The following is a 56,052-nucleotide window of genomic DNA, read 5'->3' on the forward strand; positions in this document are numbered from 1 at the left end:
CCCGGATCAATTCCAAGAGCGCCATCAGCGGCACCGGATTGAAGAAATGCATGCCGATAAAGCGATCCGGCCGGTCGGTGGCGGCGGCGAGCTTTGTGATCGAGATCGACGAGGTGTTGGTCGCGAGCAAAGCCTGTGGCCGCAGCTTGGTGCAGAGGTCCTTGAGGATCTTGATCTTCAGATCCTCGTTCTCGGTCGCGGCCTCGATCACCAGATCGCAATCGGCGAGTTTGGCGCTGTCCGTCGTGGTGGCGATGCGCTTGAGCGCGGCCTGCCGGTCGGCGTCGGTCATCTTCTGCTTGTTGACCAGCCGCTCCAGGCTTCCGGTCACGACCGACATGCCCCGCGTCAGCGCGGCATCGGAAATATCGGTCATGGTCACCGACAACCCCGCCGCCGCGCAGACCTGCGCAATCCCGTTGCCCATCGTGCCCGCGCCGACGATACCGATCTGCTCAATCATGGTTTTGGTGACTCCGTTATCCCTGTGCTGACGGATAGCGTTAGCAGAGGGCGGCGGGGATCGGTAGTCTCTCGCGCTCTGTTCAAGCCGCCCGTTAGGGCCCATAAACGCGTCGGCCGGTTTTGACGCCATTTGCAAACCACGCGCGTTAGCGCGCACCGACAGGGTGAACGAATGAATTCTCGCATGAATTTTGTGCTGGTGACGCTCGTGTCGCTGGCAGTGGCAATCACGTACCATCACAACGCCGTCGCAAAGACGCCGGCTTCGGCGACCGACCAGTTCCCCGCCTGGGCCTATCCATGGGCGCCGGACTTCAAGCCTGCGCCCGATGACGGCATCCCGAAACACGTGCCCGACAGCGACGCCGCGTTCACCATCACGCAGGAACGCGATCTGTTCTTCGTGCCCGACTGGCATCCCGCTGATCATCCGCCGATGCCAGAAGCCGTGGTCCATGGCCGGCGGCCGGACGCCCGGGCCTGTGGCTCCTGTCACCGCGCATCAGGTACCGGCGGTCCGGAGAATGCCAGCCTCGCCGGCCTTCCCGCCGACTACATTGTTCAGCAAATGGCCGACTTCAAGAGCGGCGCACGGAGCTTCGCCGGCCCCGCGCGAAGTCCGATCACCCTCATGATCGCGATCGCCAAGGCCGCCACCGACGACGAGGTCCACGCCGCGGCCGGTTATTTCTCGGCGCTGAAGCCGACACCGAACATCAAGGTGGTGGAAACCGACAACGTGCCGAAGACGCAGATCGCGCGGATGTTCTACACGACCTTGCCCGATGCCGGGATGGAGCCGCTCGGACAGCGCATCGTCGAGGTCCCGGTGGACATGGCGCAATTCGAGCATCGCGATTCCCGCGCGCAATTCACCGCCTATGTGCCGGTCGGCAGCGTCGCCAGGGGAGAAGCCCTGGTCAAGACCGGCGGATCCGGCAAGACAGCGCCCTGCGCCACCTGCCATGGGCCGGACCTCAGAGGTGTCGGCCCGATACCCCGCATCGCCGGACGCTCGCCGAGCTATCTGGTGCGCCAGCTCTACGACATCCGGAAGGGCAAACGGGCGGGAGCCTCGGCCGAGTTGATGAAGCCAACGGTCGCCAACCTCACGCACGACGACATGATCGCGCTCGGAGCTTACCTGGGCTCGTTGCAGCCCTGAAGCGGGATGCCGCACGTAGGGGAGTTAGCCGAAGGCGTAACCCGCCTTTTTATCATCGACGAGCGGCGGATTACGCTTCGCTAATCCGCCCTACGCGTCATGCGTCGCCGGCGCACACGATCGAACTGGCGGAGGCGCGGGAGATTACGCCATACAAGCGGATGCATTTGCGATACCGTCAGCTTGACCGCTCAATGCATCCGCAAGCTGCCGCGCGGGCTCATGCGCTATCTGCACCGAACAAGGGAGCAAACATGACCGTCGTAGCGGTTTGGTACGAACCTCATGATGATATGGCGTGGATCGTGGCGGATACAAAGGTTTCTTATCCGAACGTAGGGGGCTCAATTACAGACAGTGCCTCCAAGATTTTTCCGCTCACGATTGCATGTCATACGCCAGGCCCAGGTGGAGATTTCACGAATCTTGTGCATGCAAATCGATTAGGATTTTGCTTTGTAGGAAGCACTCTCCCTGCATTGTTGACCTATTCTGTAGCGAACACCTGCTTTCAAACTCTTATAGCTCCGCCTAATGCACAGCCACCGGCGCTTGAAGATGTAGGCGCCGCTTTGCGTTCCATCGCAGAGCGGTACCTTCGAGAAACCGAACTCGCGTTCGAATGTGCGGTAGTTGGATGGTGCGTCCGTGAAGAACGCTATGTCGCTTTTCATATCGGGCCAGATCACACACAAGTGCCGCCCCGAATGTTTCTTGCTCGATCAGAGTTGTACACGGAGGGGAGCTACCTTCTACTAGGCAAACACAAGCAGCAGGTGGCTCAAAGGATAGATGGTGTGTTCGCTGAGTTGGCGGGACAAGTTCTCAAGCGCGCGCCAAAGTTAGCCTTACAGCGAATTATTCAGGAAGAGGCGTTCAATGACGTCGGCGGCAGCCTCCAATTTGGAACCGCCCATCGACGTGGCTTCCTTCTAAAGTTCTGGATGAGACCGGCAATTCATGGAGAGCCCGCGGTTGAGTCCACTTTCCTTGGGATAAACGTTGACGCTGAAATTGGTCAGATCGGACAATTCAAAATAGGAGCAGTGAGCACTATTTGAGTAAGTGCGGGCTGCGCATGCGCGCTTTGCGATCATAAGGCGAAATCCGCAATATTTATCAATAGTTTTGCATCACGTCCGTAAGACGCGATCGCTACCTCGCCCCCCCTACTCCGCCGCCGCTTCCCGCACATACCTCGCCGTCGGCGTCCGCATCGTCACCAACTCTTCCGCCGCCGTCGGATGCAGCGCGATCGTCGAGTCGAAATCGGCTTTCGTCGCCTTCATCTTCACCGCGATGGCGACGGCCTGGATGATTTCGGCGGCGGCGTCGCCGACGATGTGGCAGCCGAGCACGCGATCGGTTGCGCCGTCGACGACGAGCTTCATCAGGATGCGGGTGTCGCGGCCGGACATCGTCGCCTTGATCGGGCGGAAATCGGTCTTGTAGATGTCGACATGGGAGAACTGCGCGCGGGCTTCGGCTTCCGTCAGGCCGACGGTGCCGACTTCGGGCTGCGAGAACACGGCGGTCGGGATGGTGGCGTGGTCGACCGCGACCGGGCGCTTGCCGAACACGGTGTCGGCGAAGGCATGGCCCTCGCGGATCGCCACCGGCGTCAGATTGATGCGATGGGTGACGTCGCCGATCGCATAGATGTTGTCGACGGACGACTTCGACCAGCCGTCGACGGCAATGCCGCCGTTCTTCGGGTTGATGGCGACGCCCGCCCTCTCCAGCCCGAGATTGGCGACGTTGGGATGCCGCCCGATCGCGAACATCACCTGGTCGGAGGCGATGCTCGATCCGTTCGACAGATGCGTGGTGAATTCCGCGCCGTGTTTTGTGACCTTGTCGACGGTGCAGCCGGTGATGATGTTGATGCCCTGCTTTTCCATCTCGGCCCGCACGTGCTTGCGGACGTCCTCATCAAAGCCGCGCAGGATGTTGTCGCCGCGATAGATCACGGTGACGTCGGAGCCATAGCCTTTAAAGATGCCGGCGAATTCCAGCGCGATATAGCCGCCGCCCTGGATCACGATGCGCTTCGGCAGCTCTTTCAGGTGGAACGCCTCGTTGGAGGAGATCACGTGCTCGATGCCGGGAAACGCCGGGCCGTGGTTGGGCGCGCCGCCGGTCGCAATCAGGATATATTTCGCGGTGACCTTCTCGCCGGTCATCAGCCGCAATGTGTGGGCGTCTTCCAGCACCGCGCGGGTCTTCACGACCTTGGCGCCGCTCTTCTCGACATTTGACGTGTAGATGCCCTCGAGCCGCGCGATCTCGCGGTCCTTGTTGGCGACCAGCGTCGGCCAGTCAAAGGAGACCTCGCCGACGGTCCAGCCAAAACCCGCGGCGTCCTCGATCTCGTGCCTGACGTGGGAGCCGATCACGAACAGCTTTTTCGGCACGCAGCCGCGGATCACGCAGGTGCCGCCCATCCGGTATTCCTCGGCGACCATGACCCTGGCGCCGTGGCCGGCCGCGATGCGCGCGGCGCGCACGCCGCCCGAACCGCCCCCGATGACGAACAGATCGACGTCGAACTCAGCCATGGCAGCCCTCGCCGGGAAATCAAAATGCGGGAGCCCGGTCGAACCGGGCTCCATTTGCTTTTTAGTCTAACGCGTTTTCTTCACGCGAACCGGAACTCCACTTCGCTCGAAAACGCTATATTATATAGGTAGATCAAGTCCGCCTGACAGGTGGCTCAGATCGGCTTGCCGCGCTTCTTCATCTCGTTGCGGAACTCGTTGTCGATGGTGGCCGCGAACTGCTGCGCCCACTGGTTCATGTAGGACATGCTGAACTGGATGGCGCGGGGCTCGCTGGCGAGCAGCTTGGTGCCCAGCGGCGTCTTGTAGAACGTCACGAGGTCCTTCAGCTCCTGCTCGGAGAACTCGTTGGCGTAGATCTGCGCCATGCCGTCGCCGATCTCCTTTTCGCGGCCGGCGAGAGTTTTGGCGACAACAACAGCGACCTCGTTGAGGTCCTTCTGGTAGTTGAGGTTGTTCTGGAGGAGACCATTCTTGGTCTGCTCGACGAGATTGGGAACGGCGTTGGCGTACATTGCGCTCGCGTTCTTCATCGCCAGGATTTCCTTGGCCGCCGCCAGTGCGGCCGCCGACGCCGGCTTCAGCGGCGCTGCCGCATCCTTCTGCTGCGCGCTGACCGGGACGGCTGACAGCGCCAGTCCCAGTGCGAGGCCGGCAGCCGACAAGATCCGTGAAAAGCTCTTCATTCCAATTCTCCTCGATGTGCGGCGTTACCGCCGTTCAATTACGCGAATTCCCTGGGCGCCCGCCAGCACGGTCGTGGTGGCGAGGCCAATGAACAGGCCGTGTTCGACAACGCCCGGGATCGGGTTCAACAGCCCCGCCAGGCGCGGCGCATCGGCGATCCGCCCGAGATGGGCATCGATAATCCAGTGGCCGCCATCGGTGACAAAAACGTGGCCGTCCTTGCCCTTCCGGATCACCATTTGCCCGGAAACGCCGCTTTCGGCAAAGGCTTTCGCCATCATCCGCTGCGTCGCTGCAAGGCCGAACGGAATCACCTCGACCGGCAGGGGGAAACGGCCGAGCGCGTCGACCCATTTGGTCTCGTCGGCGATCACGATCATGCGATCCGAGGCCGCGGCCACGATCTTTTCCCGCAGCAGCGCGCCGCCGCCGCCCTTGATCAGGTTGAGCGCGCCATCGACCTCGTCGGCACCGTCGACCGTCAGATCGAGCCGGTCGATCACATCCAGCGTGGTCAGCGGAATCCTGCATTGCTCGGCCTGGATGCGGGTCGCTTCCGAGGTCGGCACGCCCACCACCTTCATGCCGGCGGCGACCTTCTCGCCGAGCAGGTCGACGAAGTGTTTTGCGGTCGAGCCGGTGCCGAGCCCGAGCTGCATGCCGTCGCGGACATGCTCCAGCGCCTTTGCCGCCGCTTGCCGTTTCAGTGCGTCCATATCCACGTGAAAACAGTGCCTCTTTCGGAACCTGCCCCAAACCGGGCTGTCGCGGGGAACCCCGCCGGTGACGCTTCTCTAGCGTCGTTTTGGCCCCGGGAACAGCCTTGGGCAGGTGGATTTTGCGCAGGTGGATTTATGAGGGCGTGACCGCGTCCATGGCGGCCAGAATCGCCGCAAACCGGTCCTCGACCTCTGCGCGCATGCCGGGATGGGTGAAGATGTAGAGCCGGTCGTCGCGGATGGCCTCGATCACGCGCGCGGCGACGTCGGCGGGATCGAGCCCGGCCTGAAGATTTTTGGCGATTTCGGCGACCATGGCCGCCGCCGGGCTTGCCGGATCGAGCGGCTGCGACGCGCCGTAGCGCGCCGGGCGGTTGCGTCCGCTCTCGCCGATTTTGGTGCGGACATAGCTCGGGCACAGCACGCTGACGCCGATGCCGTGCGGTTTGAGCTGCGCGTGCAGCCCCTCCGACATGCTGACGACCGCGAACTTGCTGGCCCCATAGGGGCTGAAGCCGAGGCCGCCCTGCATCCCCGCCATCGAGGCCGTATTGACGATATGGCCGCCTTCGCCGTGCTTGCGGATGTGCGGCAGAAAGCTCCGGATGCCGTGCAGCACGCCCATCAGGTTGACGTCGATCACCCAGCGCCAGTTGTCGAGCGAGATGTGATCGATGCCGCCGCCGGCGGCGACGCCGGCATTGTTGCAGACCACATGGACGTTGCCGAACCTGTCGAACGCCGCCTGCGCAGCGCGCTCGACACTGGCGGCATCGGTGACGTCGCAGAGGCTGCCCTCGATATCGGGCGTGATCCGGCGCAGGTTGTCGACGGCGGCGCCAAGCGCCTCGGTCTCGATGTCGGCGATCATCACCTTCATGCCGGCTTGCGCGAACGCCTGCGCCATCGAAAGCCCGATTCCGCCGGCCCCGCCGGTGACAAAGGCCGTCTTGCCGGCAAGCTCCCGCATGGCAGTTCCTCCCGCGATTTGAACTTCCCTACTTGCATGAAGCCGTCACCACGGATAGCGAATTCCCGATGACCCTTCCCCGCACCCTGGTATTCGATCTCGACGGCACCCTCGTCGATACCGCGCCCGACCTGATCGCGGCGCTCAACTTCGTGCTCGACCGCGAGGGCCTGCCGCCGGTGCCGCTGCACAAGGCGCGCAACATGATCGGCGCCGGCGCCCGCAAGCTGCTCGAACGCGGGCTCGAGGTCGACGGCCGCACCATCGGCGTCGGCGAACTCGACCGGCTGACCAAGGATTTCATCGACTATTACGCCGACCATATCGCCGATGCCTCGCGCCCGTTCGAGGGGCTTGAAACCGCCCTCGACGACCTGCAAGGCCAGGGATTTCAGTTCGCGGTGTGCACCAACAAGCTGGAATGGCTGTCCAGGCGCCTGCTCGACCAGCTCGGCATGACCAACAGATTTGCGGCGATCTGCGGCGCCGATACGTTCGGCGTCGCCAAACCCGATCCCGTGATCCTGCAGCAGACTCTGGCGCGCGCGGGCGGTCAGTTGTCGTCGGCCATCATGGTCGGCGACGCCGGCCCCGACGTCGGCGTGGCCCGGCGGGCCGGGATTCCCGTGATCGGGGTCGAATTCGGCTACACCGATGTCCCGATCGCCGAATTGAAGCCGGACCGCCTGATCGGGCACTTTCGTGACCTGCCCGAGGCCGTCCAGAGCCTGATCGGCGCCGCTTCAACGCCATAACCTGCTGAAGCCACGGGCAGATACGGAAACGCCCGGTTCCGCGTTAACCATCGTTTAACGATTTTGGCGCGCGCGGTTGCAGCTCTGTTCTCGCGCTTCTATGGTCCCAAAAGGGGATTGTGGCAGTTTGCCACAGTAGAGTGATCGATCATGCGTCGTGTTATCGCGATTGCCGTTACCGGGATGAGCCTCGCCGGCTGCTCCTCGTTTTCCCTCGATTCCTTCAAGCCGACGCCGCCACCGGTCCAGGTCCAGCTCGAATCGACGCCGCCGGGCGCCGACGCCACCACCTCGCTCGGACCCGGCTGCAAGACGCCCTGTTCGGTCACCGTACCGGCGCCCGATGCCGGCTTCGCCGTCACTTTTGCGCTGCCCCGGTTCCAGCCGGTCACGGTTCCCGTGCAGGTGATCCGGAGCCCCGGCGATCTCACCAGCCCCGCCACCACCACGATCGAGCCGAGCCCGGTATTTGCAGAACTCAGGCCGGCCGCGCCGCCGCCGAAGGTGCGAAAGCCGATGCGGCCGAAGCCGAAGAAGCCAAAGGCGGCTGCCGAGCCGGCTGCCGGATCGCCGTTCCCGAGTGCCGCCCCGGCGGCCGCACCGACGCGTTGATCGGTTTTCCAAATAGCCCTATGCGCCGCACCGCACCCAAAAGCTCGCATGGTGAGCGGCTTGTTGTAGCTTCCTTGCAACGTGCCTAGATTGTGCTAGCGGGAGCTTCGATGTCGCGGCCCCCGCGCCGAACATGGCACGCCAGCAAAGCACCCATCGATGAGCGGACCTGCGTTGAGTTCTCCCGATCTGTTGCTCCGTCCGATGGTCGATCCGTTCGGGCGGACCATCCGCTATCTGCGCGTGTCGGTCACCGATCGCTGCGATCTGCGCTGCTTCTACTGCATGTCCGAGGACATGACGTTCCTGCCCAAGGCGGATTTGCTGACGCTCGAGGAGCTCGACCGGCTGTGCACGGCCTTCGTCGCCAAGGGCGTACGCAAGATCCGCCTCACCGGCGGCGAACCGCTGGTCCGGCGCAATGTGATGACGCTGGTGCGCTCGCTGTCGCGGCATCTCGGATCCGGCGCGCTCGATGAACTGACGCTGACCACCAACGGCTCGCAACTGGCGCGCTTCGCCGGCGAACTGCGCGACTGCGGCGTGCGCCGTATCAACGTTTCCCTGGATACGCTCGACGCGGCGAAATTCCGCGCCATCACCCGCTGGGGCGATCTCGACAAGGTGCTTGCCGGCATCGAAGCCGCGCGCGCCGCGGGCCTGGCGGTGAAGATCAACGCGGTGGCGCTGAAGAACATGAACGAGGAGGAAATCCCCTCGCTAATGCAATGGGCGCACGGCAAGGGCATGGCGCTGACCCTGATCGAAGTGATGCCGATGGGCGATATCGGCGAAGGCCGCATCGACCAGTACGTGCCGCTGTCGCTGGTGCGCGCGCGCCTCGCCAAGCAATACACGCTGACCGACCTCGACGACGATACCGGCGGCCCTGCCCGCTATGTCCGGATCGCCGAGACCGGCGGCAAGCTCGGCTTCATCACGCCGATGACCCATAATTTCTGCGAGTCCTGTAACCGGGTACGGATCACCTGCACCGGAACCCTGCACACCTGCCTCGGGCACGAGGATGCCTCCGATTTGCGCAGGCCGTTGCGGGCATCTGTCGACAACGACCTGCTCTCGGCCGCGATCGATCGCGCCATCGGCCTGAAGCCGAAGGGCCACGACTTCATCATCGATCGCCGGCATAACCGCCCGAGCGTCAGCCGCCACATGAGCGTGACCGGCGGCTGAAATTTTTGGTCTGCATGGCGGCCTCCCCGCGCAACTAGTTGAAGCCGCGTCAATTTGCCCATTTTCCAATTGACGGGGCCACACGGCGCTGAAATGGTGCGGCGGCTTTCACGCCAGCACGGCCGGAACAGGCCGCTGCACCCGTAACCTCAGGTTACAGCGGGTGCGGCCAAGACGGCGGAAGCGTTAGGATTGGGGGAGGACACTCGTTGCAATCGCTCCTGCGAATGAGCCATGACGCCGTGCGTTTGACGCGTGGACGCGGTTCTGCGCGCGCCGCGCCAGGTATTGGTCCTGCGCGCCTCGCGCGCGCGGGCGTTGCGACATCGGTTGAAACATCCGGCGCGCTGCAATGACGTGTCCGAGGAGAACGTGATGCGCCCAATGCTGGCAATCAGTGAAAGTATCGACTGGCTCAATCAGAGACTGGGCGACGTCTGCAATTTCCTCGTGTTGGCGGCCTGCGTGGTCAGCGCGGGCAATGCAATGATCCGCTACGCGTTCGGCTACAGCTCCAATAGCTGGCTCGAACTGCAGTGGTACATGTTCGCCATCTTCGTGATGTTCGGCGCCTCCTACACCTTCAAGCGCAACGAGCATGTCCGGGTCGAAATTCTCTATCTGATGCTGTCCGAGCGCGGCCAGCTCTGGCTCGACCTGATCGGGACGCTGTGCTTCCTGATCCCGTCCTGCCTGCTGCTCAGCTACCTGTCTTGGCCGTTCTTCATGCAGGCTTACAACGTCGGCGAAGTTTCGAGCAATGCTGGCGGCCTGGTGCGCTGGCCGATCAAGATCGTGGTCCCGGTCGGCTTCGTGCTGCTGGCGCTGCAAGGTGTCTCCGAGGTGATCAAGCGCATCGCTGCACTGAAGGGTTATGTCGTGATCGATGCGAAATACGAGAGGCCTACGCAATGATCACGCTGGAGATGATGCCGCCGATGATGTTCGGCGGCCTGGTTCTGGCCATGCTGATCGGCTTCCCGGTGGCGTTCACGCTCGCCGCGCTTGGCCTCGCCTTCGGCTTCCTCTCGATCCACCTCGGATTCTTCGACCTCAACTTCCTGCAGGCGATCCCGGGGCGAATCTTCGGCAGCGTGCTTTCCAACGAACTCTTGCTGGCGATCCCGTTCTTCACCTTCATGGGTGCTATTCTCGAGCGCTGCGGCCTCGCCGAAGACATGCTGGATTCGATGGGCCAGCTGTTCGGCCCGATCCGCGGCGGCCTCGGCTATTCCGTCATCATCGTCGGCTTCATTCTCGGCGCCATCACCGGAACGGTGGCGGCGCAGGTCATCGCCATGGCGCTGATCTCGATGCCGGTCATGATCCGCTACGGCTACAACATGCGCTACATCACCGGCGTGCTGGCGGCCTCGGGCACCATCACCCAGCTGGTGCCGCCCTCGCTGGTGCTGATCGTGCTCGCCGACCAGCTCGGCAAATCGGTCGGCGACATGTATCTCGGCGCCTGGGGACCGTCGGTATTCCAGATCTTCCTGTTCGCCGGCTACACCTTCCTGCTCAGCATCATCAAGCCGGACCACGTGCCGGCAGTGCCGAAGACGGCGCTGACGCTGACCGGCTGGCCTCTCTGGAAAAAATGCCTGCTCGGCATCATTCCTTCCGCCGTGCTGATCTTCGTGGTGCTGGGCACCATGATGCTGGGCCTCGCGACGCCAACGGAAGCCGGCGCGATGGGCGCCATCGGCGCCATCGTGCTCGCCGCGATCCACCACAAGGAGCTCAGTTCGACCGGGCACAAGATGATCCTCATCGGCATCATCGCCACCGGCATCGGCACCATCATCGGAATGCTGCTCGGCGACGGAAAGCTCTTCAAACTGACGTTTGCGGTGGTCTACATCGCCGTGGTCTGGATCTGCCTCGAAGCCGTCCGCATTCCGGACCTGCGCGACCTGATCAAGCAGGGCTACGAGACCACCATGCGCATCTCCACCATGGTGGTGTTCATCCTGATCGGCTCGACCTGCTTCTCGGTGGTGTTCCTCGGCGTCTCCGGCGGCGTCTGGCTCGAGCACATGCTGACCTCGATCCCGGGCGGCGTCTGGGGCTTCCTGATCTTCATCAACCTCTTCATCTTCTTCCTGGCGTTCTTCCTCGACTTCTTCGAGATCGCCTTCATCATCCTGCCGATGATCGCGCCGATCGCGCAGAAGGTACTGGCGCCGGTGGTCGGGCCCGATGCCGCGCTGATCTGGTTCGGCGTCATGCTCTGCGTCAACATGCAGACCTCGTTCCTGCATCCGCCGTTCGGCTTCGCGCTGTTCTACCTGCGCGGCGTGGCGCCGAAGGAAGTCAAGAGCTCCGACATCTACTGGGGCGCACTGCCCTGGATTGGACTGCAGCTGATCATGGTGGCGATCGTGATCGCCTTCCCGGTCGTGGTCACCGGCCTGCTCGACAAGCCGCTCGACGTCGACCTCTCCAAGGTCAGGATCGAGGTGCCGCAGATCGAATTGCCACCGCTCGATTTCGGCCAGCCTTCGAAATAGCTGATATCACCTGCCGACATGAAAAACCCCGGAGCTTTCGCTCCGGGGTTTTTGTTTGCGTGGTCGTTCGGAGGCGAGATCAGCTCTGCGAGTGACGCGCCATGAAATTGTCGTAACCGACTTCGGCGACCTGGAACCACTGATAGCCGTTGTTGGAGAAGCTGGTCAGCGATTCCAGGATCTTCTTGAAGTTGGGGTTGGTCGCGGCAACTTCGCTGTGCAGCTCCTTTGCCGCCTTGAAGGAGGCTTCCATCACCGCGGGCGGGAATGCGTGCAGCTTGGTGCCGGCGGCGAGCAGCTTCTTCAGCGCCAGCGGATTGGCCTGGTCGTATCGCGCCATCATCCAGTTGTTGGCGAGGTGGCCGGCCTGTTCGAGAACGCTCTGATAATATTTCGGCAGTGCGTTCCACTTGTCGAGGTTGACGATCGCCAGCAGCATCGGGCCGCCTTCCCACCAGCCGGGATAGTAGTAGTGCGGCGCGACCTTGAAGAAGCCGAGCTTCTCGTCGTCATACGGACCGACCCATTCGGCGCCGTCGATCGTGCCCTTCTCCAGCGCCGGATAGATGTCGCCGCCCGCAAGCTGCTGCGGGACGCAACCGAGCTTCTGCATGACGCGGCCGGCAAAGCCGCCGATGCGGAATTTCAGTCCCTTGAGATCGTCGACGGTGTTGATCTCCTTGCGGAACCAGCCGCCCATCTGGCAGCCGGTGTTGCCGGCCAAAAGCGAGGTGACGTTGTAGCTCTTGTAGAACTCGTTCAGGAGCTCCTTGCCGCCGCCCAGCATGTACCAGGCCTGGTTGATGCGCGAGTTCGGTCCGAACGGCACCGACGAGCCGAAGGTGAAGGTCGGATCCTTGCCGAAATAATAGTAGGAGGCGGTGTGCCCCATTTCGACGGTGGCGTTCTGCACCGCGTCGAGCACCTGCAGACCCGGAACGATCTCACCTGCGGCAAAGGTCTGGATCTGGAATTTGTTGTCGGTGGCTTCGCCGACCACCTTGGCCATCATCTCGGCGCCGCCGTGCAGCGTATCGAGCGATTTCGGCCAGCTCGTGGTCATCCGCCACTTGATCTCCGGCATCGACTGCGCGATGGCCGGCGCCGCCAGCGTAGCTGCGCCCGCGGCAGCGAGGCCGGTGACCTTGATAAAGTCTCTTCGCTTCATTGCATCCATCCCTGTTCATTGTGTCATTCAGCCTTCGTGTCGAGGCTTGCAGCCAGCATGGAACATCCGGTTGGCGATATCCATCCCGAACAGGTCCAAAAACGCAAAAAAGCCCGGTCTCTCAACGAGACCGGGCTGGTTTTTGCGACTTTGGATTTAGAGCCTGGTCCACAGGACCAGGCTCTAACTTTTCTTTTTTGACGCGTTTTCTTGACGCGAACCGGTATCCACTTCGCTCGAAAACGCTACGGATCAGCCGCGGGTGCGCGAGCGGATCATGAAGGTGTCGAAGGTGTATTCGGCAACCTGCCACCACAGATACTGGTCGGAACGGTAGGCCTGCATCGCGTCGATCGACTTCTTGAAGTCGGCGTTCTTGGCCGAGAGTTCGCCCCACAGTTCGTTGGTCGCCTTCAGGCAGGCTTCCAGCACTTCGTTGGTGAACGGACGAAGCTGGGTGCCGCCGGCAACCAGACGCTTCAACGCCGTCGGGTTCTGCATGTCGTAGCGCGCGGCCATCCAGCTATTGGCGTTGGCCATCGCGTTGGTGAGAATCGCCTGGTAGTTCTTCGGCAGCGAATTCCACTTTTCCAGGTTGGTGAAGGCATGGACCATCGGCCCGCCTTCCCAGAAGCCCGGGTAGTAGTAGTACTTCGCGACCTTGGCGAAGCCGAGCTTCTCGTCGTCATACGGTCCGACCCACTCGGCGGCGTCGATGGTGCCCTTTTCGAGCGCCGGATAGATGTCGCCGCCGGCGAGCTGCTGCGGCACGACGCCGACCTTCTGCAGCACCTGCCCGGCGATGCCGCCGATGCGGAATTTAAGCCCGGAGAGATCGGCAACCGTCTTGATCTCCTTGCGGAACCAGCCGCCCATCTGGGTGCCGGTGTTGCCGCAGGGAAAGCCGATCACGCCGAATTTCTTGAAGAACTCGTTGCCGAGCTCCATGCCGCCGCCCTGGTACCACCAGGAGTTCTGCTGGCGCGCATTCAGGCCGAACGGCACCGAGGCGTAGATCGCAAACGTCGGGTCCTTGCCGACATAGTAGTAGGAAACGGTGTGGCACATCTCGACGGTGCCGTTGGAGGTCGCGTCGAGCGCCTGCAGTCCGGGAACGATTTCGCCGGCTGCGAACACCTGGATCTGGAACTTGTTGTCGGTCATTTCGGCGACGTATTTCGACACCTGCTCGGCGCCGCCGTAGATGGTGTCGAGCGATTTCGGGAAGCTCGACGTCATGCGCCACTTGATCTCAGGGGACGATTGCGCGATGGCCGGCGAGGCAACGGCCGTCGCGGCAGCACCGGCCGCAGAAACCTTCAAAAAATCACGACGCTTCATTCAATCTCTCCTTGAGACGGGGCGTTTCCCATAATTGCTCAAGCGTTCCTCCGGCCGGACGAATTCCACGAGTTCCGGGGCGCTCTGGCGGGGCTTTAACACGGAAATCGGCCGTTCGAATACGCGACAAAGGCATGACTGCACTGATTAAACGAAAGTCGCATACCACCCGCCGCGGTGCGATTTCAGGCGCCATTTTGGCGCTCAGGCCGCGGCGATGGCGCCCTTGAGCTGGTCGCGAACCTGGACGCCGATGGCGCGATAAATCGCCGCGTGCGGCCCGTCGGGCTCGCTGGCGACCACCGGATTACCGGCATCCGACGAGGTCCTGATCGACATATGCAGCGGGATTTCGCCGAGGAACGGCACGCCCAGCCGCTCCGCCTCGTGCCGCGCGCCGCCGTGGCCGAAAATGTCCGACCGGGTGCCGCACTCCGGGCACTGGAAATAGCTCATGTTCTCGACGATGCCGAGCACGGGCACGTTGACCTTCCGAAACATGGCAAGGCCCCGCCGCGCATCGATCAGGGAAAGGTCCTGCGGGGTCGAGATGATCACCGCGCCCTTCAACGGCACGTTCTGCGCCAGCGTCAGTTGCGCGTCGCCGGTGCCGGGCGGCATGTCGACGACGAGAATGTCGAGCGTACCCCACGCCACATCGCGCAACATCTGGGTGATCGCCGACATCACCATCGGGCCGCGCCAGATCATCGCGGTGTCTTCCTCGACCAGAAAACCGATCGACATGATCGAAAGCCCGAAGCGCTGGATCGGGATCATCTTGCGGTTGTCGTCGAGCGCAGGCTTTTCGTGAATGCCGGTCAGCCTCGGCACCGAGGGGCCGTAGATATCGGCATCGAGCAGCCCGACGCGCAGGCCCAGATCGCGCAGGCCCAGCGCCAGGTTGAGCGCGGTGGTCGACTTGCCGACGCCGCCCTTGCCCGATGCCACCGCGATCACGGCGGCGACGCCCGGAATTTCCGATTGTTTTGACATCGGCGACGCCGGGCTTTGCGGCGGCCTGTGGGCTGCGACCGGCTGCACGCCGGCGCTACGCGCATGAGAATGGGAATGGGGCGCGCTTTGCGGCGCGGGCGCCGGCGCTCCTGCCTTGCGCTCGGCCGTCAGCGCGATCATGGCGACGGTGACACCTGATATTGCGCGCACCGCAGCTTCGGCCTGCGCGCGCACGCTCTCCCAGGCGCGGGCTTCCGCCGCGTCGACATTGATCGAAAAGAACACCTTGCCGTCGGTGACCGTGATCGCCGACAGCACATTGGCGTTGCTCAAGGGAACGCCGCGCGGCGACGCCACCTTGGCGAGGGCATCGATAACCTGTTGCTGCGTAACGCTCACCCGCGCATCTCCTAGATGATAGCTTGATGCGACAGATAGGACGTTACCGCCCAAAAGGCTACCTCGCCCCGATATCTTCCCGGGTCTCGGCTGGCGCCGTGACGCCGCCTTCCTTGGCCGCCTCGTAATTCAGTTCGATCATGACCCCGTTGGGGTCATCGACGAAGATCTGCCAGAGATCGCCGCCGGGAACCTGCCGGGAGTCATACTTCATACCCTTGGATTCCAGCCGCTTCTTCATGCCGTCAAACCCGGAGCTGGCAAACGCGACGTGGTGGACCACGCCGGAACCCGGCTTCTGCGGCTCGTCGGTCTTGGAAATATCGACCAGATGCACCACCGCCTTGCCCTCGCTGTACATCCAGGCGCCCGGGAAGGCGAAGTTGGGCCGGGGACCCTTTTCCAGCCCCATCACGTCCTCATAGAACCGGACCGTGTCGGCAAGATTCCGGGTCCGGATATTGAAATGGTCGAGCACGCCCACGCTGACGCCCATGCGATGTCACTCCCTTTTTTGTGAGGTTCTTAGAGACGCCCCTACCCTAGCACAAAACCGGGCTCTCCCGCCAAACGAAGGCGGTTGCCCTTCATGACGCAGGGTTTATGGTGCGGCTCCCGCCTCCGGAGCCCCCTGTCCGGCTCTCGAAAACACAGAGAACACCGTCCGGCCAGTTCAATGTCCGGCCAAACCCCCAAGGTAAGACAAGGTAGCACACATGGCTAAAGTCGCTTTTCTCGGTCTCGGCGTCATGGGTTTCCCGATGGCAGGACATCTGGCGAAAAAAGGCGGCCACGAGGTGACCGTGTACAACCGCACCGCAGCCAAGGCGAAGGAATGGGCCGACAAGTTCGGCGGCCGCACCGCTGCCACGCCGAAGGCCGCCGCCGAAGGCCAGGACTTTGTGATGTGCTGCGTCGGCAACGACAATGACCTGCGCGCCGTCACGACAGGCGCCGAAGGCGCCTTCGCCGGCATGAAGAAGGGCGCCGTATTCGTCGACCACACCACCGCTTCGGCCGAAGTCGCCCGCGAACTCGACGCCGCCGCCACGAAGGCCGGCTTCAAGTTCATCGACGCGCCGGTGTCCGGCGGACAGGCCGGCGCTGAAAACGGCGTGCTGACCGTGATGTGCGGCGGCAAGGACGACGCCTATGCCAGCGCCGAACCTGTCATCGCGGCCTATGCGCGGATGTGCAAGCTGCTCGGACCCGCGGGAAGCGGCCAGCTGACCAAGATGGTCAACCAGATCTGCATCGCCGGCCTGGTCCAGGGCCTTTCCGAAGGCATTCACTTCGCCAAGAAATCCGGCCTCGACGTTGCGGCCGTGATCGAGACCATCTCGAAGGGCGCCGCGCAGTCCTGGCAGATGGAAAACCGCTACAAGACCATGAACGACGGCAAGTTCGACTTCGGCTTCGCGGTCGAATGGATGCGCAAGGACCTGTCGATCTGCATCGCCGAGGCCCGCCGCAACGGCGCCAACCTGCCGGTGACCGCGCTGGTCGATCAGTTCTATTCCGAAGTCGAGAAGATGGGCGGCAAGCGCTGGGATACGTCGAGCCTGCTGGCACGGCTGCAGCGCTGAAGAAAGAGGCCGCCCAACCCGCCGCCGTCATTGCTGTGCATGTTCATTAATTCGCTGATTGAATGGCTTGGGTTTTGGCCAAGGCGAAGTCCTTTGGGGTTTGCCCGCCGAGGGCCTGATGGGGACGGTGATTATTGTAGTAGACGAGGTATTCGAAGAGTTCGTTGGCGAAGTGATCGAGGCTGTCGAAGGTCGCACCGTCGATGACGTCGTCATCGAGGGTGCGCCAGAAGCGCTCGACCTTGCCATTCGTCTGCGGCCGGTACGGCCTGGTGTAGCGGTGTTTGATGCCGAGCTCGAGCAGCATGGCCTCGAAGGGATGCTCTTCAGGGTGATTGCGGGAAGCGAACTCGGAGCCGTTGTCGGACAGGATTTCGGCAAACACGAGCCCGTAGGTGACGTTCAGGGTATTGATCATCTTCAGCGTCCGGAACATGACCGGCAGCGCCTTCTTCGAGGTAATGACCTCAGCCCAGGCCAGGCGCGAGCAACTGTCGAGCAGGCTGACAATATAGGCCGAGCTTGAGGGTGGCGCGAGGAACATGTCACGCGGTAGCTGATGCAGGTCGACGTGGCCCAATTCGCCGAGCTTGTCCTTGATAATGCGACGCTTCTCCTCACGCATGGCCGGCGTGCGGCGGTTCAACTGATAGCGTTTCAGAACCCGATAGATGGTCGATGGCGAGGGTAGCGTATCGCGCCGCTCACGCAAGGCTGCATGGATCTCGTAGCGGTTCATGCCGCGGTGGCGGCAGGCGACGATCTCGGCCTCGATCCCTTCCGGCTCGCGCCGCTCCCGCCACTTCGGCCCGCGGCGCTGCGGCAGTAGGTCAGCCTCCGCGCCGCTCCGCAGATACCGGTTGTAATATTTCCGGAAGGTCTGCGAGCACGTCCCGTGATGACGGTAAAAATCCCCGACCCGGCGGAATGTGTCCGACCGCCCGGCCTTTACCGCCTCATACTCCGGGATCAGGAACCGCCATTTCTGAAGATAATTGCGCTCAATCGTCCGGTCGTAGCTGTTGTCGCGCATCGAATCCTCCTCCCCTCAGGGGGCGATTCAATCAGCGAATTAATGAACATGCACAATTGCGAGGAGTGTAGCGACGAAGCAATCCATTGCAGCATTTGCCGAGAGATGGATTGCTTCGCTTCGCTCGCAATGCGGATGCTTCCAAAAGTTAATTTAACCTCCCGTTAACGAGATTCTTTAGCCCTTTAAGGTAAGGGTTAATGATTTCGCGCCACAGATAGACAATGCAAAAGCTCGTGCCGTTCACGGGCAGGATTTGTGTTGTTTGATGAGTAATCCCGCAGAAAAGCCCGAAGTTGTCCAGCTTCCGGCCGAAACGCCTGCAGCAGCGCCGGTCAACAGCCGTCGCGCCGCGGCGCAGCGGGTGCGCGAGGCGCGCGATCGGTTAACGTCGACGTCGGGAACCCGCCCGGCTTTCGATACCGAGTTGCTCCGGCAATACGCCCAGACCCGGATGTCGGCCTCCTATGTCGTGATGTTGCTGGTGGTTGCCACCGGCGTGCTGTTCGGCCTGTGGATGCAACCGCTGTGGTCGGCGGCCTGGACCGTCGGCATGCTCTGCATCCACGCCGCGATCATCCGCAACTGCGCCAAGTTCCTCGCCGAGAAGCCTTCGCTCGCCGCGACGCGCAAATGGCGCACCCGCTTCGTGCTACTCGACCTGCTCTACGGCCTGTGCTGGACCGCGATCCTGATCCACCCGGCCGGCCTCGACGTCGTCTCCAACACCATGATGATGTTTTTGATGCTGCTGGTGATCGCGGTATCGAGCATGCTGGCGGCGAGCCTGCCGATCGCGGCATTGGCGGCGACCGCGCCGGTGACGGCCGCGATCGCGCTCAATTTCGTGCTGGCCGGCACGTTCGACAATTACGTGCTGGCATTGCTGGCGATCGCCGCCGAAGGCTATTTCGCGCTGCTCGCCCATCGGCTGCACTCGACGACGCTGGCGACGCTGGAAGCGCGCGCCGAAAAGGACGCGCTGATCGGCGAACTCGAACAGGCCAAGGCGATTTCCGACGAGGCGCGGCACCGCGCCGAATCCGCCAACGTCGCCAAATCGCGCTTCCTGGCGCAGATGAGCCATGAGCTGCGCACGCCGCTGAATGCGATCCTCGGATTTTCCGAGGTGATGAAGAGCGAGATTTTCGGGCCGCACACCGTGCCGGTCTACAAGGAATACTCCGCCGACATCCACAATTCCGGCGTCCATCTGCTCAACCTGATCAACGAGATTCTCGACCTGTCGCGGATCGAGGCCGGCCGCTACGAGCTCAATGAGGAAGCGGTGTCGCTGGTGCACGTCGTCGCCGACTGCCATCATCTGTTGAAGCTGCGCGCGACCAGCCGCGGCATCACCATCCACGAAGTGTTCGAGCAGGGCATGCCGCGGATCTGGGGCGACGAACGCGCGACGCGCCAGATCGTGCTCAACCTGCTGTCGAACTCGATCAAGTTCACGCCGCAGGGCGGCGAGATCTGGCTGAAGGTCGGCTGGACCGCGTCGGGCGGCCAGTATCTCAGCGTCAAGGACACCGGCTCCGGCATTGCCGAGGACGAGATCCCGATCGTGCTGGCGTCGTTCGGCCAGGGCTCCAACTCGATCAAGTCGGCCGAGCAAGGCGCCGGCCTTGGCCTGCCGATCGCGAAAAGCCTGATCGACATGCACGGCGGCACTTTTACGCTGAAATCGAAGCTGCGGATCGGCACCGAGGTCATCGTCACCTTCCCGCCGGAGCGGGTGATGTCTGCACTGGCGCCGATGGCAGAGGAAGCGCCGCCCCTGCAGCCGGAAAACGCCACCGTTCCCGCCGAAGAAAAGCGCCGGGCGCGCAACAAACCGATCATGAGTGCCGGAACCGGACTGTAGCGGGGGCGCTTGCGCAAGCGGGCGAACCATTTCACACTTCCACAATGAGCAAAGAAACGCCGTGTATCGCAGTCTGTATGATGGACCCCAGGACCAAGCTCTGCTTCGGCTGCGGACGAACGCTTCCGGAGATCGCGCGCTGGCACAAGATGGACAGCGCGGAGCGGTTGGCCGTGATGGCGGGGCTGGCAACGCGCATGGCGAAGGCGGGCCTCGAACCGATGGCACCACAGCCCAAGCGCGGCTGATCGGCCCCGCAATCAGCCGAGGAATCGATGGAGGCGCGTCATGAGCCGCATCCTCCTCGTCCTCGTGATGCTCGCCGCCACCGCCGGCGCCGTGATTGCCTATGGCGACCCCGATCAGATCGCGCGCGCCAGCGAACAGGTCTCCCATATGCTGGGGCGGAGCGCCGTGAAACCGGCGCCAGCGGTCGAGATTGCGCGGAGCCAGGCCGGTGAATTCGCGCTCAGCGTCAAGATCAACGGCGTCAAGGCGCCGATGGTGATCGACACGGGTGCGACCTCTGTCGTGTTGACCTGGGAAACCGCGAAGGCGATCGGACTGCCGCTCGAGATGCTGGAATACAATGTCGACGTCGAAACCGCCGGCGGTCACACCAAGGCGGCGCGGCTGACGCTGGATCGTCTCGCCGTCGGCCATCTGGTCGAGAAGTCAATTCCGGCGCTGGTAGTGCCGCGCGGACAGATGAAGACCAACCTGCTCGGCATGAGTTTTCTCGACCGGCTGGAGAGCTGGGGCGTGCAGGCCGATCGGTTGAAGCTGCACGGCTATCCCGACGTCACCGGCAGCATCAATGGCTCAGGCCGCCATCGCCGCGGCCGCACCGCCGTCAACTAGCGCCATCGCATCAACAAGCGCGTTGACGCCGGCCCCTGCCCTGACGCCGTTTTCGGCCAGATGGCGGCGGAACGCACGCGCGCCCTTGACGCCGTGGAACGCGCCGACGAAATGCCGTGTCATCGAATGCAGCCGCGTGCCTTGTGCGAGTTGCTGCTCGATATAGGGCAGCATCGCCGCGAACACGTCCTTCATGGTCGCAAACGGCGCGGCCTCGCCGAACAGCTCGGGATCGACCGACAGCAGCCGCCACGGCTCCTGATAGGCCGCCCGCCCCAGCATCGCGCCGTCGACATGATCGAGGTGTTGCCTTGCTTCGGCGATGCTGCCGATGCCGCCGTTGATGATGATGGGTACGCCGGGCAACGCGGCCTTCAGACGGTAGACCCTGTCGTAGTCGAGCGGCGGGATGTCGCGGTTTTCCTTCGGCGACAATCCGTTGAGCCAGGCCTTGCGGGCATGCACGATCAGGGCATCGCTGCCGGCCGCGATCACGCCGCGTGCCAGCACGTCGAGGGCGATTTCCGGATCCTGGTCGTCGATGCCGATCCGGCATTTGACGGTGATGGGAATTTTCACCGCGCGCTTCATCGCGGCAACGCCTTCCGCAACCAGTTCAGGCTCCGCCATCAGGCAAGCGCCGAACCGGCCGTCCTTCACCCGGTCGGATGGACAGCCGACATTGAGATTGATTTCGTCGTAGCCGAAATCCTCGCCGATCCTTGCAGCGGTCGCGAGCGCGTCGGGATCGGAACCGCCAAGCTGCAGCGCCACCGGATGCTCGCTGGCATCAAAGCCGAGCAGCCGCTCGCGGTCGCCATGAATGATGGCGCCGGTCGTCAGCATCTCCGTGTAGAGCCGGCCACGCCGCGTCATCAGACGGTGGAAGACGCGGCAATGCCGGTCGGTCCAGTCCATCATGGGGGCAACGGAAAAGCGATAATCTTGATATTTCAACAGTTTATCTTACTCTTCAATGGGATGAACCGCGAACGTGTGCACTCCAAACTAGACGAAATTGCACACGTTTGTACCCGTTTTGACCTCTCAGTGCACACATAGTGCACACGAAAGTCGGAGTGCACACGCGTGGCGACCTTCACACAAATGGCATCCGGAAACTGGCGCGTCCAGGTCCGCCGCAAGACCCGTTATGTGGCCGAGACGTTCCGGAGACGCAAGGATGGCGAAGAGTGGGCGCTCGAAATGGAGCGCAACATCGACCGCAACGGTTCAGCTAAGCCACGCGCGGCACGGAACGTTCGCACGTTTGGCGACCTCATCGACCTACATGACGACGACATGCACGAAGTTGGAAAGCCGCGACATTCTTCAGCGGCTTACGCATTGACAGTCAGCGTCTCAAGGCGCGGCTGAACGACTTTTTCCCATATGCCGGCCTCGACTGCGTACTTTGCGATTTCGGACGGTGTCGCCTTGCGTAGCCTGAGCGCGTCTTTCATCGCTTGCGTGGCATGTGCGAGACCTGCGGGCGCGTTGTAGAAAGCCTTCTGACGTTGGCCGCTCTTGAAGAGATCAACGATCGTCTTGGCCGGCACATAGATCGGTACTGAGACCCCTTCGATGGTGTGACGCTCAATGCCCTTGTCGAACTCCTTGGGACCAACCCATCCTAAGTCGCTGCTCGACATCGGTCCCCATACTATTCTGATCAGCGCGGGCGTGGAGAGCCAGTATGGACATCCGCACTCCCAAGCGTTGCAGGTGTACGCGCGAGTGGCCAAGCACGTCTTTTCGACCCACATGGAAGGCGGAGTCTCGCTGCTCACACAGCCCGGCCAAACGGAGATCACGACGACGTTGAAACGCCACCGAACCCGTCAGGGGCGAAGCGCAGCGGCGCACCCGAGCGAACGAGTTTTTTGAGAGCGAAGCGGCCGCGAGGAGCCGGGACTAGCAGGACCGGCGGGGAAAAAAGGAGATGGCGAGGGTTTTGGCGGCGGAGCGGTTCCCATAGGTCGTCACGCCCACAAGCAGGGAATCGTTCCTTTGAGGCTTACAGAGGATAGACCGTGACTGCGATCGGATACGTCACCAGGAACGACAACGGCGGTTCAGGGGCAGCTCACGACCGTGTCGATCCGGGCCGACATCGACATCGTGCCCAACCGCGACGAGAGCTGCGGGTACTCATCCAGACTTCCGGGTCGTCATCCGAGGCCTCGTGATCCGCCTAGATACAACAAGCGCAAGGATAACTGCGGCAGGGACTATGTGAGCCTATCGCTGGCGTCTCCCGAGTTCGGACCTTCGCAAACGCAAGCACTGCCGTTCAGCGACCGGATGCCATCGACGAATCGTGGAGCATCATCTTTGCCGGCGAATAGCTGACGTCGCGTGACCCGCGCCTCGGTGAGACGTCTGCGTTGTTCATTATCGCGGCGTCCGACGCGCGAGACCGTGCGTTAATCCATCGTGGTATAGTTTTTGCTAGTTTCGTGTTAGCTTGATGGCGCGCGCGCTGGTTCGCAGCGTCCGCGCATTCGTCAAGCCAACCAAACTACGAGGAAGACATGGCAAAGAAAGCGAAGAAGGCAAAGAAGTCGGCCAAGGCGACCAAGAAAGTCGCGAAGAAGACCAAGAAGATGAAGAAGTAAGCGCGCGGTTTTCCGCAAGCGCAAAGCCGCCGCGGCATCGCGGCGACGATCAGACCGGCCCCATGTGCACACGGCTCAAGAAGCCTGCGACTGATGCACATGGGGCTGGTTTCTTGTTTCGGGGCGTATGCCGCACAGGTCTCGTCGATTCTCCAGATTGCTTTGTAGCCTCAGCGCCGATCGTCCATCCCTTCGCGGGAGCAGTCATCGGGGCGGCTTCCAGTGCCGATGCATTGACGATAGCGCCAGGGCTGGACGAATCGTCCACCCCACATACCGATCTGCTTACCTCGCGCCTCGGCCTCCGCCGGCGCATAGTCGCCCTTGCTGTAACGTGGCCAGTCGATGGCAAGCCCGCCGCGCACCATCCAGTCCGCTAGATCGACCTTGCCGACGCTGCAGACCGCGACCGTCCGCTTGTACCGGTCGCGGTCGACCTCGACGCAAGCGACCGTCTGCCCGCCGATGAACCCGGCCAGCGCATTGGACGCCACCTGCCCGCAGCGGTAGGGGTCGCCGTGTGGGTTGCTACAGAGCTGGTCGTGTTCGGGAGCGTCGATCCCGAACAGGCGCACGCGCGTGCCATGGATTTCGATGGTATCGCCATCGATCACGCTGGCTTGCCCGGTCACGTCGTCGGCGCGAGCCTTTTCCGCAAGCAGCACGGCCGTAACCAGCAGCGCAAAGGCACCGCGAACGATCGCTTGCCGGCTCGCAGGCTGGTTCAACCGAATCAAAGCGAACTCCGGCGACATCGTTTCGGTCGGGCGTGATTGTCTGGGGACGGCGATTTCCATCTATCCGCACCGCCCTACGGCGCACCGACAGTCAGGGAGGAAACGACCCGGGCCAGCACCACGACGGTTGCGGTCAGTGTCGCTGCTCCGACCGAAGCTAGCGCAACGCAATGCTTCACCATGGCACTTCCGTCCTTAAAGACGCTGAATGCATTTGGCATGGGTTGGCTCCGTCGAGTTCCATCCATGGATCCCTCCGGACTCATAATCCGAGTCGCTATGGCTGCGCCTCAGGCTTATTTCCGGGGCCGTTAGGGTTTGATTCACGACTCGCCGACTCCCGGCAAACGGCTGCGGCTAAGGCCGCCGCAGCCGAATCGGCATGCTCAGGCGCCGGTAAACAAATCCTTAACAGCCTCCCAGTCGCTGGCCGCCTGCAGGGTCTTGGCGGCGTCATAGGCATGCGGCGGGAACGCCATATAGCGCGGCACCCAGCCTTCGGTTTTGTCCCGCCCCTCGCCGTTGAGGCAGTCGCGGATGATCTTCCGCTGCACCTTTGTCGTTTCCGACACGTTGGCGGCGGCGGTGTCAGCGCCTGCGACATCCGCAAGCATGGCATTGACCGCGCCGCGATCCCGGACGAGATCGAGGAAGGCATCGTCGGCCGCCCACCACCGCGCCACGTCGGGGGCCACAAGGAAGCCCGCTGCCTCGACCAGCGACGACCTGGCGCAGAGGGTTTCGGCCATGAGCAAAGTTAGCACCCGTAACACCTGTTCGTCCGGCAGCGTCAGCAGCCGGGCGAGCACGGCGGCGCCCCGATAGGCATCGGCATTGCCCCGCGTCAACGTACCGTAGTGGCTCGGTTCGAGGTCAACCAATTCGAAGATCGCGGTGCGCTCTGTCTCGAAGGCTGCCTGGGCTCGCCCTGCGGCCACGCTTTCAGCAATGGCCTCCTTGTCGGCGCGCTGCGGCTCGGGACGCACACTCCACAGCGGCGACCCGGCGACGATGTGCGCGACAGCAAGCCGGAGTGCGATGCCGGGCCGCGACAGCAGTTCGGCGCGCACGATGGCGTGTCGATGCAGGGCAAGATAGTTCTCGGCCGCCTTGGTCAATTCAGCCTTGGCAATCGTGGACCTTTCCGGCGTGCCGGTGGCGTTTCCGCCCTGAGCCTCGCCGTCGTCCGCGTCCCGCTCATCCCGGTCGCGATAACCGGCATGGACCTCGATCTCGCCGTTCGAGCCGACCTCGATGAACGCGTGCCCGCCGTCTTCCAGCGCGACTTCATCGTACTGCCAGTCGTGGAAACGGCTGCCTCTCTCCATGACGGTCGCCTGTTGCCAGCCTTTGCCGGTCAGGTCGTCCCGCAGCTGCGCAATCGCGGTGTTCTGAAGCCCCCAGAAGGCATCGTGGTCGCTGAAGTAGCCGACGTCGCCAAAGAGATCGGTGACGATATTGCCGGGGTAGTTCGCAAGCGGAAACAACGCGACCTTGGTTGCGATCTGTTCGCCTCCGAACAGCCAGCGCTTGAGGCGAAAACCCCGTGGCGCTCCCTCCCCATCATCGTCCGGACCGGCCTCCGTGGCCAATGCTTCGACCCACTCCTTCTGCTGGCTCCTCGTCGCCGATGTGAGCAGGCGCAGGTCTTCGCCCTCGATGGTGCCTGCGCGGAAGGCTTCCTTGATTTTCGGGTGGAGGGAGGCGATCGCGATCGCAAGGCGTTGCTTGACCCGAAGCTCGGTCACGCCGAACGTTGCGGCAATCTCCTCCACCTTGCGGCCTTGCTTGAGCAGTTTGGCGAAGGCCTCGTACTCCTGGAGTTCGTCCATTGGCTGGCGGGCGACGTTTTCGATAAGGGAGGCTTCCATCGCGCCGGTATCGTCGCCCGTGGCCGTCACGGCGCACGGCAGCAGCACCTCGTCAGGTGCTGCGCCCTGTTCCTCGGCGACCTTGCTTGCGGCGAAATAGCGCCGTCGCCCGGCGATGATCTCAAAGCCTTCTTCAACTGGTCGCACCAGTAGCGGCTGCAGAACGCCGCGGGCGCGGATTGACGGCAGGATGTCGGAGACATCGGGCGGTTTGCGTCCATGGCGGACATTGACGGTGGCTACCTTGAGGTTGCTCAAGGGAATGTGTTGCAGGTCCATTATCTTATCTCCTTCGGTTGATGTTGAGGTGAAGGCTCAGCGATTGCGAACAGCCTCACCGACGAGCCCGGTTTCGGGAGGCAATGGGTTTCTTGAAAGCCGGTGGGCGCCTGCGTCCGGGGATCGCCGGGGACGGAGGCGCTATGCCGGTAGTCCGTCCCGCGCTTGGTCGTCGGTGCTCGCGGTGACCGGCGCTCGGAAGGCCAGCAGGAAATCGGCGGCTTTCGAGGCCTTGCTGGCGGCGCGGAAGATGGCGCGATTATCCGAACGCAGGACGCTCAGCCAGTTGCCGAGATAATCGGCGTGGCGCACGGTCGGCTGGATCGACAGCGCGGCACAGACGAAGGCGGCCGTGATCTCGGCGACGAGTTCCTCGCTGGCGTAGAGCTTCGAGCCGAACGAGCCGGTCTGGTCGCGGTTCAGCCTTTTGGCGTGCCCGGTCCAGTGCCCCAGCTCGTGAAACAGGGTCCGGTAGTAATTGATCTGATCGAAGAAGGCGGGCTGCGGCGGGATGTGAACCGCGTCTTCCGAAGGCCGATAGAAGGCGTGCGCTCCGCCGGTACGGATATCGGCCAGCGTCGCTTTCGCGAGCGCCTCGGCCTGCGGTACGATCTGGCGTTCCGGCAAGGCGGGTGCGAAGCCAAGGCAGTGATCCGGCAGGTTCTCGCATTGCGCGACGTTAAAGACGGTATAGCGCCGCAGGAACGGCACCGCCTCGGCCGCGCCGTTCCGTTCGTCTTGGCCGTTCCCCTCGCCCTGGCCCGACGCGGCTTCGCTGCCCCCGCCGTTGCTTCGATTGCCCTTGGGAATGAACTTGTCGGCGTAACAGACGCTGACCCCGTGTTCGCCCTTGCGCACTGCGCCTCCAAGGCTGAGCGCTTGGCGAAAGGTGAGCCAGCTTTGCGAGGTGAAACCTTGATCGAACAGCCGGCCCCAGAGGATCAGCACATTGATGCCGGAATAGGATTTCCCGGTTGCGGCGTTTCGCGGCAGTCCGAGCGCGGCGTTCCCCGGGCTAGCGCCCCAAGGCTGCGCCCAAGGGAAGGTGCCAGCTTCCAGATCGGCGATAATCCGTGCTGTGATCTCCTCGTAAAGACTTGCCTTAGAAGCGGCCTTGGGGGCTACCTTGGGACTTTCCTTGGGCCTCTCCGCGCGCTCCCGGTGTAGATGGTTGGACATGACAATCTCCGCTCGCTTTCTTTCTTCCGCGTCCTGCCCCCGGAAGGCGGGGTGGGCGGCGAAGAGCGACCGGACAGCCCCGAACGCAGAGGCGGGCCGCACAGGAACGGCCGGAGCGTCAGCGGAGGACCGCGAGCGTTACGCAATCGTCATTTCGAAAATTTAGCGGCTCGCGGTTGCGGCTCGCCGGTTCGGGGCTATACGGGAGCGCCGCCCACCCCGCCTTCTGGGGGCCACTAAAAACCAGCCGGCCGTTCAGGCCGGCTCCGCAGATCTGTCTGCTGCGAGCTAGCGCACGTACCCGACGGTGTGGCGATGCAAGCGCAAGCACCCTGTTGCAAACGGACCATACCGCCGTGCTTCGCTACGTCCGCGCCAGGGATCGAAGCCGAAGGCCGAGACCGCGATCGCGGGCTCGGTTCACGAGAGCCCGCCCCGCATGCGAAGCGCCTGGCGGGTGGCGCCCGGTCACGACAAGAGTTGCCGAACCCTCTGTTTCAGACTGGCGTCATCCAGGCACACCGCCCATTCCAGCAGGGCTTGTCGGACAGTCGTCGTCAACACGCCGTGGAGCGCCAGGCGGTCGAGAACAAGCGACCGGTCAGCTTCAACCCGCGCGGTGGACAGATCGGCAAGCAATCGCACATCGTACCCGCGTCGCACTCCCTCGAGCGCAGCAATAAAAACATCTTCTTCCAGCCAGGCCCCGCCCAGAACAACAACACCGACATTCGATGCTGCCAGTGAGTCTGTAAATCGCTGATCGAGCCATAGCGAAAGACCATCGACGTCCAGCGGCGCAATTGAATGAGCGACCTCCTCCGCCAATTGGCTCCGTTCATATTCGCCAACCGCGGTTTGGGAGACGCCAAATATTTTCTGGCAAAATGGAAGCAGGGTCAGGCTGGCGCGGCGACGCGTGGCGAACTCGGCCGCTACACTGGCCTGTTCGCCGCGCGCGAGATTGATCAGAACAATTCGACTATGCCTCGGGTCTGCCAGCATCTCACGCTCTTGATCCGACCGCCTGCTCCGCTTGCGCTCGATGCGGGCACCTCATGGCCGTCAGGCAGCAGTTCTCAATGCCTCTGGTGCGACAAGAACCGGACCTGTGACGTCGGCATTTCGATACATGGCCGCGAGCGCTTGGTCGGAAGCATGCAGGAATCCGGCTAGCGCCATGGTTTGTCCAATCCGTTGTGGCGGAGCAATCCGTTCCAACGGCCAGCCGGCGCGACGCAGGATCCGCTCCATACGCATATCCGTGACGGTTACGATCGAGTCGGCGTCAGCAGCCCGCACGCTTTCAATCATGGCTGCAAACAAGATAAATGTCGTACGGTTGAGACCATTTCTGCCCGTTCCGGGTGCGAGTTGGGTATCGACGCAGAACCGCGAGCTTTCGAGAATTCGCTCGCTGCGCGGCGGCACCTGTCCGTCGAGAAGCATCGGAAAGGTATCGGCAAGCATCGTCGGGCCGGTTGTTGGAAGCAGCCGCACGCAACCGCTAACGCAGTCGCGATCAGCGGCGATCAGATATGTGGGGTTCAGCGCATCAAAGACGTCGAGCTCCAGGTCGCCGGAAACCGAGACACCCCAGTCGAGCCGATCCTTGAATACGCGACGCCGTAGCCGGTACATCTCGGTCAGTAGACCCAGATGCTGGGAAAATTGACGATCGCAGAGCGTGATGACGTGCATGGTGACCTCCGGCCGCAGTGGGAGGCCACAAGATCAAAAGCCCGCGATACGCGCGCCTGTCCTATTTTACAGGCCGGAATAGCTGGATCGGGAAACGAGAAGAAGTATTAGCAAAACTGATAAGATTGACGGAAGTGAAACGCAACTTACGAAGTCGCAAGGCTGTTGTGCTGGATTTGGGTGGCCTCGGCATCGCTTTGATCACGGCAACAGCCGCGACGCGGGGCTTCCGCGACCCGCTGCGCAATTCACGTCGCGTTTCGGCCTAAACCAGGCGCTTCCGGATGAACGGCGGCCGTGTACGGCGCGATTGGAAAACGTGAGCGTGTGTTATCGGCATCGGACGCCATGCGCTCCTAGCGCAGTACAGGGACACGTGGCAATTTCGCGCTGTCGACCATTCTCGTTCGCGATCTGGACGACATGGCCGTTGCCGCGCTTCCAGGGGATGGCAGCTCCGTCGATAGCCGGCCGACTTTTGCCCGATGCCAAGGTATCGGCGACACCATCGTCCAATAGCGCCGCGTCCGACGCTAATGCACATTCGCAGCTTGAGACCGATTGGACTCAGTTTGTCGGCAGATGCAGGGTTAAGGCGACGATCGGCGGTTTCGCACGCTACGTCGGGCTGCTGGCCTGTTTGGAAATGGCGCGCGACGCCCGAAACCAAAAATGACTTTTTTTTTTAAGAAGCAGTTGTGGCGAGGTTGGACGCAAATCGAAAAGTCGGATGCGGCTAGCCTAACGATCAAATTCTCGGCCTCTATGCGAAACAATTTCGCGTTGATTGGAGAGGAGCGTACCGTGGTTATCAAGAACTTAGCGTTGGCGTTGATTGTTACCGCAGTGGCACCGCTATGCGCTGCCCAAACTGTCCTGAGGTCCGAGCCTCTGGTGCTCGCGCCCTATCAGATCGCCTTCGTCGAGAAGACCGGCTGCCCGGCGGGTAAGGTGCTCAAGGTGACCGGCGCAATAAGGGGGCTGGATCGGAAAAGGGTTTGCGTCGTTCTTTCCGCCGAGCGGGCTTCGTTCGCGACTGCGAATGCGTCTGGCTCAACCGCCGATTCGGCGCGGTGATGCCACAGGTTCGTCGACCGAAAGATGAGAGGCGTTTGCCGAAGCTGCTAACCGCCGAAACGTTGGAACGATATTCACACGCAAAGGAACCAGACCATGAAGGCCATGCAGGTTATTGCCGCGCTGTTGCTCATATCGTCACTGGTGACACCGGCGACGGCCCACGAACGAACCAACAAGAGCAGACCACGGGCACAGGCACACGGAACCGGAGGCCTTGAAGTCGCGGCACCGCCCTGGAGCGCGGCCTGCATGACCGACCACGGCCCAAGCGAATGTGGCGAGCCGATGTGGATCTACGGCAGCGGCGACGCATTAGCCCGATACGAGGCGACGACCGCCCAGGCGAAGTATGAAGGCAGAGGCAGTCGGACGATCAAGGCCATTTGAACCAAAATGAAGACGGCTCCAACGACGCCAAGGGCGACTTTAGGATCTACGCCTCGTCGACGCAGCCGGTCAGCCGCCAGACCCATTAGCAGCGCCGCCAGGCTCAACGCGATCGCCATGATAAACAGATGTCGCATCACGGTCGGCCGGTCGAGCGCCTCGACATCGGCAAGCCAGGGTGCGGCCCACAGTCCTTGCAGCGCCCACGCGGTGCCGATGCAGCCCGCCGAAAGCGGCGCCAGGCGCCAGAACCGGCAGTCGGAGTAAATTGTCCTCAACCCGAGGGCGGTTGGCCCGCTTACAACGGACGCGACCGACGCTTCGGGTACAACAAAATAAATCACGGCTGCGCAGCAAGCTGCCAATACGGCGGACAATTCAAAGATCATGCGCCAACCGACTGCAGCGAGAAGCGCATCCGCGGGCAATGTCGCCGTGACAGCGCCCAAAGCGCCCAGCATGATCATCACACCATTCAAGAGCGGAACGCGTTCTTTGGGAAACCAGATGACGAGAGCTTTCAACCCAGCCGTCAAAGCGGCGGCGACGCCCAAACCAATCACCGCCCGTCCGGCGAGCAATAGCGGGAAATTATCCGCGACCGCAAATAACGCTGCACCAACCGCCACGGCCAACAACAACGTGCTTTGGATGCGTCTTGGGCCATATCGGTCCAATAAGATACCGATCGGGATCTGGGCGATTGCGAAGGTAAGAAAATAGACCGAAGTTAGAAGTCCAAGATCCCCGGCTGAGAGGCCAAATTCCGACGTCAGGGTCTCCGACATGGTGGCGTTGATGGTCCGAAACAGAAACGACAGATAATAGGCAGCGACGAACGGCAAAAACACCCGCAGCAGCAGCGATCTATTTTTCGCGAGGAATGCGAATAACGTGAACGCTGGTGCTCGAGAGATCGAGGTGCCAGTTTGGTCTATAGTCCGTCCTGATCTTTGGCGAAACGAACGGGATTCGATTGCATCGAGGATCTGACCAAGACGCTTGTCGCGAGAAATTGTCCCATCCTGGAGAGCTGATTCCGTGCCGCCTTCCGGTGCGGCAGCGGGATGTGATGAGGCTTCGTCAGGCATGGACGGCTTGGCGAAGGAAGCGCTGACGTCCGACGCTCCTACTCCGAAATCGCCTTTGCTGCCTCTCGCACTTAGCCGATCCAACGTTTCCTGCAGCAGCGATGTGCCCGACTGCACGCGCCGCTCGACCTGCGATACAAATTCATCGAAGCGTGCTGATCCGCGTTTACAAGCTTCGCTCTGCGCCGCGGCTGACGGCATCGGCGCCATGGCAAGGGTAAACCGCGCATGAAGAGCGACGATCTCATTCACGGCTCGCAGCTCTTGAGAAAGGCTATCAAGTTGGTTCTTCAACGAACCGAGCTGATGAGCTACGGATGAGGTATCCTCGACATCAACATCTGGTTGAAGAAATCGTTCGAGGGCGGCTTCGACGATTCCGGACCTGGTCGGTCCGGGTCGCTCGGTCGCCGCTGCCGCAGAGGAGCGCGAGGCTGTCCTGCGGCGCTTCTATCGCGCAGAGAGGAGCCGCCACACCCCTGGGAGTGGACTGGGGCTCAGCCTCGTGGCGGCCGTGGCCAGGCTGCACGGCCTCGATCTCGTCATCGAAGATGCCAAGCCGGGCTGCCGCGTGACACTGCGGCGAGAGGGTGCCTCGACTTGGCCGACGGCGGTAACGCAGGACACTCTACCCACAGCCCTCGGCAGGTGAACGGTGGTTTCCGCTGCATGCCGCCGTCCCTCTTAATCCGTTGGAACGCAAGCAGACGGCCGAAAGAGGCGATGTCAGGTTATGCGCCGTTTCACACGTTGACACCTCGGCGCGGGACTTTCAGTGCGGCCCTGTTGATGATCGAAATCTTCCGATCTGGGTGAACGATGCGTCACGCCAAATTAGGCAGCTGCCCCATCCTTGCTGCGCTGTCGATCGAAGTCGCGGCGGGTACCCTCGATTGCAGTGCGGTTGGCCTGAGCCCACGTCCAGAGCAGGTGTAAGGGCACAATCAGCGTTTTTCCGCGTTCGGTCAGTTCATAATCAACCCGTGGCGGATTCGTCGGGTAAACCGTTCGCGTGACGAGGCCATCGCGCTCTAGGCTCTTCAGCGTCAGCGTCAGCATGCGTTGCGAGATACCCTCGACCAGCTTGAAGATCTGGCTGTAACGCATCGGTCCGTGCGCGAGCACGCCGACCACCAGCACGGTCCACTTGTCGCCGATATGTGCCAATATGTCTGCGAACGCGCGGCGCTCCTCGGGGGAGTGGCCCCCTTCGCACACATCGATGTGCGTATCGCTCAAAATAGTGCCTCCTTGTGCAATTTTCGCCAGGATGCATCTTAGAGCAACGAACAAAATGTTCCTAGCGGTTATTCCGTAAGCGGCTCTGACCGATGTAGCTCTCACACCCGCAGGTATCAAGGGACCAGATATGAAGCTCTTACACATCGATTCCAGCATATCCGGCAGTCAGTCGGTCAGCCGGCAACTTACGGCGAGTATTGTCGCCCGTCTGAAGCAGACCACACCGGGTCTCGAAATCACCTATCGCGATCTGGCGATAGCGCCCGTCCCGCACCAGTCGCCCACCATCCTATTCGCCAAGATGAAGGCGCTGTATGAGGCCGGAGCGCTAGCCGGCCACATCGTCGAAATGGTGGCTGCCGCCGTGCAGGGCGGTGCCAAGGTCGATGCATCGACGCAGGCTGAATTCTCCGAAACCAACGTCGTGCTCGATGAGTTCCTCGCGGCCGACATCGTCGTGCTCGGGGCTCCGATGTACAATTTCGGGATTCCCAGCCAGTTAAAGGCCTGGATTGATTGCCTTGCCTCGCCCGGCAAGACGTTCAAATACACCGCGACCGGCGTGGCAGGTCTCGCGGGCGGTAAGAAGCTGATCATCGCCTCTTCTCGCGGTGGATTGTACACCGCCTCGTCTCCGATGGCCTTTATGGATCATCAGGAAACATTCCTGACGAGTTTCTTCGGGTTCATCGGCATCAGCGACGCCGCGTTCGTTCGTGCCGAAGGCGTCGGCCTCGGCCCCGAACAGCGCAAGCTCGCACTCGAAACCGCTTTGGCCGACGTCTCGGCCCTGACGGCTGCCTAAAAACGAGGGGCGGCCTGATCGGCCGAGAGTCTTCAATGCAGCGAATTCAGTTTCACCGCTACGGCGGACCCGAAGAAATGCGTTTGGAGACATATGAACTGCCCGCCCTCGGCGAATATGTTCATGATCCGCGCGCCGTTCCCGCGCGCCGGCACCGGAAGGCCGGAAGTCTGCGGGGCGCGCTAAGAACGACGCGATTGACCCAAAGGCAAGATCGCTTCAGGAACCGGTGAGCATTCGAAAGTCGAATATTAAAATCGAATTTACTTGAGCTGACCTGCGCTGTCGTGATGTTCGTCGGGTCGCGAACTGAAATCCAAGCCATCTAGAACTGCACCCGATGACCCAACTCCGCCTTCTCGGCCTCTCCGGCAGCCTGCGCCGGGCCTCCAACGGCACCGCGGTGCTGCGCGGTCTTCAGGACGCACTTGCGCCCAAGGCTGTGCTCGACATTTTCTCCCTGCATGGGTTGCCGCTCTACAACGAGGATGACGATGGTGAGCACGCGCCGGAATCGGTGCGCGCCCTGCGTTCAGCCATCGAGACAACGGATGGTGTGATCATGGTATCGCCCGAGTACAATCACGGCATGTCCGGCGTCCTGAAGAACGCGCTCGACTGGGCCTCCCGGCCTTATGGATGTTCGGTGCTAAGGAGCAAGCCGGTACTGACGATGACGACCTCGCCCGCCTTCACTGGTGGCGTGCGTGCGCAGCAGCAAATGAACGAGACGCTCGCATCGATCCCGGCGCGTCCCGTGCTTCGGCCCCAGATCGTGATCGGGAGCGTGCATGAAAAGGTCAGCGACGGGCGCATCGTCGACGAGGCCACGCTGCGCTTTGCGCTGGCAGGCGTGGATGATCTCCTCGACGAGATCAGGGCCGCGCGCATTGTTCGAGCGGCGGCATGAGCTGACAACCGCGATGCCGATGCCCGGTGGCGATGTGCGTGTCGGCTATTGGCACGAAGTGTTGCAAACTCCTACAATGTAGACGCGCAGGCTATTCAGGGTCGGCTTGAGGGATCCGATATGAAAACACAGAGCGCAATTTTTTCGATCGCGGCGGCGGTACTCGCAGTCACTATGGGCGCGGACGCGCCCGGCGCGGCGGAGGGTAGCTCAAACCTCTCGCCTGAGGCGTTGCAGGAAATTGCGAACGTCGAGGCCAAGATTGACCTTATCGAGGCGCAAGCGATCGAACGGCTTGCGGCGCCGCCGGACAATCAGATTCAGCAGGTGGAATTGCTCGGCAAGCTGATGCTGTATGACAAGGATTTGTCGGTAAACCGCAACGAGGCTTGCGCCTTTTGCCACATGCCAGAGACCGGCTTTACAGGTCCGGTGTCGGAGTTGAACCGAACCACGGGCGCTTACCCTGGTTCGGTGCGCACGCGTTTCAGCGACCGCAAACCACAATCGCACGCCTACGCGCCGCTGTCGCCCGTGCTGCACTACAATCCCGGGCAGGGCGACCTCGTCGGCGGCAATTTCTGGGACATGCGCGCGACGGGACGCCGGCTCGGCAATCCGGCCGCCGAGCAGGCGCAAGGTCCGCCTACCAATCCCGTGGAGATGGGGCTGCCCGAGATCGCATGCGCGGTCTATCGCGTCTCGCAGCGGCCCTATCGCCCCCTGTTCGAGGGCGTATGGGGTCCGCAGAGTTTTGCGATTGCGTGGCCAGGCGACATCGAGCAAGTCTGCAACAGGCCTGGGCCGGCGGCCGCGGCCGATCCGTTGCCGGTCCACCTGAGCCCGATCGATCGCGGCCGCGCCAGCGCGACCTTCGATCAGATGGCGCAGTCGATCGCCGGCTATGAAGCCTCGGCCGAGGTGACGTCGTTCACTTCGAAATTCGACGCGGTGCTCGCCAAGCAAGCGCAGTTTACGCCGCAGGAGCAGCAGGGCTACGATCTGTTCCGAGGCAAGGCGCGATGCAATGAATGTCACCGCGACGGTGGGCCAGGTGAGGACCCGCTATTCACAGACTTCACCGCCAGCAATATCGGCACTCCCGCCAACCCGAGGCTTCCCTACTATAGCGAAGACCGGCCCGACGCGTTGGGCTACGTCGCCAATCCAATGGGATCGTCCTTCGTCGATGGGGGTGTCGGTACTTTTCTCAGCAGCGGACATCTGCTCAGCCAGCCCTCGGCGGTCGACGCGCGATGGCTCAAGCTGGCACCGGACAACCAGGCGCGAATACAGGTGCCCACACTGCGCAACGTGGACAAGCGGCCTGATCCGGCCTTCGTGAAGGCCTACGGGCATAATGGGTATTTTACCAGCCTGAAGCAGATAGTGCATTTCTACAACACGCGCGATGTGCTGCCGCGCTGCCAGCCCCACGATCCGGGCGAAGGCACGATCTGCTGGCCGGCGCCGGAGTCGACCGCCAACATGAACACGAGCAAAGTTGGTCGTTTGGGTTTGTCGGATGCAGAGGAGGACGCGCTCGTTCTCTTCATGCAAACACTGACGGATGGGTTTATGCACTAATCGCGTCTGCTGGGTCGGCCGACTCAAAGAAATTGACGACTCAAGGAAAGTGAAATCACCTTCTGCATGCGCAGCATCGGAATGCGCCATGCCGCGTTCGCACGCATCTCCACGATCACGGGCGTGATCCAGGACACGGAGGCGGTCGACGCAATACTAGCCCAACTGACCGCCCCGTCTAAGCACCCTTTCGATGCGGTTCATTGCAGTGGCCCCGTCACGTTATCATGGATGGGGTATTCCCAAGCGACACCTTCCGGATCGTTTTGTTCCAGCCACTCGTCGGCCGCATCGCTGGAGGAAAACACCTTAACCCAATCTTCATCGCCGATGCGCCCATAGTCGGTGACGTAGATCCAGACCGTTTTCATTGGATGACTCTGAACTTGCAGGTTGCGAGCGGAAGCGCTTGCGCCGGGCGCGGCGGATCGAAGGCACGAACAAGGTGACGGCTGATCGCCTATGCGCCTGACGCTCATGTAGATTCGCATTCCTCCGAGACCACTAAATTGAATTTTACGAGGGCACGAAGCGTTCGCGATGATTGGCTGTAGGTACTGACGCGCTGTTCCATTTCCGACGTGGTGAGGCCGGTGTACTGCCATATGACAGTGACCACCGGAATGCGAATCTCGGGAAAAATATCGGTCGGCATCGATCGGATGGCGGCGACACCGAGAAACAGGATCAGGGCTGCCAGCACATAGAATGTATGCGGGAACCTCAGCGCAAAACGAACAATACCCATGATCTATCCTTGCAGAGCAGCCGGCAAAAACACCCTGCGACCGGACCGCGCTATCGAGACATCTTCATTCCGTCATGGGCGATAGATTGCGTTGCGACGGATTGCCCGTCGGCCACGGCATTCCGCATTGCCGTGATCTCCTGCTGCTGCGTCGCAACGATCTCCTGAGCCAGCCGACGAAGCTGCACGTTATGCCCGTAGCTGAGTTCGGCCTTCGCCATATCGACCGCGCCTTGATGATGAGGCACCATCATGGCAACGAAATCATGGTCGACATCGCCAGTCGGCTTGACCATCATGTCGGCCATCATCTTGCGCATGCTGGCGTCGTTCTCCGACAAGAACAGCTGCTCCCCGGAATGATCGGGCCGGTCCGCCACATGCTGGATCGGCATCGTTCCACGGACGTGATCCGTCCTCGCCGGATCGTCCGCAAGGGCGAACGATGTCGCCGCGACTGACGCCGTGGTGGCCAGCGAGATCATGCGTTTGCGGACAAAGGAGCGTGAAAACAGAACCATCTTTACCTCCGGACGTAGTCAGCCGCTGCGTGCGCCGCTTTTCTCACGACTACGCTGTTGAGTTTCCCAGGCATCTTCTTTGGGGGGTCGCCCCCAGCGAACTTCCTGCATCGGAACAAAGGCCGGAGGTCAATTTCTACAATGGTCGCCGGTCGACACGTTCTCAATTAAAAACCAGTTTAGAATTTCGAATTGATATTGAGAGTAGATCAGGCCCCATAGACCGGCCGACAAAACGGTAATCATCTGGATGCTTGAGCCGCGTCGCGCTTTTTCACCCAGAGTTTTTTTGACGCGCCGCTTTCCAGCCTTCGAGGGCTTGCGGGCAAGCACTACAACAGAATGCCGGCGCCGCACGCTGTGTTCAACGAATGCGCCAATGACTGCCCGCGAATTGCGTTCATCTGGCCAGACCGACCCACTGCCCGCGCTTTCAGCATATAAACGGGTTATCGCCGACGTCGCAATTTTCGCCGTCCGGTGGCGCCGGCAATGCTTTGACGCGCGGCGCCGGCATGTGGACACGGCCGTCACTATAGCGGGCGGCGCGGAAGACGCTCGTATTGGCTTCTCCTGCGAAGTGCCCGTTGGCTACGTAATTCTCGCGAGCCATGGCGGGGGTTGCGAGCATGGCGACCGCGATCAATCCCGCGGACAGGAGCTTGATTGTAGTCATTGAACTTCTCCTTTGAATGCAGCGAGCAATCCGTTCCAGGGTTTCCCCTGAGGATATTCTTGAAACGGTAGCCCCGACGAAACTTCTGGAAAGACGGAACGACGTTCGGAGGCTTGCCCGCAACATGGTTGCTCACCGCCGGGTCTCCACTAAAACGCGTTTTAGATTTCTAAATAGACTTTTAACATGCAGCAGTCGTCGATCTTGCCGCGCGCATCTTCAGCGCCATAGTGGAGCTCAACGAATGGCTGTTGCGCCGGAACCGAGCGCGCGCTGGCAAGCTTAACTTCACTAGCAGCGCCACGTTCGTGATCGAATGACGCGCGACGCGCGACCTCACGCGGCGTTGAAACGAGGTGAGTAATTGTTACTTTCACTAGTCGATCGCCGCTCCATTTCCACAGAGGAGCCAAACGTTATTGGCTTTTCATATCCAATGGAGAAATCGAATGACCACGCTTAAACTTCTGTCGGCTGCACTGATCACCGCAGCCACGCTCGCAACTCCCGCCATGGCTCGCGAGAGCCATGTAACTTCGCGACACCAGGCCAATGTGACCACGACGTCCGACGCGCGTGACGTTGACGGGCGTGCCTGCATCCCGGCTCCGGCCGTGGGCGCATTTGCCACGCAGCCCTGGGATAACGGCGCCCCTTGCGAACCCGCGTCAGTTAATTGATCCGTCCGGATCGAGGACCGGCCTGGCAGTTCGCTGGTGCCAAGCGTCAAATCCGGATCGATATCGGTCCGTACTGAGCGCTTCCGTTACCGCGCTCGAAGAGGTCGGGCTGGCATTGATATTCTGTCAGTCCGACTTTCTTCTAGCACTTAACTCGAGCCTTTAAGAACCAGACACTACGATGCGCCGGAGCTTTGCGCGCGGTCGAGGAACTAAGCCTGCGCAAGACTTTCAACGCTCGTCTCGGCGCAAATCATAGATGCTCGCCGGCTGCCGCGGCAGACCGAACCACATCATGCAGCCCAGGAGAACAACAAATGCTGATCCACCTGCCGATCGTTATCCTGGCTTCCTTGCACCCCATCGCTGTCGGCAACGCCGTTCCGCAATTCGATATCGCGCGGGAGTGCAGGGAAGAAGGCGACACAAAGGAAATGCAACAACGATGCACCGACGATGAGGTGCAGGCACGCAAACAACTGGAGGCTGAATGGATGCAATTTAGTCCCAGGGCTATCATCCAGTGCAACGGGGAAACCAACATCGACGGTACCCCGAGCTATGTTGAGTTGCAGACGTGCCTCGAAATGGAGAGAGACGTGAGAATCGAGAGAGAGGCCGATACGCCGCAGTAACTTGTACTGCCGTCAATCGCGGATCTCATACCCCACGCGATAGTCGTGGCAAATGAAATGCTCTACTCGCCCACTAGCAGGGGGAAGTGCCGGGGCGGGAAACGAGCTGCTCCGCTGCCTGCCGAATGAGGCCCATTTCGCGCCTCTTATCCTGAATTCTACCTCGCCCCTGTACAGTCGGCACCGTGGACGCTCCAGGGTCCACGGTGCCGTTTTGGCGATACGAAATCGGCGATCAGGCCGCTTTGGCAAGTTGCCCGTGCGGGTCGATGACGAACTTGCTTGCGACGCCGGCGTCGAATGATTTGTAACCCTCAGGCGCCTGCTCAAGATCAATCACCTTGACATTGACGATCTTGGCGATGGGCAGCCTGTCCCAGAGTATCGCCTGCATGAGCTGACGATTGTATTTCAGCACCGGCGTCTGGCCGGTATGGAGGGCATGCGACTTTGCCCAGCCGAGACCAAGGCGCAGGTTAAGGTTGCCCTGCTTCGCTGCCTGCTCCTTGGCGCCGGGATCGTCTGTCACGTACAGGCCGGGAATGCCGATTGCGCCGGCTGCCCGGGTGATCTCCATCAGGCCGTTCAACACAACAGCAGGCGCTTCGACGACCTTGCCATCGGTTCCTTGCGCCTTTGCTTCGAAGCCGACACAGTCGATCGCGCAATCGACTTCAGGAACGCCGAGCACGTCGGCGACCAGCTCGCCCAAGCGATCGTGCCTGGTGAGATCGATCGGTTCGAAGCCAACATTCCTGGCGTGCGCGAGCCGTTCCTGGTTCATGTCTCCGATCAGCACTGCTGCCGCGCCAAGGATGCGGGCAGACGCTGCGGCCGCGAGGCCGACCGGCCCTGCGCCGGCAACGTAGACCGTCGATCCAACGCCGACCTTGGCAGTGACGGCTCCGTGAAATCCCGTCGGCAGGATGTCGGAAAGGCAGGTCAGGTCACGGATCTTCTCCATCGCATGCGCCTTGTCCGGAAATTTCAGCAGGTTGAAATCTGCATAGGGCACCATCACGTACTTGGCCTGCCCGCCGATCCATCCGCCCATATCGACATATCCAAAGGCACCTCCGGCCCGGTCGGAGTTGACGTGGAGGCAGACGCCAGTGTCGCCTTCCCGACAGGTCCGGCATCGGCCGCATGCGACGTTGAAGGGAACCGATACGAGGTCACCGATCTTGAGGTACTCGACGTCACGGCCTTTCTCGATCACCTCGCCGGTAATCTCGTGTCCGAGCACCATGCCGGCAGGTGCCGTCGTGCGGCCCCGGACCATGTGCTGGTCGGAGCCACAGATATTCGTCGTTACGACCCTCAGGATGACACCGTGGTCGATCGACCTCCCTGCCGGGTTGCGGAAAGCCGGAAAATCGATGTTCTGAACTTCGACGTGGCCTGGTTTGAGGTAAACTACGCCGCGGTTGGAATTGGACGCCATCTGCAATCTCCCTTGGCTATCTTTGGGTTTTACTCCGGACGGTCGGGCCGGCGCAGACCGCCAGGCCAGGCCGATCCGCGGATAACGCTGCAGAAATTTCCGCGCCTGAAAGCCGGGTCCTTTTCCGCGAGCACGTCGGCTTTGACGTTGCCGAATGTTGTCTCGGGCTTGTGTTTGATGCCGTCGTAGAACGCCTGAATGATGTCTTCCTTGAAGTGTTCGGTACGCGGATGCGCGTGCACGACCGCTTCGCGTTCAGCGTCGCTGTATTCGGCATAGGCAAGCCCGAGCACATCCATCTCGACGCCGGCCGTCACCAGGGCGATGACCGGGTGCATGTGCTGCGGGATGCCCGGCGTCGTATGCAGAGCTATAGCCGTCCAAACCGTATCGATGTCGTGTTTCGAAATGCCGCGACTGCGGAGGAAATCGCGGGCGGCGTTTGCGCCGTCCACTTCGAAGCGCTCATGGGCACTGCAGTGCGCCGGTGTCAGGCCCATATCGTGAAACATCGCACCCGCATAGAGAAGCTCGCGATCGAACTTGAGCGAGCGGCGCTTTCCAGCGAGCGCACCCCAGTAGTAGACGCGACTCGAATGGTGAAACAGCAGTGCGGACTCGGTATCCCGGACCAAATCCGTGATCTCTCGGGCGAGACTACTGTCGGGGATGCGGATTCCCTCGACGGCAAACGTCTTCTCAACTGCCAGCGTCATTTCGCTTCTCCTGTCATACCAGCTCGCAATGATCGTGCTCCCACAGAGCATGATACGCCGTGGCGGAAGGGTCGATTAAAAACGGATTTAATGTTCTTGCGTCTTCGCCATCGCTATTATTGACTCGCAAGACTGGCTACGCACGCGCCACTTCATAAGCCAGGATAGATCACGGCTGATTGAGAATGAGTTGTCGTAGCCCATGGATATCAAGCCGTTCCTTGGACTTTGTGGCGTTCTCATCGCCGCAATGACGTCCGAGTTCAACGACCAGGTTACATCGGTCGCGCTGAACGACGTCCGCGATGCACTCGGGATCAGCCACGATGCCGGAACCTGGATCGAAAGCCTGTATGTGTCGGCCGAGATCATCGGCATGGCGATTTCGCCCTGGCTGCTTGTGACCTTTACGCTAAGGCGCTGGACGCTTCTTGCGATCACGCTCTGCTGAGTCTCAATGCCTACCTACCCGGCTCCCGTTCGAGCATACCCGCGTCGTGCGATCAGTGGATCACCGACCCTTGGCGGCTTGTGTGAGCAGGGCAATCATCTGCGGGTTGGCTTGTTGCTGCGCCAGACTCACAGCCGTGTTGCCGGCCTTGTCCCGAAGCTCAGGGTTCGCGCCGTTCACAAGCAGCAGCTTTACGACATCCGTGCGCCCGAACATGGCTGCCATCATCAGAGCCGTCTGGCCCTCGTCGTTGCGCGCATTTACATCACAGTGGGCGACGATCAGGCGCTGTGCGATTTTGGTTTCCCCCTTGAACGCAACACCCATCAGACTGCTGTTGCCTTTGGAATCCGTTGTGCAGGGACTTGCTCCCTTCTCAATCAGAAAGTCGACGGTTTTAGCCTGACCGTTGTACGCGGCGAGAATCAGTGCCGTATAGCCCTTCGCGTCCCGCTCGTCCGGCTTCATCCCGGACTGGATCAGACCGTCGAGCAGGTCGTCGCGCCCCTGTCGGGCGGCATCGAAAAATAGCGCCTTGATGTGATCCTGGCTCGGGTTGTCGAAATCGTTCACGGAAGAACTTGCAGCGCGGTCCTGCGTCTCGGCGAGGCGAACGAACGCCGATGCCGGGGCCGGGGCCGTTAATGCGGCGGGAACGAGCAACAGCGCCGCGATCAGAAAAGCGTTTGACATACGTGACATCACGATTCCTTCACAATCGCTGCCCCGGCTTCCCGCGGCAGCTCATTCACTCCTGGCTGAACCGGCGTTGCAGCCCTTGCTGGTTTCAGTGCGACACTTCCTTGGCGGCAAGGGCGGCAACCTCGTCCACGTCCAGATGGGTCGCTTCCGCCAGTCGCGTGCCATAGTCGCGGTCGGCCTTATAGAAGTAGCTGACCTGCCGGGCCTTCACCCCATGGTCGCGGACCTGATCCAGATCAGACGCCAAGTTCTTAACAAGATTGCTTTGATCCTGCTTGCTGTAGGACCGCCATAGCTCACCGGCCTGACTGAAATCGTCCGTCTTGGCGATCGCCGTCTGCTGCGCCACGCCGGACACCGGGTATTCGCTCAACCTGAAGGACGGCTGGGGAGTGACAGCACCCACCTGCTTCGCAGTGGAAGGCTCATAGTTCACTTCGCCAACCCGCGGAGCTGAACTCATGCTTCCGTCTTGATTGTTATTGGCGACCTTCACCAGCGGGCGATTGACCGGCAGTTCCTGATAGTTCGTCCCAATGCGATACCGCTGCGTGTCAGCGTATGCGAACAGGCGGCCCTGCAGCATCTTGTCCGGAGACGGCTCGATACCGGGAACCATGACTCCCGGCGCAAACGCCGATTGCTCAGTGTACTGGAAGTAATTATCCGGCACCTTGTTCAGGGTCATGGTGCCGAACTTGACTTCCGGCACGTTGTCCCAGGTCTTCGTGTCGTCGAAGCCGTCATAGGGAAGCTGCGCGATCTGCTCCGCTGTCAGAAGCTGCACGTAGAGGTCCCATTTCGGGAAATGAGCCTCGCGAATGTTATTGTACAGATCGCGGGTCGCATAGTTCGGGTCCGCGGCATGCTGCTGTTCCAGGGTCATGCCCTTGAGACCCTGCACGCTTCTCCAGTGGAACTTCGCGAAGATTTGTTGCCCCTTCGCGTTGACGAGACGGAACGCATGTACGCCAAACCCGTCCATCTCGCGATAGCTTGCCGGCATGCCGATTAGATCCGAATAAAGATACGTCAGCATGTGCGTCGATTCTGGCGTGCGGGAAAAGAAGTCGAAGGCCAGATTCGGATCCTGGATGTTGGTGATTGCCGACGGCTTGTTGGCGTGCACAAAATCCGGGAACTTGATCGCATCTCTGATGAAGAAGATCGGCTCGTTGATGCCGACCACATCCCAATTGCCCTGATCGGTATAGAACTTGACCGCGAACCCACGCGGATCGCGAGCGGCCTCGGCCGAACCTCGGTAGCCCATCACGGTCGAGAAACGAACGAAGACCGGAGTCTCCTTGCCCGGCTGCGCAAACAGCGACGCCTTCGTGTAGCGCGAGAAATCTTCTGACGAAACGAACACGCCCTGCGCTCCGGTCCCGCGTGCATGGACCACACGCTCGGGGATCCGCTCACGATCGAACCGAGCGAGCTTCTCGATGAGGTGAAAGTCTTCCAGAAGCACCGGCCCGTCCGGTCCGGCGGTCTTCGAATTCTCGTTATCGCCAACAGGCGCACCGGAATCCTGTGTCATCGGAGCGGCGAGTGCGGCCGTGGACAGCAGTCCCATAACACAAAGTACTGGTAACACGCGCATTGGGTATCTCCATGTTTGAATCTCTCCAAGTCATAGACCCGCAATCTGTCCGTTCCACTAAATTATGTTTCAGAAAGCTGGATTCTCTTTGGCTTTCACTTGCGCTGAGAATGCACACGTTCGTGAGTGCCATGACGAAATTGCTGCATGCGGATACTATGTTTCGTTCAATTCGTTCTGCGCTTGTTCGGGTGTTCCTCGCAAACTCGGTTGCACGCCTGCAGACGTGGCGCGAAATCCAAGCCATCACGAATTTACGAGAAGATTACCCGCCGCTTTGCGGCGTGGCGGCCAGACGCAGGACGCTCATCCCACATCCAACGCTGCAAATACCGCGCCAAACACCGGCGCGAGCGTGGCCGCCTCGCGACCGACGAGGCCAAAACAAAGTGCCGCGAGCGCTGCTCCGATCGTCTGGCCCGTCAGGCGCGCAGTTGCTACCGTGCAACGCCTTCCGCGGTTTCTGAACAGTTTTCGGAGTTGATAGGTTGCCCAATCTCCAAATCCCTCACCACTTGTTGCGTCTGTTTTAAACTGAGGTCCCTTCCCTCCACCGGCGTTACCCGGCTTCAGCGGTACTGCGAACCTCTCCGCCACCCCAGGGCGCCCAGCCTGTCCCTCGCGGGCGTCCGGTTGGTCATCACTGATCACGCCATGGGGCTTCCCGTGTTGCGTACGCTTTCCTTGTGTACATGCCGCCGCCAATACCCGGTGTAGCGGCGGGGCGTAATCTTCGCTCAACTCGCCCAGCCATTTCAGCCTTCTCCGATATGGAAGTCGGGTCGGCCTATACATCGTCCTTTTCGAGGCTTGCTCGGCGTATCGCGGTAGGGACGGCCATTGCTGGCCGCCCCCCGCACAGATCCGGACTCGCCCGACTAAGGCATCCGGCTCCTACCTTGGGTGTCTGACGTCAAAGCGGTCGTCAGGCCAGGGATGAAGGATACGCGGCGGGGGGAGCCAGTGAGCGACCAACTTCGTCATGCGTTCCCATGTGAACCCATCTTTCTGACAGCGCCGCCGAAGCGTTCGTCGCCAGAGATCGGTCACATAATGCCGGAACGCCGAGAGCGCCCGACTGTTTGTCGGAACCGCGTAGTAGGCGAAGTGGCCAGCTACGACCTGCCTCAGCCATTTCCCTTGCTCTGGAATTGGCTGATGCATCCTGCGCAGTAGCTCCGCCTTGATGTCCCCAAGCTTCCGCCGCATGCGGTCGCGTCGGGTCTTCCGTTGAAGCTGGAAGTTGCCGCGGCGAGATCGACCACAAATGAAGGTGAAGCCCAGGAACGCGAAGGTTTCCGGTTTTCCAAGCCCGCGCAGCTTGCGATCGTTCGCAGCAAAGCGGCCGAACTCAATCAAGCGTGTCTTGTCCGGATGAAGCGACAGTGCAAATTCCCCGAGCCTGTCATGCATCGCATCAAGGAAGCGACGGGCGTCGCCCTCATGCTCGAAGCCGACAACCAGATCGTCGGCATATCGCACGACGATCATATCGCCCAGGGCCTCCTGCCGTCTCCAGCGCTCAACCCAGAGGTCGAAGCAGTAATGCAGGTAGATATTGGCTAGGATCGGCGAGACCACCGAGCCTTGGCCAGTTCCCCGGTCATCAACTGTTACGACCCCATCTTCGAGTATACCCGCTCTCAGCCATTTCTGGATCAGGCGGATGATGCGCTTGTCACCGATCCGATGTTCAACGAAGCGAACTAGCCAATCTTGGCTAACAGCCCCAAAGAAGTTCCGGATGTCGGCGTCAAGTATCCAGTTCACCTTTCTTGTTTTGATCGCGGTCGAAAGTGCGTCCAACGCATCATGCGGTCCTCGTCCGGGTCGGAACCCATAAGAGAAGCCGACGAAGTCGCCTTCGTAGATAGCATTGAGCACCATGACGGTCGCGCCCTGGACGATCTTATCCTCAAGCGCGGCGATCGCTAACGGCCGTTGTTTTCCATCCGCCTTGTCTATGTAGGCCCGGCGGGATGGTTGCGGCCGATAGGCTCCTCGGTGGACCCGTCCATGCAGATCCTCGATCCTGAGTTCGAGGTCCGCCTCGTAGTCCTGCCACGTCATACCATCCACACCGGGGGCGGCTTTGCGCTTAAGCGCGTAGAACGCCGTCCGGAGCGTATCGACACTGATATGGTGGAGGAGCGCGGTGAACTTCTCCTTCTTCCTCTGCCTTGCGGCTTGCCGTACACGGCCCAGCGCCTGGGTCACGCGAGCCCGGCTCTGCGCCCGGTGCGTGCTTTGCTGATCCGCGTTCCCCTTGGTCCCCGGCCTTGGCTCCACCGGCTCCGCCACCGGTCGCCCGGCTTTGTTCGTCGGCTTCGTCACTACTATGCCGGAGTCAGACTTCTCTGAATCGTGCATCAACGGCTACGGCTCCTCACCTTCCCGCTACGGACCATCCGACCCCAACAGGGCCTACGGCCGATCCAGAGATCTCCCGGTTCCCGCACAAGGAGCGTCCGTACATGCCAGGGTCTCAGACCACGCCGGATCCGACAGGCGCTCGCAATAACGCGCCTGCCGGTTTTGCCTTCCGTCAAGTGAACAACGTCGGCAACCGGGTTGATAACGGTTTCGCGGCTCAATGGCTGGCCTATACGCTCCCCTACCGACGCTTCGCCGACGTCCTCGCGGACGCCTGCGCACGGATCGGGGGCGACGTGGGTTGCTACTCCTTCATCGCAGTGGACTTTCACCACATACTCCTTGCCAGTCTCCCGGCGCACTCACTCGCGTTGCGGCCTGCACACTCGCGCTGTCACCAATTCGTGACACGCTAATCGAGGGCTTCAGCCACTTCGTTACCTCCATGACTGCTCCGATTGCTTCCGGCTCCAGCGGTTGCCGGGTGGGGCTTGCACCGAAGCCGAAGAGGCACGCCCAGCAGATTCCACCAATGATATTGAAGAAGAAAAAACGACCTGCCGGCATGCTATTGGCGCCGGCCCAAGCTCCTTTCCAAGCCCAGCTTGGTCCAAAAAAGCCCGGCCCGGTCACCTCGCCGTTCCGATAGAGGACGCCGAGGTTGTGAATTAGAATGCAATGCCCATCAGAATTATAAAGCAATTTCAATACGGGCGAGCTGAAGATGTCGACTCTCGAAGCTGAGCCAACATGAGACAGGTTGGGTACCAAATCGTCGGCTCACGCAGATAGTAATCGCCGGTCGGAAGCTCGCTATTCTGAGAACCATACTTTTGGATTGGTGCTCGCAATGTGGACGGTCCAGTCCATCAAAAGGAAATTTGGACTAGGTCCGGCTAGCGGGAGCCAGCGAGATTCTAACATCCAAACCTCAACGACTGCTTTGCCCGCCAAAAGCGGCCTGTGTGTACCGACAACTTAAACGCGGGCGTAGCGGTGATGAAGTCCGCCCAGGATGGCGCGTGAACTGATCACACCGGTTAGCTGAACTGGGCGAGAAACCGGCGCATCCTTGTTCAAGGATCGATGCGTTCTGACGCAATTGTACAACACGACGACGGAACGCCCACGGGATCACGGAGTACGAGCTTCTTTATCCGTGGCATCCTTGGGCCGGCTGCCTGGTCCATATTCATGAGGTGGTTGAGAAGGCTGGCAGAGAGGTTTTCCGTTGCAGCCTCTCTGGTCGGACGTCTGCGCGATGGCTGGAGATTCCGGCCTGGATGTTTGATCGGGCGGCTCGCGCGACATGGCGTGTTGGCGCCACTCCCTATGTTGACATTGCGGTGCTCACCGCCTTGGCAACGCTGCTGCAGAATGTGACGTCGGTTTCTGGCGCACCATCGCAATTGCGGGATTCAAGCGCAGCATTGGGCTCTCACGACGCGAATCGGGGAGATGTCCATGCGCCCGCCTACCGCTCACCGCCATCCTCACAGAAATGCACGTCAGTTCGATCTGTTCTGCGACCCGCCCACCGCCGCGGCGCAGACGCCGCAATGGCAGGCGTTACCCGCGGAGACGCGCCATACGCTGACGAAGCTGATGGTCCGCCTGATCTTCGGTCACGCCGACGGCGACCTCGCTCGGGGACGGGAGGAGATGCGTCATGATGTCTGAGAAGATTAGGCCGCATCATCTGGAGCGAAAGGCGATCCTGTATGTACGGCAGTCCTCCGCCCATCAGGTTCTCCACAATCGCGAGAGCAGCGCCTTGCAATATGCGATGCGCGATCGTCTGACGGCGCTGGGCTGGTCTCGCATCGAAACGGTCGATGACGATCTCGGGCGCTCGGCGGCAGGCGGCTTCGCGCGCGCCGGCTTTGATCGAATGGTGGCCGAGGTCTGCCTGGGCAAGGTCGGTGCGGTCGCGGCGCGGGAAGTCTCGCGTTTCGCCCGCAACAGCCGTGACTGGCAGCAGCTCATCGAGATGTGCCGCGTCGTCGATACCGTGCTGATCGATCAGGAGACGGTCTATGCGCCGCGTCAGGGCAACGACCGGCTGTTGCTGGGATTGAAGGGCAGCCTCAACGAGTACGAGCTCGATCTTCTGCGCCACCGTTCCCTGTCGGCCCGCTATGAGAAGGCCCGGCGCGGCGAACTCATCGTCGCTGCCCCGGTCGGCTTCGTGAAGGTCGGCGACAGGCTCGAGAAGGATCCCGATCGCCGTGTCCAGGAGGCCATCATCCTCGTCTTCGACAAGGTGGCTGAACTCGGCAGTGTCCGGCAAGCCCTGCTCTGGTTCATCGAGCATGGGCTGGACTTGCCCGCCAAGCGCCATAATGGTGACGTGGTCTGGCGCAGGCCGCACTATACCACCATCCACCGGATGATCGAGAACCCGATCTACGGCGGCGCCTACGCCTATGGTAAGAGTCGTGTCGCGACAGGATATGATGCAGCCGCAGGCGTGATCCGACCCAGGAGCCGTCGTAAGGCGCGAGCCGAATGGCTGGCGCTGATCCCAGGCGTCCATGAGGGTTACGTCAGCTGGGAGCGGTCGGAGGCGATCCGCAAGATGGTGAGCGACAACTTGCCCACAGGCCGACATCACGGAGCGCCGAAGCACGGCGACGCTTTGCTCGCCGGCCTTGTCCGCTGCCGGCGTTGCGGACGCAAGCTGAGGTCCGCTACACAGGCACCAAGCATAACATTCCGCGCTATTCCTGTTGGCGGGGTTCGCTCGACAATGGCGAGCCACGCTGCAACGCATTCGGAGGATTGCGTGTCGACGACGCCATCGAGGAAGCTCTTCTGCGGGTTGTCGAACCGGCAGCGATAGCTGCGGCCGTCGAGGCCGAAGCACAAGCGGCCAGCCGCCGCGATCAGGTTCGTGATGCGCTGGCGCGCGACCTCGAGGCGGCGCGCTACCGCGCCGATCGGACATTCCGACAGTATGACGCCATCGATCCGCAGAACCGGCTGATCGCGGCGGAACTGGAGTTGCGATGGAACAGCGCGCTCACACGTGTAGGCGAGATCGAGACCAGAATTGCCGCGCATGATGCCTCGACATCGGAACCATCACGCTCGCCAGGACACGTCGCCGCGCTGGCCGCTGATCTCAAGGCTGTTTGGTCGGCGCCGCCGAGCGACGCGAGGCTCAAGAAGCGAATCGTGCGCACCGTCATCCACGAGGTGGTCGCCGATATCGATGACGAAGCGTCAGAGATCGTTCTCCTGATCCATTGGATGGGCGGCGTTCATACCGAACTGCGCCTGCAGAGGCGTCGCCGCGGACAGCGCAACAGCATCTCCGCCGACATGCTCGCCGCCATCCGCAAGCTGGTTCTCATCGCCAATGATGATCTGATTGCCGGCATCCTCAACCGGAACGGCCTGGTGACCGGCCACGGCAATCGCTGGACACGCGAGCGCGTCACCGCGCTCAGGTCGCATCATAAGATCCCGGTCTTTCGACCGGCGCCGGATGGGAACGAGCCATGGCTCAATCTGAACAAGGCGGCGGGTTTGCTCGGAATTGCACCGAAGACGCTCAGGCTCGCCGCCGAAGCGGGCGAAATCGAAGGGAGTCATCCTCTGCCGGATGGTCCGTGGATCTTCAGCCGATCAACGCTCGGCGAACCGGCGGCTCAGCGCATCGTTCATCGCGCGAGGCAGAACCCAAATCACCCCACGGAATCGCATCCAGATCAGCAAAACCTCTTCTCTTCAATCGCATAGGCGGATGGGTGTTATGAAACAGGATTGTAATAGCCAGAATAGGATTCCAGGATCCGGCGCAGGTGGGCCTCGCCCAAGACAATCATATGATCCACGCATTCGCGGCGGATCGACCCGATCAACCGTTCGGCAAAGCCATTCTGCCAAGGCGAGGCTGGTGCGGTAGGCCTGTCCCGGATGCCCATGGCGCGCAATCGCCGTGTGACGACGGCACCATAAAGGCGATCACGATCGCGGATGAGGTAGTGCGGAGTCTCATCCCACGGGAATGCCTCGGTTAGCTGGCGTGCGATCCATTCTGCCGTCGGGTTTGTTGTGACGCTGATCCAGACCAGGTTCTGTGGTGGAGCCGGACGATGACGAAAGCATAGAGCAAGTCGAAACCGATGGTCGGGACAACGAACAGGTCCATGGCGGCAATGTCTGGCGCGTGGTTACGCAAGAAGATGCGTCATCCCTGGCTGGGCGGCCCCCGTCGTTTGACCATATACTTGGCGACGCTCGGCTGCGCGACTTCAAACCCAAGCTTGAGCAGTTCGCCGTGGATGCGTGGCGCACCCCAAAGCGGATTCTCCATGCTCATCCGCCGGATCAACGCGCGTAGCTTCGTTTCGATCTGCGGTCGCCCTCCCAATGGCCGTGACTTCCAACGCCAGTAGCACCGAAAGCCGGCCCTATGCCAACGCACCAGCGTCTCGGGCCGGATGATTTTGAGAAGCTGTAGGATTGACGGAAACCAGCGATACAGCTGGATAAAGAACCAGCGATCATGGTTCGTGAGCCGGACGCGACCATGCAGCCTGCGCCTCAAGACAATCAACTGATGTCGAAGCGCCGCGTTCTCAGCTTCAAGCAGCACCTTCGACTTGAATGGCGAGGCCAGGACGGCCAGAACGAAACAGAGCAGCCCGATCATTCCGCCAGCTTAGGCGATTCTATCACGTCATCAACTCGGATAAGGTTTTCGGTACACACAGCCTGTTGTCCGGCGCGAACAGGACGTCAGCGGCGACGCTGCTGCCGACCTCAGGGTTCCAGCCTAGCCACGCAGAACATGGCGAATACCGGATCAGGCGCGGGCACAAGCATGCCCGCGTTTGGCGCAGTTGGAGTGTAAGTCCGCATTGACCTGCGGACATTAGGCTCGTTACCCGCCGGTGACGGCGAGCACGGCTTCCTTGATCTTGGCCACGGTATAATGTGCGACCTGCTCGAGTTCGACATGGGGCATGTTCGGCATCTCGTCGGCGGCCACGACGGCGTCGACGATCGCCGGGCCATCGACGGCGAAGGCCTCGGCGATTGCGGCCATCAACTCGTTCGGCTTTCGCGCCATGAATCCGTGACCGCCACAGGCGCGTGCCAGCGCGGCAAAATCGGGATTGGGAAATTCGATGGCTTCGCGGAATGGCACGAGGCCGACGCTTTCGGCCTCCAGCGTGATCAGCCCGAGCGCGGAATTATTGTAGATGATGATCTTGACCGGCAAGTTGTGATGAACGGCGGTCAGGAATTCTCCCATCAGCATGTTGAAGCCGCCGTCGCCGGTCAGCGCGATCACCTGGCGCGTACAGTCCAGCGCCTGCACGCCGTTGGCCTGACCGAGCGCCGTGCCCACCGCGGCATTGTTGAACGAACCGATGATGTGCTGCGATCCGGTCTGCCGGATCCAGTTCCCCGACCATAGCGTGTTCAGTCCGGTGTCGAAAACAAAGATCGCATCGGGACGCGCCAGATCGCTGACCGCGCGCGCCACCGCCTGCGGATGGATGCGATCCCCGCTGCGCCTGAGGTCAGCTTGTTTGTTCAGCATCTCGTCCCATCGGTGACGCTCATGGGTAACCTTGTCCCAGAAAAGGATATCGGTTTTCTCCTCCACCCTGTCGAGCAGCAGCTTCAAGGTCGGCCGTGCCGAACCGACAACGCCGAGCATCGTCGGCGTGCGCCGGCCAAGCACCTGCGCGCGCTCGTCGATCTGGATCACATTGCCTTTGGCCGGCAGGAAATTGGAATAGGGATAGTCGGTGCCGACCATCAGCAGCAGGTCGCAATCCTGTACAGCGTGGTAGACCGGCTTGGTGCCGATCATGCCGAGGCCGCCCATCCAGCGCGGATCGTCGTACGCCATCAGCTCCTTGCCGCGCACCGAATGCACCAGCGGCGCCTTGAGACGATCCGACAGCCTGCCCAGCAGATCGGCGGCGCCGCGACACCCGGCGCCGCACATGATCACCACATTGTCGGACGCATCAATCCTGCGGGCCACCTCGGCGACGTCGGTCTCGCTGGCGGTGATTTCGCTACGCGGCTTCAAGGTGCCCAGGCTCGAGGCTTTGCCCTCCGCCTTCGCGGAGATCACGTCCTGCGGAAGGGTCAGATGCGCGACGCCGGGGCCGGCATAGGCGGCGGCGATGGCCTGGTGGATGACGGCCGGCGCCTGTGCCGCGGAAGAAAGAGTTTCGGTGTAGAGCGAGACGTCGCGGAACAGCAGATCGGGATCGGTGGTCTGGATGAAATCGGTGCCTTGCAGATTTAGCGGCATGTCGCCGGACAGCGCCAGTACCGGCGCGTGGTCGCGGCTCGCTTCATAGAGGCCGGCGACCAGATGGTTGCTGCCGGGGCCGGTGGTGCCGGCACACACGCCGAGCCGGCCGGTGAGCTTGGCCTGCCCGGCGGCGGCCAGCGCCGCACCTTCTTCATGTCGTACGCCGACCCATTCGATCTTGCTGTGCCGGACCGCATCCGCCAGCGGATTGAGCGAATCACCAATCAATCCAAAGAGATGCCTGACACCGATCTGTTCGAGCACGCCGACCAGAAGTTCCGAAACCGTTTGTGACATTTGCCGCTCCGACCGTTAAGGCACGCGCCATGACCGGTGGGCGTGTTGCTTCGAAGATGCCCCTCTCGATATATCCTGAAACTAGATTCCGGCGCAGCGGTGGCGGGAGCGGGGAGGACTCTTCGGGTTGCGCTCGGTTCCCTTCGGATAGGCGCTTCGCTCGCGGACACCTTGACGGCTGTCAGATTCTGCCGATTTTCTCCGCGATGCTGAGAATTGATTCTCGTCACGGCGCCGTGGTCAATCCGCTGGCAATCTTCGCACCTCGCGTGGAGCTCGGGCGATGGCAGCCGCCGCTATTCACGTTGTTCCGAACGACAATTTCGGCGACTGGAGGGTGCGCGACCACGATGGGCACGAGTTTGGCCACTAATCACGCCGGTGGTCGCGGGCATCCAGGCGACGAAGCGCACGAAGATCGCGGCGCAACTATAGAGCAGCCCGAGCGCCGTTGTGCCCGGCCAGCCGAAATGAGAGGCGCACTCGTGGCACCTGCCGCGCCAAGCAGCCCGAACAGTCCGGCCACTTGAGGCCCATAGCCGAATGGTGGTTCGCTAAGACGAAATGCGAGGGCCAACCAGAAGACGCTGAACGCGGCAAACAGCCGCGCCCCGATCAGCGATGACGTTCTCAGCTGGGGATAGCTTTGCCAAAGATCCTTGAGCGATCGCAGTACTCGCGGATATGGCTGTAGCAACGGGGGTGGCGGCTGCTGCAAGACCCGATGCAGGACAACCAGTGCGCCGAGGTTCAGTGCGGCTGCCAGCCAAAACATCGGACGCCAGCCAAGATGTGCGCTCACCGTACCGGACACCGTCCGGGCGAGCAGGATGCCAGCGAGGATGCCCGCCTGCAGGATGCCAATGACGCGGCCGCGGCGCTGCGGCAGGTTGAGCTGCGCCGCCAAGGCAATGAGAACCTGCGCCACGGCTGACGTCATGCCCAGCGTCAAGCTGGCGATATCGAGCCATGCAAGCGATGGTGCCAGTGCAAGGGCGACCAGCGAAACGATGATACCGAACAGCAGAGCCGAGACCAGTTGGCGGCGATCGACGACTTCGCCAATCGGCACGAACAGGAACAGACCCAGCGCATAACCGATCTGTGTCGACATGGGCAGAACTGCGATTACATTTGCTGCAACGTCGAAGCTCCGGCTGATATCGGGCAGCATCGGCTGATTGTAATAGAGGTTGGCAACCGCGATGCCGCCGGCAGCGGCCATGATAACGATACAGCGAGGCGAAAGAGGTGGGCGACCGCTCGACGACGCCTCCCCTTCTGGACGCGCGTCATGATCGACAGCGGGACATGCGGCCAAAGTCCAAAGTTGTTGAGACGGCTTGGCGATCGAGGACGACTGGTCTTCAGACTGGCGGGCACACTGGTTCAACATCTGTGAGCTCGCGGCGAGGAATCGGCGGTAAGAATTAAAGGGACTCCCCGTCAGAACCCTTGCTCGTCCACACCCGCAGATCACTCGCGCAATTCGATCAGATGGCTCCACTCGACAGCGTGGAATTTTTCTTCATTCGAGGCTTCACTCGTTATGGGTTTCGCGCACGCGGGGTGGAAGCGCAGCAGAATAAACGGTTGCTGTATCTAAGGGCCTTGATGGCCGTCAATTTTTGTGAGCTGACCTCCTCGGCTAGATCGACGACTATGCTCATCCGTCGGAGTAGGCCACACGGCTCCGCATCGATCTGCGGTTGCCCTTGAGGTGGCAGACCGAGTTCGTTGCACTATCAGTCAATCATTCGCGCTATCGCGCCGGTGTCCGGCCGACCGTTATCGGGCCTTGGCTGATCACGCCGCAGGCAATCCGGTTACCGGCGTTTCCTGCGGGGTCGGTCACGTAGTCGTCCCTGCCGCTATGGATCACCACCGCGGTGCCGCCGGGAGGGAAGACGGAGTTGGGCTTGTCTGTATCGATGGTGATTGCGGCATTGACCAGTTCCACTTCGAGCAAGCCGGTCGGCGGAATGTGCAAATTCGGCATGTCGCCAGCATGACCGGGGCCCGCCATGATGCCGTGGTCCGTGTTGCTTGGATTGAATTGCGGACCCGCCGACTCGAACGAAGGCGGCTCGCACTCACCCACGGCATGAATGTGGAGGGCATGTTCGCCCGGAGGCATTCCCTTGAGCGAGAGCTTGAGCAGGACCCCGGCTGGGGTCTGCAGTAGCGAGAGGGTGCCGACATCCTGGCGGCTCGTGTCCCTGAGCTGGGCAATGGCGGATTGGGCGGCGGCGGAACCGACCAACGCAGTCGACAGGATGGCGGTCATGCCAACGGCGCGCGCGCATTTCAGAATGTTCATGCCTTAGACTCCTGGACGCAGTGTCTCGATTCCTATCAATTCCTGTGCCTCCTCACCTCGCTCAGGCACACGCTTCTCCAGCCCGGCCCGCTTCAGTCCTCTTCTTTCGCTGGAGGAATTGCTTCTTCCTCAAATATCAGCTCGGCTGGCTCAAAGGCCTCCTCCACGCCCTTCTCGTCCTCAACTCGGATGCAGATCACCTTGCCTCTCTCGACGGCGCTCACGGTCATCGCCGGGCCGCCCGACTTGAGAAC

Annotated in this window: 56 protein-coding genes and 1 pseudogene (2 of these 57 cut by a window edge); 22 read left to right on the plus strand and 35 right to left on the minus strand. The window is 61.5% G+C overall.

Features of this window, described 5'->3' with window-relative positions:
* On the minus strand, window positions 1-463 hold the 5' portion of the coding sequence (locus BLR13_RS02205) for a 3-hydroxybutyryl-CoA dehydrogenase (protein ID WP_074828021.1). It extends 389 nt beyond the left edge of the window; 463 of the gene's 852 nt are visible here — the first part of the coding sequence; its start codon is at window positions 461-463; the stop codon falls past the left edge of the window.
* 186 nt (window positions 464-649) lie between these two features.
* Between BLR13_RS02205 and BLR13_RS02210 the strand changes: the two genes are divergently transcribed.
* The gene (locus BLR13_RS02210) at window positions 650-1,630 is read left to right on the plus strand and encodes a c-type cytochrome (RefSeq protein ID WP_074828018.1); all 981 of its coding nucleotides are present in this window, start codon (window positions 650-652) and stop codon (window positions 1,628-1,630) included.
* A 254-nt stretch (window positions 1,631-1,884) separates the two neighbouring features.
* Window positions 1,885-2,691: a hypothetical protein gene (locus BLR13_RS39830; protein WP_143039811.1), complete on the plus strand. Its 807-nt coding sequence runs from the start codon at window positions 1,885-1,887 to the stop codon at window positions 2,689-2,691.
* Window positions 2,692-2,799: 108 nt separating this feature from the next.
* On the opposite strand, the gene gor is transcribed toward BLR13_RS39830, so the two are convergent.
* From gor to BLR13_RS02235, 4 genes are all read right to left on the minus strand, one after another.
* Window positions 2,800-4,188, minus strand: coding sequence for a glutathione-disulfide reductase (gor, locus tag BLR13_RS02220; protein ID WP_074832083.1), 1,389 nt, complete (start codon window positions 4,186-4,188; stop codon window positions 2,800-2,802).
* A 155-nt stretch (window positions 4,189-4,343) separates the two neighbouring features.
* A complete protein-coding gene (locus BLR13_RS02225; RefSeq protein ID WP_074828014.1) occupies window positions 4,344-4,874 on the minus strand; it encodes a DUF2059 domain-containing protein in 531 nt (176 codons plus the stop codon).
* 24 nt (window positions 4,875-4,898) lie between these two features.
* On the minus strand, window positions 4,899-5,597 hold the full coding sequence (gene rpiA, locus BLR13_RS02230) for a ribose-5-phosphate isomerase RpiA (protein WP_074828011.1): 699 nt from the start codon (window positions 5,595-5,597) through the stop codon (window positions 4,899-4,901).
* 130 nt (window positions 5,598-5,727) lie between these two features.
* Window positions 5,728-6,564 (minus strand): SDR family NAD(P)-dependent oxidoreductase, encoded by an 837-nt coding sequence (locus tag BLR13_RS02235; protein ID WP_074828008.1) that lies wholly within the window; start codon window positions 6,562-6,564, stop codon window positions 5,728-5,730.
* A gap of 68 nt (window positions 6,565-6,632) precedes the next feature.
* Between BLR13_RS02235 and BLR13_RS02240 the strand changes: the two genes are divergently transcribed.
* From BLR13_RS02240 to BLR13_RS02260, 5 genes are all read left to right on the plus strand, one after another.
* Window positions 6,633-7,319, plus strand: coding sequence for an HAD hydrolase-like protein (locus tag BLR13_RS02240; RefSeq protein WP_074832079.1), 687 nt, complete (start codon window positions 6,633-6,635; stop codon window positions 7,317-7,319).
* A gap of 150 nt (window positions 7,320-7,469) precedes the next feature.
* Entirely contained in the window at window positions 7,470-7,931 is a 462-nt protein-coding gene (locus BLR13_RS02245) for a hypothetical protein (protein WP_074828005.1), read from the plus strand.
* Between the two features lie 159 nt (window positions 7,932-8,090).
* Entirely contained in the window at window positions 8,091-9,125 is a 1,035-nt protein-coding gene (moaA, locus tag BLR13_RS02250) for a GTP 3',8-cyclase MoaA (RefSeq protein WP_074828002.1), read from the plus strand.
* 375 nt (window positions 9,126-9,500) lie between these two features.
* Entirely contained in the window at window positions 9,501-10,040 is a 540-nt protein-coding gene (locus tag BLR13_RS02255) for a TRAP transporter small permease subunit (protein WP_074832074.1), read from the plus strand.
* A complete protein-coding gene (locus tag BLR13_RS02260) occupies window positions 10,037-11,638 on the plus strand; it encodes a TRAP transporter large permease (protein WP_074827999.1) in 1,602 nt (533 codons plus the stop codon). The genes BLR13_RS02255 and BLR13_RS02260 overlap by 4 nt, the downstream gene beginning before the upstream one ends.
* 79 nt (window positions 11,639-11,717) lie before the next feature.
* Here the strand turns inward: BLR13_RS02260 and BLR13_RS02265 are convergent, their stop codons facing one another.
* The 4 genes from BLR13_RS02265 to BLR13_RS02280 all read right to left on the minus strand — a co-directional run bounded on the left by BLR13_RS02265 (window position 11,718) and on the right by BLR13_RS02280 (window position 15,999).
* Entirely contained in the window at window positions 11,718-12,806 is a 1,089-nt protein-coding gene (locus BLR13_RS02265) for a TRAP transporter substrate-binding protein (protein WP_074832071.1), read from the minus strand.
* Window positions 12,807-13,058: 252 nt separating this feature from the next.
* Complete coding sequence (locus tag BLR13_RS02270; protein ID WP_074827997.1) at window positions 13,059-14,147, minus strand: TRAP transporter substrate-binding protein; 1,089 nt, start codon at window positions 14,145-14,147, stop codon at window positions 13,059-13,061.
* A 204-nt stretch (window positions 14,148-14,351) separates the two neighbouring features.
* A complete protein-coding gene (locus tag BLR13_RS02275) occupies window positions 14,352-15,503 on the minus strand; it encodes an Mrp/NBP35 family ATP-binding protein (RefSeq protein ID WP_074827995.1) in 1,152 nt (383 codons plus the stop codon).
* Window positions 15,504-15,561: 58 nt separating this feature from the next.
* Window positions 15,562-15,999, minus strand: coding sequence for a VOC family protein (locus tag BLR13_RS02280; RefSeq protein WP_074827992.1), 438 nt, complete (start codon window positions 15,997-15,999; stop codon window positions 15,562-15,564).
* 220 nt (window positions 16,000-16,219) lie between these two features.
* Between BLR13_RS02280 and BLR13_RS02285 the strand changes: the two genes are divergently transcribed.
* Complete coding sequence (locus tag BLR13_RS02285) at window positions 16,220-17,089, plus strand: NAD(P)-dependent oxidoreductase (RefSeq protein ID WP_074827989.1); 870 nt, start codon at window positions 16,220-16,222, stop codon at window positions 17,087-17,089.
* Between the two features lie 46 nt (window positions 17,090-17,135).
* Here BLR13_RS02285 and BLR13_RS02290 read toward each other — a convergent pair whose 3' ends face one another.
* Complete coding sequence (locus tag BLR13_RS02290) at window positions 17,136-18,122, minus strand: integrase core domain-containing protein (protein ID WP_074827985.1); 987 nt, start codon at window positions 18,120-18,122, stop codon at window positions 17,136-17,138.
* A gap of 268 nt (window positions 18,123-18,390) precedes the next feature.
* On the opposite strand from BLR13_RS02290, the gene BLR13_RS02295 reads away from it, so the two are divergent.
* From BLR13_RS02295 to BLR13_RS02305, 3 genes are read left to right on the plus strand one after another with little or no spacing between them, the layout of a single operon-like run.
* The gene (locus tag BLR13_RS02295) at window positions 18,391-19,992 is read left to right on the plus strand and encodes a sensor histidine kinase (protein WP_074827981.1); all 1,602 of its coding nucleotides are present in this window, start codon (window positions 18,391-18,393) and stop codon (window positions 19,990-19,992) included.
* A gap of 44 nt (window positions 19,993-20,036) precedes the next feature.
* The gene (locus BLR13_RS02300; RefSeq protein WP_074827979.1) at window positions 20,037-20,240 is read left to right on the plus strand and encodes a DUF1289 domain-containing protein; all 204 of its coding nucleotides are present in this window, start codon (window positions 20,037-20,039) and stop codon (window positions 20,238-20,240) included.
* A gap of 40 nt (window positions 20,241-20,280) precedes the next feature.
* Window positions 20,281-20,853 (plus strand): TIGR02281 family clan AA aspartic protease, encoded by a 573-nt coding sequence (locus BLR13_RS02305; protein WP_074827978.1) that lies wholly within the window; start codon window positions 20,281-20,283, stop codon window positions 20,851-20,853.
* On the opposite strand, the gene dusA is transcribed toward BLR13_RS02305, so the two are convergent.
* On the minus strand, window positions 20,815-21,774 hold the full coding sequence (dusA, locus tag BLR13_RS02310; protein ID WP_244525211.1) for a tRNA dihydrouridine(20/20a) synthase DusA: 960 nt from the start codon (window positions 21,772-21,774) through the stop codon (window positions 20,815-20,817). The genes BLR13_RS02305 and dusA overlap by 39 nt on opposite strands.
* Window positions 21,775-21,942: 168 nt before the next feature.
* Between dusA and BLR13_RS41470 the strand changes: the two genes are divergently transcribed.
* Window positions 21,943-22,230: a hypothetical protein gene (locus BLR13_RS41470; protein ID WP_244525056.1), complete on the plus strand. Its 288-nt coding sequence runs from the start codon at window positions 21,943-21,945 to the stop codon at window positions 22,228-22,230.
* Here the strand turns inward: BLR13_RS41470 and BLR13_RS02320 are convergent.
* From BLR13_RS02320 to BLR13_RS02355, 6 genes are all read right to left on the minus strand, one after another.
* Window positions 22,194-22,505: a type IV toxin-antitoxin system AbiEi family antitoxin domain-containing protein gene (locus tag BLR13_RS02320; protein WP_074827972.1), complete on the minus strand. Its 312-nt coding sequence runs from the start codon at window positions 22,503-22,505 to the stop codon at window positions 22,194-22,196. The genes BLR13_RS41470 and BLR13_RS02320 overlap by 37 nt on opposite strands.
* A 1,136-nt stretch (window positions 22,506-23,641) precedes the next feature.
* Window positions 23,642-24,268 (minus strand): thermonuclease family protein, encoded by a 627-nt coding sequence (locus BLR13_RS02335; RefSeq protein WP_244525057.1) that lies wholly within the window; start codon window positions 24,266-24,268, stop codon window positions 23,642-23,644.
* 326 nt (window positions 24,269-24,594) lie between these two features.
* Complete coding sequence (locus BLR13_RS02340; RefSeq protein WP_074827971.1) at window positions 24,595-26,358, minus strand: ParB/RepB/Spo0J family partition protein; 1,764 nt, start codon at window positions 26,356-26,358, stop codon at window positions 24,595-24,597.
* A 141-nt stretch (window positions 26,359-26,499) separates the two neighbouring features.
* Complete coding sequence (locus BLR13_RS02345; RefSeq protein WP_079586878.1) at window positions 26,500-27,537, minus strand: ArdC family protein; 1,038 nt, start codon at window positions 27,535-27,537, stop codon at window positions 26,500-26,502.
* A gap of 468 nt (window positions 27,538-28,005) precedes the next feature.
* Window positions 28,006-28,542, minus strand: coding sequence for an isochorismatase family protein (locus BLR13_RS02350; RefSeq protein ID WP_074827969.1), 537 nt, complete (start codon window positions 28,540-28,542; stop codon window positions 28,006-28,008).
* Window positions 28,543-28,602: 60 nt separating this feature from the next.
* Entirely contained in the window at window positions 28,603-29,238 is a 636-nt protein-coding gene (locus BLR13_RS02355; RefSeq protein WP_074827966.1) for an acyl-homoserine-lactone synthase, read from the minus strand.
* A 672-nt stretch (window positions 29,239-29,910) separates the two neighbouring features.
* Between BLR13_RS02355 and BLR13_RS02360 the strand changes: the two genes are divergently transcribed.
* Window positions 29,911-30,315, plus strand: coding sequence for a hypothetical protein (locus BLR13_RS02360; RefSeq protein WP_244525058.1), 405 nt, complete (start codon window positions 29,911-29,913; stop codon window positions 30,313-30,315).
* A 296-nt stretch (window positions 30,316-30,611) separates the two neighbouring features.
* Here the strand turns inward: BLR13_RS02360 and BLR13_RS02365 are convergent, their stop codons facing one another.
* Window positions 30,612-32,048 carry an MFS transporter gene (locus BLR13_RS02365; protein WP_244525059.1) on the minus strand — a complete coding sequence of 479 codons (1,437 nt, stop codon included), beginning with the start codon at window positions 32,046-32,048 and terminating at the stop codon, window positions 30,612-30,614.
* Window positions 32,049-32,181: 133 nt separating this feature from the next.
* Between BLR13_RS02365 and BLR13_RS41475 the strand changes: the two genes are divergently transcribed.
* Window positions 32,182-32,448: an ATP-binding protein gene (locus tag BLR13_RS41475; protein ID WP_433994272.1), complete on the plus strand. Its 267-nt coding sequence runs from the start codon at window positions 32,182-32,184 to the stop codon at window positions 32,446-32,448.
* 182 nt (window positions 32,449-32,630) lie between these two features.
* On the opposite strand, the gene BLR13_RS02370 is transcribed toward BLR13_RS41475, so the two are convergent.
* Complete coding sequence (locus BLR13_RS02370; RefSeq protein WP_074827961.1) at window positions 32,631-33,035, minus strand: winged helix-turn-helix transcriptional regulator; 405 nt, start codon at window positions 33,033-33,035, stop codon at window positions 32,631-32,633.
* A gap of 130 nt (window positions 33,036-33,165) precedes the next feature.
* Here BLR13_RS02370 and BLR13_RS02375 point away from each other — a divergent pair, with 130 nt between their 5' ends.
* The 3 genes from BLR13_RS02375 (at window position 33,166) to BLR13_RS02385 (ending at window position 36,340) form a co-directional block, all read left to right on the plus strand.
* Window positions 33,166-33,843 (plus strand): FMN-dependent NADH-azoreductase, encoded by a 678-nt coding sequence (locus BLR13_RS02375; RefSeq protein ID WP_074827959.1) that lies wholly within the window; start codon window positions 33,166-33,168, stop codon window positions 33,841-33,843.
* 340 nt (window positions 33,844-34,183) lie between these two features.
* Window positions 34,184-34,753: an NADPH-dependent FMN reductase gene (locus BLR13_RS02380; protein WP_074827956.1), complete on the plus strand. Its 570-nt coding sequence runs from the start codon at window positions 34,184-34,186 to the stop codon at window positions 34,751-34,753.
* A gap of 174 nt (window positions 34,754-34,927) precedes the next feature.
* Complete coding sequence (locus BLR13_RS02385; RefSeq protein WP_079586876.1) at window positions 34,928-36,340, plus strand: cytochrome-c peroxidase; 1,413 nt, start codon at window positions 34,928-34,930, stop codon at window positions 36,338-36,340.
* A 200-nt stretch (window positions 36,341-36,540) separates the two neighbouring features.
* On the opposite strand, the gene BLR13_RS41015 is transcribed toward BLR13_RS02385, so the two are convergent.
* The 5 genes and pseudogenes from BLR13_RS41015 to BLR13_RS39835 all read right to left on the minus strand — a co-directional run bounded on the left by BLR13_RS41015 (window position 36,541) and on the right by BLR13_RS39835 (window position 38,662).
* Window positions 36,541-36,711, minus strand: coding sequence for a hypothetical protein (locus BLR13_RS41015; protein WP_168213110.1), 171 nt, complete (start codon window positions 36,709-36,711; stop codon window positions 36,541-36,543).
* Window positions 36,712-36,878: 167 nt separating this feature from the next.
* A pseudogene (locus tag BLR13_RS02390) lies at window positions 36,879-37,088 on the minus strand (efflux RND transporter permease subunit); the annotation flags it as partial.
* A gap of 50 nt (window positions 37,089-37,138) precedes the next feature.
* The gene (locus BLR13_RS02395; RefSeq protein WP_074827953.1) at window positions 37,139-37,609 is read right to left on the minus strand and encodes a DUF305 domain-containing protein; all 471 of its coding nucleotides are present in this window, start codon (window positions 37,607-37,609) and stop codon (window positions 37,139-37,141) included.
* A gap of 433 nt (window positions 37,610-38,042) precedes the next feature.
* Window positions 38,043-38,285: a hypothetical protein gene (locus BLR13_RS02400; RefSeq protein ID WP_074827951.1), complete on the minus strand. Its 243-nt coding sequence runs from the start codon at window positions 38,283-38,285 to the stop codon at window positions 38,043-38,045.
* A 161-nt stretch (window positions 38,286-38,446) separates the two neighbouring features.
* Window positions 38,447-38,662 (minus strand): hypothetical protein, encoded by a 216-nt coding sequence (locus BLR13_RS39835; RefSeq protein WP_143039809.1) that lies wholly within the window; start codon window positions 38,660-38,662, stop codon window positions 38,447-38,449.
* 620 nt (window positions 38,663-39,282) lie between these two features.
* Here BLR13_RS39835 and BLR13_RS02410 point away from each other — a divergent pair.
* Window positions 39,283-39,600 (plus strand): hypothetical protein, encoded by a 318-nt coding sequence (locus tag BLR13_RS02410; protein WP_074827946.1) that lies wholly within the window; start codon window positions 39,283-39,285, stop codon window positions 39,598-39,600.
* A gap of 235 nt (window positions 39,601-39,835) precedes the next feature.
* On the opposite strand, the gene fdhA is transcribed toward BLR13_RS02410, so the two are convergent.
* The gene (gene fdhA / locus BLR13_RS02415) at window positions 39,836-41,044 is read right to left on the minus strand and encodes a formaldehyde dehydrogenase, glutathione-independent (RefSeq protein WP_074827944.1); all 1,209 of its coding nucleotides are present in this window, start codon (window positions 41,042-41,044) and stop codon (window positions 39,836-39,838) included.
* Between the two features lie 29 nt (window positions 41,045-41,073).
* Window positions 41,074-41,760, minus strand: coding sequence for an HD domain-containing protein (locus BLR13_RS02420; protein WP_074827942.1), 687 nt, complete (start codon window positions 41,758-41,760; stop codon window positions 41,074-41,076).
* A gap of 202 nt (window positions 41,761-41,962) precedes the next feature.
* Here BLR13_RS02420 and BLR13_RS02425 point away from each other — a divergent pair, with 202 nt between their 5' ends.
* Entirely contained in the window at window positions 41,963-42,211 is a 249-nt protein-coding gene (locus tag BLR13_RS02425; RefSeq protein WP_074827941.1) for a hypothetical protein, read from the plus strand.
* 60 nt (window positions 42,212-42,271) lie between these two features.
* On the opposite strand, the gene BLR13_RS02430 is transcribed toward BLR13_RS02425, so the two are convergent.
* The 3 genes from BLR13_RS02430 to ltrA form a co-directional block, all read right to left on the minus strand.
* Window positions 42,272-42,913, minus strand: a complete 642-nt coding sequence (locus tag BLR13_RS02430; RefSeq protein ID WP_197679510.1) for an ankyrin repeat domain-containing protein — start codon at window positions 42,911-42,913, stop codon at window positions 42,272-42,274.
* 85 nt (window positions 42,914-42,998) lie between these two features.
* Window positions 42,999-44,519, minus strand: coding sequence for a catalase (locus tag BLR13_RS02435; protein WP_074827939.1), 1,521 nt, complete (start codon window positions 44,517-44,519; stop codon window positions 42,999-43,001).
* A gap of 894 nt (window positions 44,520-45,413) precedes the next feature.
* Window positions 45,414-46,736 (minus strand): group II intron reverse transcriptase/maturase, encoded by a 1,323-nt coding sequence (gene ltrA / locus BLR13_RS02445; RefSeq protein WP_433994233.1) that lies wholly within the window; start codon window positions 46,734-46,736, stop codon window positions 45,414-45,416.
* A gap of 1,620 nt (window positions 46,737-48,356) precedes the next feature.
* Between ltrA and BLR13_RS02455 the strand changes: the two genes are divergently transcribed.
* From BLR13_RS02455 to BLR13_RS41490, 3 genes are all read left to right on the plus strand, one after another.
* Window positions 48,357-48,572, plus strand: a complete 216-nt coding sequence (locus BLR13_RS02455; RefSeq protein WP_074832053.1) for a hypothetical protein — start codon at window positions 48,357-48,359, stop codon at window positions 48,570-48,572.
* On the plus strand, window positions 48,565-49,734 hold the full coding sequence (locus BLR13_RS41485) for a recombinase family protein (protein ID WP_244525213.1): 1,170 nt from the start codon (window positions 48,565-48,567) through the stop codon (window positions 49,732-49,734). Before BLR13_RS02455 ends, BLR13_RS41485 begins: the two co-directional genes overlap by 8 nt.
* A 335-nt stretch (window positions 49,735-50,069) precedes the next feature.
* Window positions 50,070-50,636 carry a recombinase gene (locus tag BLR13_RS41490; protein WP_244525061.1) on the plus strand — a complete coding sequence of 189 codons (567 nt, stop codon included), beginning with the start codon at window positions 50,070-50,072 and terminating at the stop codon, window positions 50,634-50,636.
* Between the two features lie 11 nt (window positions 50,637-50,647).
* Here the strand turns inward: BLR13_RS41490 and BLR13_RS42505 are convergent, their stop codons facing one another.
* The 6 genes from BLR13_RS42505 to BLR13_RS02485 form a co-directional block, all read right to left on the minus strand.
* The gene (locus tag BLR13_RS42505; RefSeq protein ID WP_197679511.1) at window positions 50,648-50,821 is read right to left on the minus strand and encodes an integrase core domain-containing protein; all 174 of its coding nucleotides are present in this window, start codon (window positions 50,819-50,821) and stop codon (window positions 50,648-50,650) included.
* Window positions 50,822-51,087: 266 nt separating this feature from the next.
* Window positions 51,088-51,552, minus strand: coding sequence for a hypothetical protein (locus BLR13_RS41305; RefSeq protein WP_074827935.1), 465 nt, complete (start codon window positions 51,550-51,552; stop codon window positions 51,088-51,090).
* Between the two features lie 231 nt (window positions 51,553-51,783).
* Window positions 51,784-53,478: a thiamine pyrophosphate-dependent enzyme gene (locus tag BLR13_RS02470; protein WP_074827932.1), complete on the minus strand. Its 1,695-nt coding sequence runs from the start codon at window positions 53,476-53,478 to the stop codon at window positions 51,784-51,786.
* 373 nt (window positions 53,479-53,851) lie between these two features.
* A complete protein-coding gene (locus tag BLR13_RS02475) occupies window positions 53,852-54,703 on the minus strand; it encodes an MFS transporter (RefSeq protein ID WP_074827930.1) in 852 nt (283 codons plus the stop codon).
* 537 nt (window positions 54,704-55,240) lie between these two features.
* Window positions 55,241-55,798 (minus strand): superoxide dismutase family protein, encoded by a 558-nt coding sequence (locus BLR13_RS02480; protein WP_079586870.1) that lies wholly within the window; start codon window positions 55,796-55,798, stop codon window positions 55,241-55,243.
* A 92-nt stretch (window positions 55,799-55,890) separates the two neighbouring features.
* Window positions 55,891-56,052: the 3' portion of a DUF2158 domain-containing protein gene (locus BLR13_RS02485; RefSeq protein ID WP_074827926.1), read on the minus strand. Its footprint extends 30 nt past the window's final position; 162 of the gene's 192 nt are visible here — the last part of the coding sequence; the start codon falls outside the window, past its right edge; the stop codon is at window positions 55,891-55,893.

This window comes from Bradyrhizobium ottawaense, from assembly GCF_900099825.1.
Lineage (GTDB): Bacteria > Pseudomonadota > Alphaproteobacteria > Rhizobiales > Xanthobacteraceae > Bradyrhizobium > Bradyrhizobium ottawaense_A.

Bases quoted from the DNA above. Each gene is read 5' to 3' on its own strand.
- BLR13_RS02345 (WP_079586878.1), bottom strand. From the start codon at position 27,537: ATGTCCAACCATCTACACCGGGAGCGCGCGGAGAGGCCCAAGGAAAGT.
- BLR13_RS02480 (WP_079586870.1), bottom strand. From the start codon at position 55,798: ATGAACATTCTGAAATGCGCGCGCGCCGTTGGCATGACCGCCATCCTG.
- BLR13_RS02395 (WP_074827953.1), bottom strand. From the start codon at position 37,609: ATGGTTCTGTTTTCACGCTCCTTTGTCCGCAAACGCATGATCTCGCTG.
- BLR13_RS02375 (WP_074827959.1), top strand. From the start codon at position 33,166: ATGAAGCTCTTACACATCGATTCCAGCATATCCGGCAGTCAGTCGGTC.
- BLR13_RS41305 (WP_074827935.1), bottom strand. From the start codon at position 51,552: ATGATCGGGCTGCTCTGTTTCGTTCTGGCCGTCCTGGCCTCGCCATTC.
- BLR13_RS02420 (WP_074827942.1), bottom strand. From the start codon at position 41,760: ATGACGCTGGCAGTTGAGAAGACGTTTGCCGTCGAGGGAATCCGCATC.
- BLR13_RS41015 (WP_168213110.1), bottom strand. From the start codon at position 36,711: ATGAAAACGGTCTGGATCTACGTCACCGACTATGGGCGCATCGGCGAT.
- BLR13_RS02425 (WP_074827941.1), top strand. From the start codon at position 41,963: ATGGATATCAAGCCGTTCCTTGGACTTTGTGGCGTTCTCATCGCCGCA.
- BLR13_RS02455 (WP_074832053.1), top strand. From the start codon at position 48,357: ATGCGCCCGCCTACCGCTCACCGCCATCCTCACAGAAATGCACGTCAG.
- BLR13_RS02265 (WP_074832071.1), bottom strand. From the start codon at position 12,806: ATGAAGCGAAGAGACTTTATCAAGGTCACCGGCCTCGCTGCCGCGGGC.
- BLR13_RS39830 (WP_143039811.1), top strand. From the start codon at position 1,885: ATGACCGTCGTAGCGGTTTGGTACGAACCTCATGATGATATGGCGTGG.
- BLR13_RS02360 (WP_244525058.1), top strand. From the start codon at position 29,911: ATGACTTTTTTTTTTAAGAAGCAGTTGTGGCGAGGTTGGACGCAAATC.
- BLR13_RS02355 (WP_074827966.1), bottom strand. From the start codon at position 29,238: ATGCACGTCATCACGCTCTGCGATCGTCAATTTTCCCAGCATCTGGGT.
- BLR13_RS02290 (WP_074827985.1), bottom strand. From the start codon at position 18,122: ATGCGCGACAACAGCTACGACCGGACGATTGAGCGCAATTATCTTCAG.
- BLR13_RS02340 (WP_074827971.1), bottom strand. From the start codon at position 26,358: ATGGACCTGCAACACATTCCCTTGAGCAACCTCAAGGTAGCCACCGTC.
- BLR13_RS02410 (WP_074827946.1), top strand. From the start codon at position 39,283: ATGCTGATCCACCTGCCGATCGTTATCCTGGCTTCCTTGCACCCCATC.
- BLR13_RS02245 (WP_074828005.1), top strand. From the start codon at position 7,470: ATGCGTCGTGTTATCGCGATTGCCGTTACCGGGATGAGCCTCGCCGGC.
- BLR13_RS02240 (WP_074832079.1), top strand. From the start codon at position 6,633: ATGACCCTTCCCCGCACCCTGGTATTCGATCTCGACGGCACCCTCGTC.
- BLR13_RS02335 (WP_244525057.1), bottom strand. From the start codon at position 24,268: ATGGAAATCGCCGTCCCCAGACAATCACGCCCGACCGAAACGATGTCG.
- BLR13_RS41485 (WP_244525213.1), top strand. From the start codon at position 48,565: ATGTCTGAGAAGATTAGGCCGCATCATCTGGAGCGAAAGGCGATCCTG.
- BLR13_RS02235 (WP_074828008.1), bottom strand. From the start codon at position 6,564: ATGCGGGAGCTTGCCGGCAAGACGGCCTTTGTCACCGGCGGGGCCGGC.
- BLR13_RS02210 (WP_074828018.1), top strand. From the start codon at position 650: ATGAATTTTGTGCTGGTGACGCTCGTGTCGCTGGCAGTGGCAATCACG.
- BLR13_RS02280 (WP_074827992.1), bottom strand. From the start codon at position 15,999: ATGGGCGTCAGCGTGGGCGTGCTCGACCATTTCAATATCCGGACCCGG.
- BLR13_RS02470 (WP_074827932.1), bottom strand. From the start codon at position 53,478: ATGTCACAAACGGTTTCGGAACTTCTGGTCGGCGTGCTCGAACAGATC.
- BLR13_RS02305 (WP_074827978.1), top strand. From the start codon at position 20,281: ATGAGCCGCATCCTCCTCGTCCTCGTGATGCTCGCCGCCACCGCCGGC.
- BLR13_RS02400 (WP_074827951.1), bottom strand. From the start codon at position 38,285: ATGACTACAATCAAGCTCCTGTCCGCGGGATTGATCGCGGTCGCCATG.
- fdhA (WP_074827944.1), bottom strand. From the start codon at position 41,044: ATGGCGTCCAATTCCAACCGCGGCGTAGTTTACCTCAAACCAGGCCAC.
- BLR13_RS02300 (WP_074827979.1), top strand. From the start codon at position 20,037: ATGAGCAAAGAAACGCCGTGTATCGCAGTCTGTATGATGGACCCCAGG.
- dusA (WP_244525211.1), bottom strand. From the start codon at position 21,774: ATGATGGACTGGACCGACCGGCATTGCCGCGTCTTCCACCGTCTGATG.
- BLR13_RS02350 (WP_074827969.1), bottom strand. From the start codon at position 28,542: ATGCTGGCAGACCCGAGGCATAGTCGAATTGTTCTGATCAATCTCGCG.
- BLR13_RS02295 (WP_074827981.1), top strand. From the start codon at position 18,391: ATGAGTAATCCCGCAGAAAAGCCCGAAGTTGTCCAGCTTCCGGCCGAA.
- BLR13_RS02255 (WP_074832074.1), top strand. From the start codon at position 9,501: ATGCGCCCAATGCTGGCAATCAGTGAAAGTATCGACTGGCTCAATCAG.
- BLR13_RS02270 (WP_074827997.1), bottom strand. From the start codon at position 14,147: ATGAAGCGTCGTGATTTTTTGAAGGTTTCTGCGGCCGGTGCTGCCGCG.
- BLR13_RS02380 (WP_074827956.1), top strand. From the start codon at position 34,184: ATGACCCAACTCCGCCTTCTCGGCCTCTCCGGCAGCCTGCGCCGGGCC.
- BLR13_RS02430 (WP_197679510.1), bottom strand. From the start codon at position 42,913: ATGTCACGTATGTCAAACGCTTTTCTGATCGCGGCGCTGTTGCTCGTT.
- BLR13_RS42505 (WP_197679511.1), bottom strand. From the start codon at position 50,821: ATGGGCATCCGGGACAGGCCTACCGCACCAGCCTCGCCTTGGCAGAAT.
- BLR13_RS02475 (WP_074827930.1), bottom strand. From the start codon at position 54,703: ATGGCCGCTGCCGGCGGCATCGCGGTTGCCAACCTCTATTACAATCAG.
- BLR13_RS02320 (WP_074827972.1), bottom strand. From the start codon at position 22,505: ATGTCGAGCAGCGACTTAGGATGGGTTGGTCCCAAGGAGTTCGACAAG.
- gor (WP_074832083.1), bottom strand. From the start codon at position 4,188: ATGGCTGAGTTCGACGTCGATCTGTTCGTCATCGGGGGCGGTTCGGGC.
- BLR13_RS02435 (WP_074827939.1), bottom strand. From the start codon at position 44,519: ATGCGCGTGTTACCAGTACTTTGTGTTATGGGACTGCTGTCCACGGCC.
- BLR13_RS02285 (WP_074827989.1), top strand. From the start codon at position 16,220: ATGGCTAAAGTCGCTTTTCTCGGTCTCGGCGTCATGGGTTTCCCGATG.
- moaA (WP_074828002.1), top strand. From the start codon at position 8,091: ATGAGCGGACCTGCGTTGAGTTCTCCCGATCTGTTGCTCCGTCCGATG.
- BLR13_RS02260 (WP_074827999.1), top strand. From the start codon at position 10,037: ATGATCACGCTGGAGATGATGCCGCCGATGATGTTCGGCGGCCTGGTT.
- BLR13_RS02385 (WP_079586876.1), top strand. From the start codon at position 34,928: ATGGGCGCGGACGCGCCCGGCGCGGCGGAGGGTAGCTCAAACCTCTCG.
- BLR13_RS02225 (WP_074828014.1), bottom strand. From the start codon at position 4,874: ATGAAGAGCTTTTCACGGATCTTGTCGGCTGCCGGCCTCGCACTGGGA.